We start from the raw sequence: 55,524 nt of genomic DNA on the forward strand, positions 1-55,524 counted from the left end.
AAATAGGTGTTTCAAAAATGACCCTTTATAAGTATCTCAGATATAGAGGGGTAAGCATTGGTACTTACAACAAAGCCAACTAGTGGTTTAGATGGTAAACATAGAGCAATTGATAACGTGTTTGTAGAAAGATTATGGAGAACAATCAAAAACGAATACATTTATTTAAAGTCATATCAAAACAGTTTATATTTAAAACAAAGTTTAAAAGAATTCTTTGGTTTCTACAATCAAAGAAAATTTCATCAGAGCTTAAATTCTCAAAAGCCTGACAAAGTATATCATTAAGCTGCTTGAGTTCTCCTCTTTTCCGCGATTATTCATGAAAGAAAAAGAACGCAAAAAGAAAAGTTTACAACTATAAAAGTTGTATTTACTGTCTAAACAATAGGATACACCTCAGTAGAATTTATGAGTTACTCATGGAAATAGCTAAGGAAATAGTTAAGATTTCGCCATAAAACATTTATTAATCTGTGAAGGTTCAATAGATTCGCTACAGTTAAACCTACTTTATATTTCTTAGAATTATTATATTTTCATAGTAATTACCGATTCTTTTAAAGAAGAAATACTTTGTTTTCTCCTTGGAATTTATATCAAAATAGAAAAATTGAATCAAGATAGCTAAGAAGATAGTAGTTCTAAAAGTATGATGAGTTGAATAAATAAAACAAGGGAGCGAACTTTGCGATTATGTCTCAAATAATAGTAAAGTTAGATTGCCCCCATTGTTTCTCTGCAAAAGTATAATTCCTTTATGGGTAAAGAATGGTATAAAAAAGAATAAAGCTCAAAACTATAAGTGTAAAGATTGTAACAAGCAATTTCAGGCTGAGTACCTTTATTGGGGAGCAAATGTTTTTATTAAACGTCAGATTATCAGGTTGTTATTACATGGTAATGGAATTACAGATGTTGCAAAAACTTTAGGTGTTAGCAAAGGATGTGTTATCAGAACTATGTTGAAAACAGGGACATCTGTTATGCTAAAACCAAGCAAAAAGCATTATCAAAAGTTCAGATTGATGAGCTCCATAGCTTCGTAGGGAAGAAAAAGAAGAAGGTATGGATAATCTATGCTTATGCTGCTGAAACAGATGAAATCATAGCGGTTACTGCTGGTAAACATAGTAAAAAACAGGTAAAAGACCTTTTTAAACGACTTGACGGTATTGAAATTGATTGATTTTGTACCGCGACGCGTAGTCGGATAAATGGGACGCCTTTAAACAAGTATTGCCGTATGAGAGGCATCTAATTGGAAAACAATTTACTAGGGCAATTGAGGGTGTAAACACTTCATTACGAAACAGTTGCAAAAGATTAAACAGAAGAACTACTAGTTTCTCAAAGAAGGTTTTTAATCATTGGCAAGCCATTAAATTAACAATGCACTATAGAAATTATAAAGCATCATACTTTTGAGAATATAACCAACAATAAAATACAAAAGTATGGTGCGTTATTTGATGACGAGTGTTGGTTTCTCCTCTATTTTAACTGCTCAGAGTTATTTTGGAGTGGTTAAACACTGACTGGGTTATGCAGATGTTCTGTGGAGTGCATTTACAGAATAATCAAATGATTTGAGATAAACGTTTAATAGATAAAGATACCGAAACATTTAAAATTATCAAGACAGTTTATCAACAACAAAAACAGAAATACGTTCAGCCACAAGTTATATACCTTATAGGATAGTAAGTTTACACAAGCCTTGTATCATGCCTATTATCAGAGGAAAGGAGAATAAACCTGTGTATTTTGGTAAAAAGTACATAAGTTGCAAATAGGAGGTATCAGCATAATTGAGTACGGCAGCTATGAAGTTTTCAGTGAATGTAAATGTCTTAAATTCAATATAAACAAACGTAAAAGCACTTTTGGTTCATATACTCATATTGCTGCTGATAAAATCTATTCTACTAATGAGAATCGCAGATATGCTTCACAAAATGACATAAGAACTAATTTTATCCAGACAGGGGTTGGTAAGGATGATAAAGCCACCAAGCAAATCAAGGCTTCATTCAATGAAGAAATATCTACAAGACTGGAAGGGGGGATAGAAAAAGAACACAACCTGTTGGCAAAAAACAAAGCCAGAAGCCTCGACAGCGAACAGGTTTAGCTCTTCTTTGGAGTTTATACTGCTAATGCCCTTTTGATTGCCAAATGAAGGCAGACAGTTCAGAAACAAGCCCAAATGGTGGCTTAAATCAGATTTTTAATTACACTACAACTATCTAATAAATTATTAAAACGTCTTTCCATGCAGATATTTTTCCATCTGCAAAAATTGCTCTGATAAAATATTTGTGGGTATACGCATTTTGTGGCTCAGGGTCTATAATTGATAATTCAGCATCGTCTACCACCTCCCAAAGCGACTCTTTCTTTAGCTCTGTCGGTGTTGAAGTATTATATACAGCTTTATAAATTTCAAACTCCCTGATTGGCGGATTTCCTGCAGTCAGTGTCCAGCTTAATGATATTTGTTTATTAGCTGTGTCTTTACTGATAACGAATGTATTAATAGCCATAGGGGAAGGCGTTGTTGTTGGATTTCCGACTGTAGCCTTTAGAAATTGATAACAATCAGCAGCCGGAATACTTAGGTTTTTTGAGTCCGGGTCTTTATAACAAGACATATTGCCTGCGTCATCATAAGCATTATACGTATAGAAATAAGATTTTCCCAGAGTTACGGTATTATCTATATAAAGTGTATCGCGTTGCGTTTTTGTATATTGTTTAATAAGTGTCCAGATAGTAGTTCCTTCTTCCTGCCTCATTATTTTATGAATAACCCCTGTCTCAGGGCTTGGTATTAAAGAAAGTCTTATTTTATTCCCACCGATACTTTCATACTTAGTCTTAATTAAAGTAGGTAGAACCGGACGCTTGGTGTCAGGAATAACATAGGCCACCATGCTAGTATCTGACCCATTGTAATTATCATCATACACTTTAAGAATATAATAGACTTTTGATAAATCCAGATTCAAAGACAAGGTATCGGTAGCTGTTCTGGTAGTATTCTTCTGCAAGACTCCTCCAACCTTCTTCATATTTCTTGTATCAGCCACAATGTATAAGGTATCCGTCTCCCCTATACGTCGTTGAAGTGTATATCCCATTAAATCCGGCTCTGAGTTAGCATTCCATGTAATAGTAAGTACCTGTTTTCTATGGGTGGTATCATTCGCTGCTACGGTTACTGTAAGTCCTGTTGGTTTGGCCGGAGGTGTTTTATCAGGAGGAATAATCATTGATGGAATAGACTTCAACTCTACGTCATCTTTAGTAAGAGCACTTAACCTGTAATAATAACTTGTAGTAGTATCAATGGCATTTCTTAATTCAGCTCTGGTAAAAGAGATACTCCGGGAACCTGCAGCAATATTTGTTTTGAGCACTACATAATCAGAAGTATCTTTCTTTGAAACTTTCAAAGTATAAGGGTTTGTCTTTAACACTGTATCCATTGCAGAAATATTATCTTCCTGAGGGAATTTCCAGTAAACTGTGTATTGCTGAGTGGCTTTGCTGAATCTGATTGAATCTATCGCTGGAGCCCAAGGATACTCTTTTCTTAGCTGGATACTTTTTACATCAAAATTCTGCGTTTCATTAAAATAAGATTTCCCAACTACCCGATAATAATATTTCTGTGTTTTATTTGGCAGGGAGTCAATATAATAAATTCTATCATTTGCTGAAGCTACGCTCCCAAGAGTATCAATTGAAGAACCAGGCATATATACTAATGGTCGCTGATTTATTTTAGTGAAATTGGTACCATCTGTTGAGCGTTCTATATTATAGCCACTATAATAACCAATCAGCGATTTTCCAATCCAATCTACTGTTACCTTTTGGTAAGAAGTAGTTTTGCTTATTGCCAGATTAATATTTACCTTAGGTAATTCTCCGGTAGCGTCAGTTTCCACCTCAATATATTCACCACTAGAAATTGTATTTGGTGAAACCGGTAAAGTAGATGATACTTTATATCGGTATTTTCTGCCTGCTACTACATTATTATCGATATACCCGTGCTTGGCCATAACAGCTGCACTAAAATTGTTATTAAAAGCATAGCTCACACCAAAGTATCTATAAAATGTTTCTTCTGTTGAGGCTGTTGGAGCCCGTTTCTGGTCTGTAATACCATAATAAATAAGTGCATAGGTGCTGTCTGAAAAGAATGGTTGCCATTGAGCATAGTCATTCTCAACAACTCCTCCAAAGGTAATTGTATTACTTTGTACCCAACTACCATTAATTAATTCTTGTCTTTCAAGCGTGTAGCCCGTTCCAATTGTGTATTTCCAATGCTCTGGATTTTCCGGTATCCAACGAATCAGGATTCTATTAGATTGTGGTCTGATTAATACCTCAATTTGGGCGTTGGCAGTTACATTGGTTTTATATTTTACCAATGGGCCACTATTACTATAACCATTCCCAATTCTGGCCTCATAATCTGCGCCATCTAGGGTTTCAAAACCATCATCAAGAGTAATTTCATCACAAGCTTCATCAATAATAATCTGCCCTCCCTGAACCGTGTTTGTTCGATTCAAATTAATGGGATTAATACATGTGTCTGCAGGCGTCTCTGTTGATATGGCCTGACGTATGAATTTAGAAAAACCTGAAATTCGTCCAAATCCCACGCTAAAAATAGACAAGCACAACGCTCCGATAGCTAAAATATTTTTTATCCTTTTAGACATGTCTTTTAATTAATACAAATGATTTTAGTTATTACTACCACAAACCCCTCCTGCAGAAGAACAAATACTTCCTACATTGAGCGTGATACAAGATTGCCTACTTTTGCTAAACCATCGTGGCACAGAAACACACACCTGCCCTGTAAACCCAAATGGTTTAGGTCCTTGTAGATATACATATAATCCCATGCCTGCATCTAACAGCGTAAAGCTTAACCATCTTGTTTTTACATCTGCCTTTAATTTCACCAACGCATATAATTGTCCTTGTCCCATCCAGGTTTTGTCAGCATCCTGGCTGCCGGTTACACAAGGAGAATTGTTAGATAATAAAACATCCAGACCTGCTATGGCTAATGCCTCATAATACAAGATACTGACATTACCTTTTACACTAAACTTGGCACTGGCACCGAAAGCTAAAGCTTTTCCTGCGCTTAAATCTGTACATACCGGGCCATTAAATCTATTTTTTAGTGCCGGGAAAAAGTCAATCACCTCTTTGTCAGGCGCAGGGAATTGCGGCACGCCTTCACCAATCATAAAATAGGCATCTAGACCGGCATATATGTATGGATTGCTCCCTTGTTCATATTTAATGCCTACTCTGTTTTGTTTCGCTGCTTGTCCTATATGTACATACCAGTTGCCCGCAGGAGCAAAATGCAAAACAGCTTTCCCCATGCGGCCACCAGGCCCAATACCGGATAAATTACCCGCCTTCATATAAACCTCTAACTCCGCATGAAATGTAGAAGATGGAATATCAAGCATGAAACCGGCTGAAAAGGTAATAACACCAGTACCTGAAGGAGGAGCTCCAAAGGAGGATATAGAACCCATCGCTATATTTGCAAGTTTAGCCTTTTTAGCACTGGTTGCTTGATCCGACTCTCCTTCTTTTATATTGCTTCCATTCTGGGTCAGACTCATCATAGAATTATAACTCGCCTTCGTACCGCTTGAACTTTCATTAAGAAAATTCCCAGCAATGACCCCATTTCCATAAATAGCAATATGGTTGATACCAAAAGTGGTACTTAATGCAAAATCCAGATAGACTCGTGCTTTGTAGATAGTCTTTGCGGCGGTACCTGAGCCTGCTGACCCTCCTGTGTTCTGGATAGAGGCCATCATACGTATACCAATAGGGATTTCAGGATTAGGGCAATAAGTCAGAATCTGGCTAGCGCCAATAGTAGTACATCCATCACCAGAAGAACCAGAGCTGCCATAAGGACTAGGTTTCATGTGCCAGTATACACCAATACCTGCCCCATAAAGCTGCACCCCTGGAAATAAGTCAACCTCAATTCCCTCTACAAAACCATCTATGAACCCATATTTATAGCCAGCAGACTTATCTCTTGCAAAGAGCACATTTAATTGCACCTCAAAAGGCTTAGGCTTAGTTACTACAACAGCCAAACTTCCCTTGATTTCTTTTCTGGCATTATCTTCATAGATATCCAGAAACCCATCTATTGATACCGGTGTGATACTTCCCTTTATTTCAATGCGTCTGACAGTAATTCCTACAGGTTTCAACTTCCCTGATAGTTGGTCGTATCTTGAACGAAGAACCCAGTTAGAAGCTCCGGTAAATCTTGATTCACCTGTGGTAGCATCTTTTAGTAGGTTTATTTTAAATCCAATCTCTGTCCATAATTCATTGTCAGGGGCATTATTACCTGCAATCTGCCCTTCATATTTCTGGAATCTGGTAATAGATACCGGAAAGTTACCAAGAAGGTTATTTTCTCCGGCATCATAAGCAAATCGTTCAATACTCACATATGGGGTTTCGGTCTGAATAGTCAGGTTATAAAACTGAATACGCCCAAAATTTATCGTTTCATCTTCCTTATAATCACCTACAGAGTCCCCATCCTTTTTAGCCCCAATACTCATGACTCCACTTAGGCGAGCAAAGGGCTTAAATTTATATTTTTTAGGACTTATCTGCTGAAGACTTAAAATAACTTGTGAACCCGGGGCGATTTTACCTTTTGCCCACCAAAGTTGCATCGGAATTTCTTTCTCTGTGGTAACTGTTATTGTATAATTGCTTCGTTTTATCCCATCTATGACCCGTAAGTCAATTAAAGCTGTATATTCAAAGAGTTTGTTATCTGCTTCGTTCTCTTTGTGAACAGGCGTTTCGATTTTCCCTGTGAAACTTCCGCTTATAAATTCATTCTGGATAAATTGGATATTGAAAGAGGTAAGGCTCAGTGTCCAGCTAGAGGCATTAACTTTTTTATTTATTCCCGAGACAGACAAAGTTCCACTGAAGCCAGTACGGTCACAGATAATATTCTGACCCTGCAGCTGCAAACTCTGTATTTTTACCCTATTGCCTTCATTTTCCTTATCCTGAAATTCATGGGGTAGTATAATACTGAAACTGCCAATAAAAAATCCTTGCCATTTTTCATCAGTATCTATTCCCGAATATCCTGCCGGAAAAACAACGCTACTTGATTTCTTTGTATCACTTAAATCGACAACCAGACTAGTAACCGAAAAAGCATATTCATCTTGATTAGGTAAAGCAAATGGGGTAATACTTCCGGCTTCAAAAAGAAGGTCTCTAAGCCCATTCGTCGTATAAATCCGTAAACCTGTGGCTGTTACACGTACCGCTTCATCTTTTATTATTTCTCCTTCGTTGGTACAAGGCAATAAAACACTTCTGGGTACAACCACATCGGCTACGATATTAGCTCCTTTAAAACTACCGCAATCGAACTCCACATAACAACGGTTAGGGTCATTGTCAGAAGGGGTTTCGGTTTTATCTAAACCACCTTTGAGTTTTACAGTCCATTTTTCAAAAGGTAGCAGGTAATCGCCGAGCAGAACGGCTTTGAATGAGGATGCACTTAAACCTCCCTGTTTTGTAAAACGTAATTTTTCTATGCCAAAAAATAAATCTCTTTGCTTAATGCTGGAAGATTTACTATTGATTTTGGTCTGCAGACGTACAAATACTGTTAGTTCGGCATATTGTGCCTTGAATTCAGCACGTAGAATCCCCATCGTTACAAACGACTGGTCACCTAAGCGTTTTTTGATACCTACGGGTAAGATGGTCAGATCTTCAAAGCCGATGTCTTCTTTTACCCTGTCGGGGTTTTGGTCAAGGAACGACATTAGTTTACTTGCCGTGCCACGGTCATCCTCGGCCATTTCTGAAACAAAGGCCGGAATGTTATCCATCTTATCAACATAGGTTATTACATTTCCCTTTTGTTGCTCTTTGTATCTTTCCAGCGCAATATTGAGGTCTTGTTGCACATGAAAACTGACAGCTTTCCCTTCAAAAGCATCATTGCCAGCCACAGGTAGTGGCTGAATCACAGCGTTGGGCTTCCCGTCTTTAGGTTTGTCTTCGTCGCCTCGTTTTGCCTGAGTCGGAATACAAAGCCACAGCAATAAATGTACTACTAGTAAAATTTTTTTCATAGTGCTACGCGCTATACTATAAGGTGTGTTTATTAATAATATTCAATAGTTAATTCGCTTTCAAGGCTGGTTTGCCCCTCTTTTATCTGGTTAATGATTTGTTTAGTCAGTTTACCTTCTGTATTTGTTTCATAACTATAGGTATATTTAATGCCGGCAAATAATTTTTCACTATTTGTAGGGTATTTGTCTGTAATTTCTTCCGGATTCATCCGTGGCAGTTTTAGCTCTGTCTGATACAATTTGGCTAACAGGTTAGCCTGCACACCATACTGAAAATCCTGCTCTTCGTATCCATTTTTAATGGTGCTTTCTGTCATAGTTTCTATATTGCCACTTTTCCATTTATAGCCTACATATCTTTGGGTAGCCACGCTATTGCCTTTGATTAACTGGCGTAGGTACTCTGTTAGTTTGCCCTCAGCACCATAAGTATATTTTTCTATGTATTGCTCGCCTGAGGCCAATGTTTCGGTTACTTTGGCTAATCTGCCCAGATTATTGTACTCGTAGGTACGGTCATAATTTTGCTTGGTATCTGCAAATACTACTTTTGCAGAAAGTACTTTACCAGTAGTATCTCTTACATAGACCTCACTATTGAGCAAGGCATTATCGGCGACATTATAGGTTTTAAAGCCTGTTACAATTTTTGTTTTAACATCATACTCCCAAATGGTTTTGGTAGTAGATGATGCTGTTTTTAGGACAAAAGCTTTAATCACTCCTTTTAGCTGATTGCCAGTAGGAGAGGGAAGCAATTCATCTGCACAGCCCCATAGTATGGTGAGGGTGATGAGGATTATGGATAGTTTTTTAGTCATTATTTATACTTTTAAATCGTCATTTAGCACTTTACTCTTCTTCTTAGTATTTAAATGCATGCCTATCATACAGAGAAATGTATTATAAGTTATAGTATAAATTCGCTTCATATGATAAATAAACCTACTTCCCTGTTAGATAAAATCTCCTTAAAATCTATTCCTTTTTCCTTTTTTTTAGATGATATACAAGAAAAATGATGACATAAAATCCCTCTAACCACCCAATATAACCTGCAAACCATTGGACTGCTTCTGTAGGAAAAAGATTCTTTAAAGGGTCGTCCTTTATATATTCATAAGCTTTACCTAATAAGACAAAAAGCCATAAGGTAATTAGTATAGAAAGATTATATATAATTCCTGTAAAAAATGCTTTTTCTCTACCATATATCCTCTTTACTAGTACTATGTTCGCTATTATCAAAACTGGCAATAAAGAAATAAGAGCTAAAATAGGTCCAATAATATAAGTACTCATTCCAAGAGCACAAAGTGCCAAAAAAAACAAATTGTACTTTAGTACTTCTTTAAAATTTATCATTGAAAATCAATTTTAATAAATTATAAACTATTTTGCTTTAATAAAGTAAAGCAATGCAATTATCATGGGAAGCCCAATCTAATATATTTTGCCATTCTTTGTCCAATATATATCCGGTGATTTAAACTTAAAAAATCATAAGGCCCTGTTGGAGTAAAGTCAAATGTTGTGGTTTGTTGCCTTACTCCATTTTTGAAGTCACTCATAGCTTTAGAAAAGGCATCACCATTCCATTTCCCGTACATAAAAGATATTCCCCAATCAAGATAGCACGTAGTACAGTCACCCTCGCTAGTTCGATTAATACTATATATTGAACATTCCCAAGGTGTAATAGTTGGTAAGCCATTAGCACAATATGTTTTTACATTTCCAAATCTTTGTTGAAAATCATATTTAGTTTGAGCTATATAGTTTTCTACTTCTTGTTGCTCTATTTCTACCATTTTGGCTTCTAGTGCTGGCCCTGTAAGATTTACAGGATTTCCATTAACATCTTTAATTTTCGCACCTGGAGTTATGAGATAATCACCAAAATTTTTAAAATTCTGCTCCAAAAGTCTTTTATTAATTCCCCTCATAATAAATTCATCTTCATCATAAACATACCAAGCATTTACATTATCTGCAGCACCAACCGCTCTCCAACTTGTAACATCTGCAGCGGCTGCAAACCAATAATTATCTTTTGGTCTTGCAATTTTATCAGCCCATCTATACCAAGCATTTCTAGCAGCAATTGAAGGATACTCTGTATGTAATCGATTTCGAACATTATTTACAGCGGCCGAATAAAAAGAAATTTCATCTTCATCATAACGCCAAGGATTCCATGAAGAGCCATCTCCTCTCCAAACTATCCACTGATTAGGTTTTAGATTATCTCTACAAATCACATAATTGGGTTGTTGAAAAAATGTCAATGCTATTCTTACCTCACCACCTACATAACAATTAGTTTGATTATCTTTAGCACATGGTGTTTCCGAAGCTTTCTTTACCAATTTACAATAGTAAGTTTGTTCATATACTTTATCCAGTATAGTTTTTTGATCAAAAACTTCCTTTTTTTGCTCACAAGATTTAAAAATCGTATTACAATCCTGACTTAATGCGCCAGTTCGCATACTATTTATCTGATTGTTATTAAGTATACTTGAAGAACCACAATTAGCGCAAGTTTTCAAAGATATAATTGATGCTTTAAGATCAGCAATTGCATTAGTAACTTCATTATTACTGGCGTCTTGGGTTGGATCCAGTTGTAGTGCACTTTCAAGTTTTTTCACTTCAGATTCAATTTTCAAAACCTCATCACACGTACCAGAAAAAACTGAAAATAAATCGGTTAAATTATTTGATACTTTTTTATATATAGATAAAGCATCATCTATTATTTCATCCGCATCTAAAATATTCCCCCAATTAGTATCATATTGGGTAACTATTTTTCCTCCAGCCAACTGATAACACTCATTTATCACTGCATTTTCTAATAATACAGCGACCTTGTTGATAGTTATATTATTAATTAATTTGAATTCAATGTAGCCTTTACCATTCCAACCTCCGGCACCACCACTCGTTATTTCTGTCACCACAACTGTATAGTCCCCAACAGTAAATTTATCTCCAATTGAAAGATTTATTCCCGCCGCCGTTGTAGAGGGTACTTCAATATTGCTTGGGGCTGTACCGCAGGTAGGTACACCATCATATACTTTACAAGGAATGGCGTTTATATTTACTTTGGCTTCGCAGGTATTCTCGGGCCTCATTTTTAGGCTTAAAATGGCTACATATTCTCCTATCTTGTCAGTACTTAAAGTAGCGGCATTGGGTGCTCCCTCCATCGGGTTACCATTCAGCATCCATTGGATATTGTATGGGCTAAAATTGGCGGTTGTGCCATCTAGGTTTTCAATTCTTGTGCATGATACAAACCATGCCGATAACAGGCAGATTTGCGTGTTTATCATAAATACACAAATCTGCTTTTAAACAGGATTTTCAGTATGTCAATGAACTTGATTCCGCTTCATGCGGTGGAATAGCATTACTATGATGCTATTGTCTATCTTATTTGAATTTTACAATGCTGTGTTTCTTAATCAATTCATCAGTACAGCCCATATTATGCCTAGGGTGGTGATTAGTATGGATAGTTTTTGTATATTTTTACTTTTAAAGAATTTCATATAAATTTATGAAGCTTTAAGCCTTTATTTAATTATTAAATATTACTCAACATAACTTTGTTTTTCAATTATCCATGCGTTTTTCCCAACAAAAGTTCTAGTTTCAACAAGTTCATTATTAAGATTATATATTATTTCATCATATTGTAATAATTCCCCATCCTGAAATGAAGTTTCAGAAATAATAACTCCATTCGAATTAAACCTGCGCACAATTAGAATATCCATGTCACTAAACATCTCTTTAAAAATCAGAGAACATTTATTATTTACTATTATTTCTATTTCATAATTAATATTACTATATTCTTCTGTCAACAATTTTTTAATTAAATCTTTCTCTGCGTAGTTAGATATAAAAATAACCAACTCAATACTTCCATTTGAAATTTTTTCTACAATTTTCCCATTAAAGGAAGTATTATTAGCAATTAAAACGTATCCATTATTTGATAAATCAAATTTTTCTTTTGTAATTTTATTAGATTGAATAAGTGGATAAGAACTATAATATTCTTTCATACATTAGAATTTTAAAAATGGTGAAATATCTATTGATGAACCTTTTTTAATAATTGAGATTTGAAATCCTTTATTAGGGAATTTTGTTGAATACTCCAAATTAAAAAAGGTTCTAAAATTATCATAAAAGTTACCTGTAAATGTTCTGGTAGTTCCAGAATTATGCATGTTCACTCCTCTAATAATTCCTTTAATTTTGTCAGCCTCTATAGCTGCCTGTTTAGCTGTTGTAGCTACTTTAAACCTAGCAACTAAACTTTCGAAGGTAGCTGCGTCAACTATTATAGCAATATCTAAATCTCCAATTGCATCAATATTACTTACTCGCAAAGAACTTCCTTGAGTATATATTGAATTAGGAGGAAGATTCCAGTCTGTTGCAAGATTTTTTAATACAGTTCCAAAATCATTATATTCATTTAAGTTTTGAAATAAATTAGGATATCCCCTCTGTTTGACTATTTTCCAAAAGTCAATTTGAGAAACTAAATCACTCCAATCGAAAGTTTTATCTGGACGGCAACCATTGAATATAATGTCTTCAATTTCTTCTATTGGGATATTCTGACTTTTACCCCGCAAAACAATTTTTTCTATTTCTTCATCAGTATACGATAAAACCCAATCTCTTTTACCAGCAAGCCTATCTAAAATGTTACTTTTTATTTTTAACCAGTCTCCTGCGTTTTTTGCATACTTAAATTTAGTTTTAATTTTACCCCATGCATCATCCCAAATATTTCTTCCTTTTTCAAAGACTTCGTTTAATTTAGCAAACCCCTTTAAAAGAGTTTTTTGACGTAAAGACCATCTAAAAAAGGCTTTTGCAGAAATTTTTAATGCAGGAATTAAAGCCTCCGAAATTATATAACCACTAATTAAATTAGTACCAAGTACAGTAATGAATTTCGCAGCAAATTCTTCTTCCGTACAATCGTAACAAAAGGCTGCAGTTTCAGCAAAACTCAGTGCTAATAATTCATAATTGGCAATAAGATACTCACCAACTGGTGTTGCTCCAAAAGCAGTACCCCCTGCCTCTGCTGCTGCAAGAGCGCCTAATTCCAGAAGCACCCCAGAATTTATAATTGAGACAAAACTATACCCAATGGCATCTGCAATTTTATCTCCGGTGGTTGTTCCGAAAGGAATATTAGTGCGAGTCCAAAGGTTTGGGCAAGGCTCTTTCCCTAGTTTACAACTATCAGCCCAAACGCTCTTCTTGGCTACATTATAAACTAAACAAGATAAATTCTGGTGCCTTGTAATATAATATGTTTCTGAGGGAGTAGTAAGAGTCCAGTATTCATAATCATTAGGCTCCACGGTCCAAGTGCCTCTATATATAAGGCCGTTTGCACAAGATTCACCCGAAATTTGATTGGAAAAAACTAAGCTTTTATTTAAGAGTTGGCATTCATTTAAATTGGCAATTCCAATATCTGAAACACCTGTAATTGAAGCAAAAGATGGTAAGCTGCTATCATAACATAAACTTGTATTATTTTTGGTTTCCTTACCCTCAGGACTTGCAGAGTTAATATAAACAAAATCTAAAAAACTGTCTAGTTTGTTTTTTATCGTTTCAATAGAACATGTGGCTCCAGAATTATTTTGCCTTAAGTTCTGTCCATTATTACAATCGTTGATATAGCAGGTAGTTTCAGTATTGATTTCATCTATTTTACTTGTAAGTGAAGTCTTTTCTGAAGCATTAAGCTCCTGAAGAGAATTTATTCCAGTTTTCGAGTAAATTATCTTATTTATTTTAGATAATATATCAGATTTTTTATTTGCCGAGCAATCATAATCCGTCAATAAATCTATTATTTCAATATAAGTATTTTTTAACTCTGCCAGAAAATTAAATGCGCCGTCTTCATCTAAAATATTCCCCCACGTAGGATCATACTGCGTCTCTATTTTTCCTCCCGCTAACTGATAACATTCATTAATTACAGCATTTTGTAATAATACAGCCACCTTATTAATGGCTATATCACCAATCAATCTAAATTCAATGTAGCCTTTACCATTCCAACCTCCGGCACCACCACTCGTTATTTCTGTCACTACAACTGTATAATCCCCAACAGTAAATTTATCTCCAATTGAAAGATTAATTCCCGCCGCCGTTGTAGAGGGTACTTCAATATTGCTTGGAGCAGTACCACAAGTGGGTACACCGTCATATACTTTACATGGAATAGCGTTTATATTTACTTTGGCTTCGCAGGTATTCTCGGGCCTCATTTTTAGGCTTAAAATGGCTACATATTCTCCTATCTTGTCAGTACTTAAAGTAGCGGCATTGGGTGCTCCCTCCATCGGGTTACCATTCAGCATCCATTGGATATTGTATGGGCTAAAATTGGCGGTTGTGCCATCTAGGTTTTCAATTTTCAACGTAAGGGGGTCGAATCCTCCGCCCACTTTACGAGGCAGGCTGTAAACTTCCTGATTATTTGTAGGGTTGGTGGCTTTTATGTAGATGTCACAATTAGCCGCAATTACTTCGGTAGTGGCAGTTACACTACATCCGCCTGCACTGGCTGCGGTTGTAATAGTTACTGTATAAATACCTGCCATATTTGCATCAAAACTGGTGCGGGTTGCTGTGCGGGTATTGGCTGTATAACTATTAGGACCTGTCCAGGCATAGGTTGCTGCCGCTATATCTGTTGCCGTTAATACTAATGGGTTAGCTACTGGCGTAGGGCTATCATTAGTAGCTTTTACGGTAGCTGGTATAGCAGGTAATACTGTATACTCTTTTATTGGAGACACGTAGCCATTATTGCTAACAATACGTACATAGTAAGTACCCGGGCCCGGCACAGTTAGGGTTGGTAAAGTGGTTTTATTGAATATAGTTGGCATATCGTCAAATATATTCGGCATTGAGCTATGGTTTTCTCTCCATGCTTGTGCGTTAGTAATTGTAAACCACTGATAGCTCCAGACTGTCCCACCTGAATTAGGAGGTGCATTTGAAGCTGTTAAAGTTACAGACGTACCCGGGCATGTGGCAGTACCTCCGGTTACAATAGGAGTGATAGTGCCATTCAGGTCTACTTTTACCATTACCCAGTCCTGATTTACAGTATAATCTCCTACACACATGGCCTGATAGATACCCGGGCCTTGGCGTGTAAGGGTTGGCATACTGGCATTAGGGTTTTGCACTACTTCTAAACCAGCTTTCCAGATGACACGTCCGTAATTACATCCTGAAGCCGTAAGTGTTACATTCTCAGTTGCAGCTACTTTTAAACTACTGGCACTTACCGTTAACACACTTGGTGTGATACTTCGCGGGATAGAAGAAATATGAGTCAGCGGCATTGGTTCCAACAGGTTCTCAGCCACATATTCATCCGGTACCTGCCAGGCTACTTCTGCATCTAATGAATTGATTTCATCTTTCAGAATAACCTCAAAATAATAAGAGCGTCCTTTAGTAAGTGTAACACCCAGAGAGCGTTGTTCCCATGGACGATTGATAAAGTTATCTGCATATCCAACACACCTTGCAATCAGTCTTTTATGAGCCGGATCTTCGTCTGTACTTATCCAGAGTTCAGCCCACTCATCTGTTTTAATATAGAAAGTGTAATCTCCATTTTTAGGCGGACAGATATAACCACTCAAACGATTAACATAGCGGCTATCCTGCCATGTAGGTGCGTCTGGCCTGCCAAGAAAAGTATTAGCGGTGCTGTTTTTAAGCGAAACCTTTTGCAAACCTACCTGTACTGTATAAGGGTTAGTATTTTCAGCAATATATTGCGCCACATTCAGGTTAGCCCATTGTGTGCTTGGCATGCTTTGCAGGGTAGGCTCTAACCAGCGTTCATAGGTAATTTTATTATTTGTACTACATTCTCCTGCAGGTAATGGGCAGGCCGTAGGTTGTAGTATAAAGTTTTCTGAGGTTCCGTTAGAAGTACTTAAAGTTACTGTACTATTATCAGTTGCATCATAATGCAGGCGTTTGGTAGGATTATTCTGGGGTACCAGACTAAAAGTAAGAGCCGAGGCATTCACTACGTTGGCCTTCCATTGTTGTGCAACTTCGCTAATCCGTTTATTTTTAAGGGTAACTTCATTGGTTAATCCCTCCAGCGCCATATCATTAAAGAAAGCAGAATTGATTCTGTAAATTTCACTGCCCAAGTGCTCAAAGCGCCAGATTTCTTTTTCAGAACCCTGTGCTGCATAACCCTTTTTAATCGTATACGCCGAGGTAGTAGGGTTATAGTAAGGAGCAATAGGTTTTGGGTCACCTTCTGTTGATTTAATAATATAGCAACCTGATAAGCTACCATAATTGGCAGGAGCTATTACAACAGGTACGGCAGTGTCACAATAGGTACCATCTGTTTTCTGGTATCTTACTACATAATTGAGGGTTCCTGCTTTTACCTTATTGGCAGGTACCGTATAAGTATTGCCCGTAGCCACTTTTATTCCGGCTAACCACCACGTAATGACTGGTGCATTAGGAGATTGCACCGGAACTGGTGGAACCAATACCATAGCGTGCCCTTCGAGTTTGGCTTGTCGCTTCCCGCTTGATAAGTCTTCTACATAATTTCCTGTAGGTAGTTTATCAAATATCCAGAAGCCTACGTTGGGATATGCTGCCAGTGTGGGATCAAAATTTGTCTTATGCTGATTGACTACCGTATTTTCTAAGGCAGCAGCCCAGACGCGGAAACCATAAACAGAACCAACAAAACCTTTGCCTTTATCGGTACCTACACTGTTTGGTCCTACTATCTCAATATTTAATGGAGGAGCTACCGTAGAGGATGCTACTACCTGACCATTGATTAATAGGGTAGGTAAATTATTCTTATATACTACCGCAATATGATTCCAGCCCTTGATGAGTCCTTCATATGATAGTGCTAAACGACGGTAGCTATCTCCTTCTTCTATTAAGTTAATACCATTTGACCCTACTGATACCTGAGCTGCAGCCCTATTGGCTATCCCTCCGTTCCATCCTCTGAATAAATATTGCTGACGGCTTGCATCACTTGCGTCTCCTACACTAATACTCGACCCAGCACTCGGGTTTACCCAGGCTTCAAGTGTAAGATTCTTATATATATAATTATAGTTGGTAAAGGATATACTTGCGGTGCCGTCTAAATATAAGCCTCCTCGATCAGGATTATCAGGATTTTGCTCAGGCTGTACGTTTGCATACAATTTAGGTATAATACCTATTCCCTCTTTTATTTCTCCCGATGGGAATATAACTACATTGGTATTATTACACCACGGAGTATCTACACAGAAAACAGAAACCCCACTTTTAATCTCACAGCCATTGCTACCTTCTCGGGCTGTTACGCGATAAGGTCCAGATGTTACATTTGTAAAAGTATAAGAATTAGGGCTAACTGTAGGAATTTGCCAGATGCCCGTAGGTTTATATACTATATTGCCATCTTCATCTCTTTCTTGTTTTTCAAGATAATATTGTAAACCACCTTGCAGATTATTTGTTACTTCTAATTTAATACTTGTGGTTGTTGCTGGTGTTGTACAAGGAAGCACTTCTACTTTCGCAAATTCTATAGTACAGCATTTGAATGAACGAAGTGTGGTGTTTCTTATAGGCGTATAACCACCAGGGTAATAAACTACTACTGTATGGCTAATACCATTTTTAAACTTTTTAGGGGTAGGGAAACTGAATTGTATACGTCCACCGCCACCGTCTGAGTTTACAGGGAAGGAATATTCATCAGTATCTATCTTTACTTTTATTGTATAAGATAATTTTTTATACTTGTTTGGCTCATCAAGAATCCAACCGGTGATTTCGTCACAATTAGTATTATCCAAGTGCCCATCGAAAACTGATGTAGCTATAAAATCTACATCAATGGTTTTTTCAACAATACAACCACGGAGATTGATTTTTAAAGTATAAGTTCCTCTGTTATTGGGGTCATTTTTAGGCTTAGTAAAATTACCTGAATTACTGACCAGAGTAGATCCTTTAAACCATTCAATTGTAGCACCTTCTAAAGATTTATTAGCCCATAGTTTTAGCTCAAAATCATTAGTGCCTTCAACAAAAACAGGTCCTGCATCAAAACTACAATTAGCTATACTTACTTGTACATTTACATATTTATCACACCAAGTTCCTTCAATCAGTTTACTTATTTTTACAGTATAATATCCGTTATTAGCTAAAGAAGCTTGGGCAATAAAAGGAAACTGCTGCGTACTGTAGAAACCATTTGGGCCTGTCCACTCATACTTATCTCCTCCATCGGCTACAAAGCCTAATCTATCTCCTACCCCTACCTGACCACTAGGGCTTAAACTGTAAGCGAAGTGGAAAAACGAATTGGCACACTCATCGACATCCGTTACTGTAATGGTTTTACAGACAGGATTCGGATTACAGCTTAATTTTACACAATAGCGTCCGGAATTAGTAAAAGACACATTAGGAATAATAAGTTTTGCTTGATTTATTACTGCCGTTGCTGGGATATTCGGCCCACTCCATAGGTAAGTAGCACCTTCAATTTCAGGAACACTTAATTCTAAAGTACTCCTTTCAGGTATTTCATCGTTTATGGCATTAGTAGTAATAAGAATAGAAAGACAGTCACAAACCAATTGATGATTGACCGTTAAAGTTGTTGAAGAAAGGCTTCTTATCTTTGTTGCCCCACACGTTTGCTCGCAGATAGCCGAATATGTTCCACTTTTGGCTGAGACAGTAATTGCTTCACCTGTAGCATTATTACTCCATATAACGGTACCACTACAATCAGAAGCTTTTAGAATAGCCGTGGCATTTTTTCCACAAATATTAATACTGGTACCAGTTACCCCATTTATAGAAACTGTTGGTGGATTTACTTGCGAGGGGGGATTAATTATTACTGTATTTGATGGGTTCGAATAAATATTATTGAGTTTACATAAAGCCTGGTAACTACCGGTAGTAGTTGTTGTAGTCGAACGCTGTGAAGTCTGTGTAGCTGAGAAATATTCTTCCCATACCGATCCATTAAATTTCTCAAATCTTACAGTCGCATCAGCATGACATCCCTCTGCTGCGAGTATAACAGTTTCTGATGCGCATATAACGTTAGCCGTTGTAGTTAAAGTAGGTGCATCGTTTTTAATAATTTTTACTTCACTTGAAAAATTGCTGGGCGTACAACCATCAACCTCACATCTAACCTTATAAGTACCTTCTGAAAAATTACTAGAAGTACCTGATTTATCCTGATAAACATTATCGCTATTATACCATTTGAAGGCCCCACCATTAGGACATGTACTACCGGCTGTCACTGAGAGGGTTGTATTGTTATTAGCAATGATTACAGGAGAGCTTTGACTTATACTTGGCGTAGGAGGAGTAGCACAAGGAAGAGCAGGAACAACAATTTTTGAATTTGCCTCGCAAGTTCCTTGATTGTAAGAAACATAGTAAGTACCAGTTGCAGGACTTGTATAGGGTAAAGTAACAGTTTTTTGTATACCTGAGAAATTATTGGGACCTGTCCAGGAAAAATTTGAAATTGTATTAGAAGCAAAATCAGCACTTAATGTAAAAGTATTGTTAGTAGTATTAATTGTCGGACCATTTGTTTTCAATACATCTATTGGAAAATTACCATAAGAATCATCACATGTTAATATACCAGTTTGTGTATTAATATATTGGAAATCAAAATAAATTGTATCGCTGATATACTCAAATTTATCTCCTGCAATAGTAATACTTATATCTTTACTTTCTCCCGCATTTAAACTTTCAATAATAGTTGTACCACCACTAATAAAGTCACATATAGGAGGTTTACTTAATCCAAAAGTAACATTTGTTAAATTAAAGCTAAGATTACTTTTAATAGTCGCAGTAAAAACAAATGTATCCTCACTTCCTACGCATTCTCTATAGCGAACATTACTAAATGTAAAATGACCCAAATTAGCAATTTTACTATTTCTATTTCGAAGATCATTCTTAACATTTGCTTTTATATTATTAAAACTAAAATACGCCTTTTTTATAAAATAATCATTAAGTCCCGCATCTTTATGACTTCTTAATAAAGTAAAAAGTGTATCTTTCGTGTAATATTCAAATTTTCCTTTTATAGTAAATTCTTGTTTCGGTTTATCTTTGCTCACTTTGCCTTGAATGAAATCATAATAAGTTCCACCTGTCACGATGAAGCCTTTCGGCATAAGCATTTTTAGAGTATATTCATTTGAGCCTTCAAACGTGAAGATAAGCTGTGGAGATACATCAAGATATTCAGCAGTAATAGTAATTTCTATATCCTCTCCTAATACAATAGAATCTTTATCGGCTTGTATTCTGAAACGCACAGGATCAAAACCAAAAGCCTGAGCTTTGCGTGCTAATTCTATTGATTTTGCAGGATTGGGAATAAATGTATGCGTAACTGAATCGTATTTGTAAAAATCCAGTTCATCATAAACCGTTTTTATATATGGGAGAGGTTTGCGAAAAGGTAAAGGCTCAATAGTTCCTAAATTTGCTCTTTCTTCAAGCTCTTCTGAGTTTTGTTCTAGGTCTTTCCCAATAGTTTCATTTATACCTCTCTGAGGAGTACTATTCGTATACGAAACTAATGGGGTATTATTTGTAAGCGTAGTATCACTTACAGGTATTGGGTCAGAAACTCTATTTAGGCCTTTTTCATACGCTGATTCTCTCTTTGCTTGAAAGAATTCAATAACTGAAGATTGAATGCTGGAAGCTGGTAAAAATAAAATAAAAAACAGCGTAAGTGAGTAAATTTTTTTCATAAAAGATGGTCAAAAAAATGTTTGTCTGAATAGTATTACCTACATTAATGGAGAATAATACTTTAATTTTACGAACCCCAACTCAAAAAAACATATATTGTCTTGTATAATTTTAATTCTTGCCAAAGATCCTGTTTATTCAAAAGTGGGTCTTCAGAAAATTCAAGTTTCTAACTTGATAAAACCGGATATAACAAAAAAGCCTTACTTTGCCTATACTATGTAACTTATTTTTTCTCCAGTTGCTCTACTTTTAATTTCAGCTCTTTTATTTCTTTATTTTGCTGAATTATATTTTTATTCTGCTCTATCATATACAGCGTTAATTCCTCTACTTTCTTTAAGAGCAGTCGATTCATTTCACCTAAATCTTGGCCTTCGTTTTCAATTTCTCTGGCGGAGGGGATTTCGGGTAAGTGATTGTTTTTCTTTGTAAATTGTTCTATTTCTTCAAGACTAGGCAGTTTATACGTAGGGCTAAAGACATAGTCTGGCCAAGCACCATTTACCTGTTTTTTTACCTTTACTTTTTCGGCTATTATATTTCCGGCTACGGCTAGTTTATAATCGGTGGGTATAGTAGAAGTGCTAATTCCTACTCCTCCATTAGCATCAATAATCATTCTGCTAGTGTTATTTGTGCCAAATTGTAAAGCAGCATTTCTGGTATTAAAAATATTCATAAAATCGCCAGATGCCGTACTTGTATATCCTATCACACCATAGTCAGCATTTTCAGCTCTAAACTTTATAAATGGTCTTCCTCCTGTACCAATGGTTTCAATGGTTTGCACAGATGCGCCCGTTGTTGTATTCAGCGTTACATGCATTTTGGTTGAAGGGTTATTTGTGCCGATACCAAAGTTACCCCCATTGTTAACATAACTACTGCCGATATATGGAAAATAAGCCTTAAATGTACCTGCATCAAGCACCGCAACCCCCACTCCACTTAAATATGAATAACGATTATTTGTCCCATCGTATGCAAAGAGATAGTTGGTTACAGCCGTATTGTTGAGATATACTCCACCACCTGATGGTTTTATATAGAGATTACCGTTTGACATTGGAGTAAATGTTGTAAGATTTGAAGCATCAAATGACATTTGGGTGGTTCCGTATACATCAAGTTTGTTAGCTGGTGCTGACGTTCCTATTCCCACGTTTCCACCCCCTTGAATCATCATCAGATTAGTTGCAGTATTGGAATTGTAGAACTGAAATCCTTCATTCGTTATAGATGAATTATAACCAAAACGCATTGTACGGGCAGTACCATTGACACTCACGGCAGGGGAAATTGAATTTACTGAAGTTGAAGCTGAACTCAGGGTTAATATACCATTCACATCAAGTTTTGAAGTAGGTGCAGTGGTTCCGATTCCTACATTACCATCTTTGTCTATTCTCATTCTTTCTGACAAGCTATTCATGCTTGCGTTTGCTGTCCCTGTTCTGAAAACTAAATGGGCCTGAGTGCTGTCTGAACCAGTAATAGAGCCAATACTATTTACATAATTATTAGCAGTGTTTGTAAACCCGATTCCCCCCAAAGAGCCACTTTTTACGCTGGCTCTCCCATCAATTAAAACTTCATTTTTAAATCGGTTTCTATATGGCACAGTCACTTGTGCAGTGCCTGTCAAGGCTTCATCTACTACGGTCCAGCCTTCAAACCAACTTGCCTGTTCTGCCAGTCCTTTAGAAAAAACTCTGACCATGAATCGGATGAAATAGTCTCTGGAGTCTATATAAATTACAATCTTATTATTTTCTTTGGCTAGTTTAATGACAGGTGTATACCCACCGTAAGAAGTAGCATTATGTTTAACAAAGTAATAGGTTGCCGTGTCAGTAGGGGTTGCACTATATAAATAATAGTTAACCATTATGCCTATTGCATCGCTTGTTCCATAATTATAGCCTTCAATAATGATTGTGGGCATGTGGCTGCTGGGAGTAAATGGGATATTTGTCTTTATTTTTACACCATTTGTTGGAGTACCATTAAAATGATACGTAACAGGTTGGTATACCTGAGCGTAGGAAATTGAGCTAACTAAGACAAGAAGAAATAAAAGGTGTTTCATCAGATAATTAATGAGCTTGAATAATTGGTAGTAATAGAGCAAACTATAAGGTTTACCTTCGTAAATCTTAAGCCTTTTATATTTTCATACCGACAATTTAATTTTAATCAGAAGTAACTGATAGTTAAGTACTTATCCTTACGCATAGCTCAGGATACAGATAAGCTACTTAAATGAATGCTTATGTAAAGTCAGGCATTTCAATTCGCTGACGAGCTTATCAGCTATTTTCAATGTCTTGATTACATAAAAATTACATTTTACAATTCTTCATGAAACACATACTTCAACTCTATTGGAGATAACATAAGTGCAAGTAGTTGCAACCGATAATCACAGCGAATAAAAGAGTCGAATTTAAGAAAAATCAAACTTTGCAATAAATAAATGAACTTTCTAGACTTATACTTTTTTATTGCAATTTACTTGACAAGTTTTTTGTATTTTTGAAGGCTTTCCTTGGTAAAATCAGTTGGAGAATTTTAAAAAACTTTTTTTAAAATTCCACCTTTTGTTGAGTGACTAGTACCAAAATTAAAATTCTAGTTTGAATTAGCTTAGATTTTTACTTTAAAAGTTTTCAAATTCAAAAAATGGAAGTGTCATGCTAGAAAAATAGCTAAATGATAAGAATAGTCACAAACATCAGCTTTAAAATATTTACAGGTTACAAATTAAGTAACAAACAGAAAAAAAATCATAAAAGAGGTGTATCTATTTTGATGCAGCAAAGTAAAGATTAAAAAACTTTGCAAACAATAATTGATGACTTTTTTTTTAAACTGAACGGATTTAAAGTAGATAAAAAAAGGACTCATAAAATTAAAGTTTTTGTAACGCTCTTACCTTACTTTTAATGATACGAATCCTAGCTAAGATAGCATAAAAATACATAGTGTCTTATTTAAGTGTGGGCAAACGAGTTGAATGTCAACATGAGCTAGTCGATATAGTGAGTGTAATTTTTTATAAACTAAAGAAAGATGTACACTGGTGATATGTGCCGCTTAAAGCATTGATATGTAGAGCTAAAATTAATTGGGGAAGCTTGTGGATTATCTATACAAATCCATTGACCTTAAAATCTCTCAAATTTTATCGAAAGTTGTATAAAACAAAGACTTCAATCCCTGTAAGTAGAAAATCCAATCTTTTACATACCGTATTTTCCATATAGCCCATCTTTTTGAATCAATTATCAAGGAAACCCTAAGCAACTGGTGCCCATTCTTCAAAATTTAAACAGCTCTTAGTTTTTTATATCTAAATACACTACAGGTAAATTTATTTTATTTATTCACCTTTGGTTGAGGTAGTTTCAATGAGTTTTCGGTTTCGGCTGGCAATCATATCTGCCAGTTCTTCCTCGGTAGGTAATACGGTTTTGTACTTAGAAGCAAATAGTTGTTTGTTTTCTTGCAAAACCGAATATTTTACTATGGTTTCATCTTTTTCTGCACAAAGAATAATCCCGATTGTGGGGTTGTCGTCATCTCCTTTTTTTAGGGCATCAAACATCCTCACATACATATCCATTTGCCCTATATCTCCGTGGCTAAGTTTCGTAGTTTTCAAATCAATCACTACAAAACATTTGAGTAAATAGTTATAAAATACTAAGTCAATGTAAAAATGAGAAGTTTCGGTGCTGATACGCATTTGTCGGTCAACAAACGAAAAACCTTTGCCCAATTCGAGTAAAAATTTTTGCAGGTTATTTATTAATGCTTTTTCCAGAACCGACTCTTTCACTGTTACATCTTCGGGTATATTCAAGAACTCGGCAATGTAAGGGTCTTTTATGAAGTCAGAAAGCTGATACTTTTGACTTTCTGATTTTGTCTTATCCTGCTGTGTGGAAAGCAAGCGATGATAGTAGCCGCTTTTGATGTTTCGCTCCAATAAACGTGAACTCCAATTCTGAGTAGAGGCTTCCTCTATATAATAGTTCCGTTCGTTGGGGTCTGAGAGCCGCATAATCAGCCGAATATTTGTCCAAGTCAGATTCTCTACGCGCTGCGTAGAGAATTGTTCATAATTTGGAAATATCTGATAAAATTGCTTCATATTCCACAAGTTAGCCTCCGAAAACCCTTTGCCAAAGCTATCAGAAAGGTGTCGAGAAAGATTTGTAATGAGGTGGTCGCCATAACCGGCTCTACTTTTTCCTTGTTGTTCTTGCTCAACGATACGTTTCCCTATTTGCCAATAGGTTTGTATCATAATGGTATTTATGGCCTGATAAGATTTACTTCTTGCCTGCTTTAATAAATCGCTTATTTCGGTATAAAAAGAAGTATCAGGTTGTATTTTAATTTCTTTCTTCATTTGGTGCCGTTTGTAGGTCGTGTTTATCTGTAATGGTAGCTATTCTTTTTCGGTTTTTCAATCTTAAATACTTTGTAGACTTTGTTTAGGATGTTTACATCTTGCCCGCTATTCCAGTTAAGACTATTTAATATAGTCTGTTAAATCTTCTTCTTCATCCATCAAGTTTGCATTCGATTTCAATAAGCTAATTACTTGATCTTTTGTTATCGTTTGATTGGCAATTTTCTTCTTTTTAGCCTAATCATTAGCTAATTTGAGTATTCTGATGAGTGGTTTTTCTTTTTCTTTTGTAATGCTAAACTGGGAAGGTTATCTTAGGAGTAAAGCTCTAACAATACCGGTATTGCCTCCCTTGTGTTATATGTCAAGGCTTTTTTAGTTCCGTGATAATTCTTTTCAACTCCTGATTTTCATTGATGTAGTGTTGCACCTGCCCTTTGAGAAAAGCTACTTGAGAAAGCAAAGCGTCAACAGTACGTTGCTCTTCATTCCAAGGGGCAGCATCATTAAGAGTTTTAGCTTGATTAGCGTACCCTCGGCAAGTTGAAGAACAATATTTAGCAGTTGAGCGGTTAGCGTAATAAGGGGTTTCGCAGTACAAACAAGTTTTTTCAAAGACCTTAGCGTTGTATTTATATTTGCTTCTATCTAACGATGGCATTGTATATGTAATTTAGTCGTGTAAATATAAAAATAAAAATTCAGAATTAAAACGGAATAATACCGATATAATATCAATACATAAAAATCACTTCTTAACTCAGCCCCATATACCTATTATTAATTAACGAATCTATAATTTACGAATTGAAGTATAAAACAATAATTTCCAGACCGAACAAATAATTAAGTCTCTATTTTGTTATTTTGCAAATTACAATCATTAAAAACCTAACCCTCCCCTCCTACTTATGTTTATCGAGCTTTAATAAAGACTTTTTTATTCGTTTATTTCATCCCGAATTTTTGATTCAACTTTTGAAACTCATTCACAAAACGATTTTCGAACCAATCTGAAAAGAATGCGGCAAAGCTCCCTCCTAATCTATAATTGTATAGAAGTTCTTCTTTGCTACCAATATCAATTCCTTCAATATCTGTTTCATAATGGTTGAAGGCCAATTCGACAATAAAAGGTGGATTAGGTTCTTCTCGTAGCTGCCTGAATTCGTCTAAAAAAATCAAATTAAGTTCTGGATTTTCATTCAATAAAAATTCCATCAATTTATGCTTTGCATCTTCATGATGCTTAATATTTTGCTTTGACTCTTCTTCTTTTTGTATTTTCAATAGCTTGATAGTCTGCTCATCTTTCAATTTTTGATTTTGAATTTCTTTATTATTCTTCTCTTCTTGAATTGGGTCAAAAAGATTTGTTTCTCCCATCATTTTTTGCAAGAGCCCCATCGGATTTCTAATATCCTTCCCTTTCTCTATTTGATTCAAAACAAAATTGATACGACTCTGTATATGCTCAACCGGATATTTTTCTACCCATTTTTCGACTGTAGATTTGTTAGCTCCTTTGAATTTTTTAACAACTTTAAAAATCTCATTTACTATTAAATCGTCTTCTGTGACGCTTGGGTGTATTTCTAGTTCTTTAGTATCATCTCTTGTGTTGATGATGTCAACATTTTTCGAGATGAAGAAAATAATTTCGTAAATAGATTTCCCTCTTTTTACCTCATTAAAAGTAAATTTTATGTCGGTATATTTTTCTAAGTCTTGTTGTGCTTTTAGTATTACTCTTTTTTTCAGATTTGCATACAGCGAGTACTTGTCATCAATATCAAGCATCACTTTTAATTCATCAACAGTTAATTTTCTTTTACCAATCGTTTCATACTGCTTGAGTAATTCATAGATTCTAATTGAAAAAGAGCTGGGTAACTTCAAAACATTGCGGGCATCGTACATCAAAAATTTATTCTGAAGTTGTAAAAGATATGGCTTCATGTCAGGGTGAAAATCTATCTCAATATATTTTCCCTGCCGATTATCCAAGAAACTCTTTACCCCAGATGCTATGTGTGTAAACAATTCCATTGCTTCCCCCTGAGGAGATAGCATCGGAATTCTAATTTCACGGCTTGCTAATTTCTCTGCACCACTTTTTAATTCTTCGTACGATCGATTGTTTTTTTCTAAGTCAAATTCAGAAATTATATCTTTAAGGTAGATTCGGTATCTTTTAAAGTCTTCGTCATTTGGCTGTATCATGGTGAGCATTTTTACAAAAATTCTCATTTCCCATATATCAAATCGATAACGACCTTCCACAAGGTTGTTAGATTTACGAATAAATTTTATACCGCGAGCCTTTGTAATCTCTGTCATGCTATATATACTATATCTAACAAATATATATTACAATAGCTATTCCGCCAAATGTAATAGTAAATAATATTTCCGTTATTTGTAATAGATAGTCCGTAAAACGTAATACTTAGTCCGTATTTTGTAATAGAAACTTCCGTTATTTGTAATAGATAGTCCGTAAAACGTAATACTTAGTCCGTATTTTGTAATATTAAATCACATAAACTACTAATTATCAACTAGTTACATTAACCTAAAATACATAAACTTTAAAAAAGAATATTAAACATATCAAACACAATAGTTGCTATATAGTTGTTGTTTTATTATAAATTTTTGGATTCTTATTATTTAAAAAGGTCTACAAAGTTAAAGTCTTGTTAGCAAAACTGATTTTTAACTATTACAAAAAACGGAATGAGTAGCCCTAAATTCGGTCTTGGATAATAAATCACTAACCAATTATTACAAATTACGGAGTAAATAAACCTTTAAATGTGCCATTGTTTAAAATCAAAAACAATTATTACAAATTACGGAATGTAAAAGGTTTTATCTCTAGGTTCTAGTTCTATTGAATCCGTTTTTTGTAATAGTTAAAAATCGTATCTCTTTAACTTTATGTAGGTTCTCATAGATTGAGTGTTAAAAACAAGAAGATTACTTATAGATAGTTGAGGTTTATTTTAGGAGCCCCTACCCTATTGAATTTATATTGCAAATAAAAAAAAGCCCTCAAATTAGAGAGCCTCGAGTACTACTTTAATATTTTCAATGTTTCATTTGCGGTCTTGATAAGTTCTTCTAAATCTGATTTTTTTTGAGTTTTCGAGAATTTTTTTAGCAAAGCAGAAATCTCATCTACCTTTTCTTTGATTGGAATAGTATCTTTTGTTTTTGAAATAGAAACTGAGAAATTTTCTATTTCAGTAATATCATTAATTAAATTTTCGGAATGATAATTTTTGCCGATTTCTTGGATGGCTATCTTCTCAATTTTTATGCTACCATCCAGAATTTTGTTTCTCAAATCGGGTTGTAATTTTTCAAGACCTTTGGCAAATTCGGCGTCTCGTTTAATTGTTTTAGGGTTTACTTTATATTCTTCGGCAAGTCTTTCGGCAGTCGAACTCCCCGAAGGGACAAAATGTCCCTTCGGGGAGTCAATATCAGAATCTTCTTTATTTTTTCCCGAAAGGACATTTTGTCCCTTCGACAGATTTTCAGTTTTATCTGCTTTCTCGTTGTTATATCTTAGGCCTCTAAAGTATGCGATTTGAGTAGGAGAGAGGTTCCGTCTGCCCAATTGTAAATTAATCATATAATCTTTTGCATCCTTGATAGAATTAAAAGACAGTTGATAAATTTCGAAGGGTAGATTATGGTCAGTACAAATTTTGAAACGATTATGGCCATCTATCAAAACATATGCAATTTCATCAGAACTACTTGCTGCAATTCCTAAATTTTGCTTTGGCGTTTGCCATAGTTGTAGCGGAGTTTGACAGCCGTGTGTCAAAATATTGCTCTCTAATTGGATATACTCTTCAGTAGAAAGTGGTGGAATAAGACTGCGAAGTTCATCTATGATAACAATATTTTTTTTGATGCTATCAGCCTGTAAAATATTGCTCGATAATGCTTGTTTAGTCTTCGCAGCTAATATGTCTTTAATATTTGTTTTCATTTGGAATTATTTTACAATTTGAAGATAGGCAATATATTCGTCGCAGAAATCTTTGTAGCACTTCGCTGCCTCAGAACCATCGGCAAATTTAGCAATTGCATTTTGAGCAATTTGCGATTTTTGAAAATCAATCAAGTGCTTAATCTCAGATTCAAAAATTTTTACATTAGTTACTTCTTCTTTCACATGAGCCTTAATACCATCATGTACCGTATTTCGTTTGACCATCGTAAAAACAATTCCGTCTATTACAAGCGTAGCATTGAGGTCGCGACGTACTTCTGAAATCTTTCCCCAGATTGAGTTTAAACCTTTAACAGCCGACATTTCAGGAAGTAGCGTAATCAAACAACTCGAAGATGCTGTTAGTGCTGAGATTGTTAGTTTATTGAGAGAAGGTGGACAATCAATGATGATATAGTCGTAATTTTCGAGTAAATGTGCCATACGGTTTTTTAGACGGAACTCGCCACCTGTTAGCTCATGAAAACGCATTTCAACGTTTGCTAACTCAATGTCTGATGGAGCCAAGTCGAGGTTTTCATCTATTTGTACAACCGGAAATGCAGCATTATCAAGTAAAGCATCGGCTACTTGTACTTCTGGTAAATCTATACCGAGTACTTGGCTCAAGTTTCCTTGTGGGTCAAGATCTATTAATAGTACTTTGAAACCTCTATTAGCTAATGCTTCGCCAAGCGAAACGGTTGTAGTAGTTTTTCCGACACCTCCTTTATGATTAACTACTGAAATTACCCGAGCTTTTTGGTATAGAGTAGGAGAGTAACCATATTTTGAAAGAATGGGTAGTAGCTGGTCTAAATGTTTTTCTGGTATTGCTCTTCCTTCATTTAAAGCTCTTGTGATAGTTTGTCGTGGAATATCAGCTTCTTTTTCAAGTGTACTAATTGATAGCGCAGGGTTATGTCTGATAAATTTCAGGATTTGGGTCTGATTACTCATAAAAAGTATCTTTAAGTTTTACCCAAATATAATAAATATTGGTAAGATTATACCCATTTTCTTGATTTTTTATTTTGTTTGGAAATATAATTTTCGAAATAAGTCTATTATTTTTAAAGGAATTTATAAACTATTTGATGTTTTGAAAATGGTGAGTAGGGTAGGGGGTAAAAAGGAAATTTGAAAATAGATAGGACAGCCATGGAAATATTTACAAAATACAAAAAGACTTAGCCGAACTTTATAAAATTCCTTTAAACCTATACAGAAAATAGAAAATGACAAATCAAACTTTAAAATCCTAAAAATTCAAATTGATTTTAATCTAATTAAGTTATCCCTCTTCCATCCATCTCAAAAAATCACTGGCTTTAGCTTTACTAACAACAATATTCTCTGGTGATTTTTGTGTTAAAAGTATCATTAATTTACGTGCAAAGTAATGCTCAATTTCTTTTATAAATATTCGATTAACTATAAACTGGCGGTTTGCACGATAAAATTCATTTCCGTCAAGTATATTCTCTAATTCATCAAGCGAATAGTTAATAGTTTGTTCTTTCCCTTCAAAATAAATGATGGTTTGATGATTAATTGAATAAAAGAAAGGAATGGAATTTAGATTTAGTGGAATAATTTTTTCTCTATAATTAATCAGAATGTTTTGTTTTTTAGGTTTTTGTAATTCTTGAAGCAGAGCTTGAAATGAGCTTTTTTTTGTAAAATTTTGGGTCAGATTTTGATATTTCTGCAAGGCTCTTTGTACATCAGCTTGGCTAAATGGTTTGAGTAAATAGTCAATTCCATTGACTCGGAAAGCCTGCAAAGCATATTGGTCAAATGCTGTACAAAAAATGATTGGGCACGTTGGGGACTTTATAGAAAAAATTTCAAAACTTAATCCATCGGCAATTTGAATATCCGAGAAAATAAGGTCTGGAAATCCCGATTCATCAAAATATTCTAAACCCATTTCTACAGAATCAATTATTTCAACAATCTTGAATTTCGAATCTATTGAATTTAAAATTTTTTCAAGATTCTTAGCTGTTTTAGGTTCGTCTTCAATGATTACAATTTTCATAGTAATGGTAATTTCACAATAAAGTAATAGTCAGTTTTTTCAAATAATAAATCTTTATTTAATAATATTTTACAACGATTATTGAGGTTCTCTAAGCCTATTTTGGTAGAGGGTTCAGTGTTTCGTTTTGGCTGATAATTATTTTGAATTACTATAAAATTATTTTGTGAAAATACTTTTATGATAAGTGGTTTACTCCTCGAAATAACATTATGTTTTACAGCGTTTTCAATGAGTAGTTGGATAGACATTGAAGGTATTTTTCGCTCATAATCATTATCTGATAAGCTAATTTCCAGACTTATATTATCTTCAAAACGATTTTTTAGCATAAAGAAATAAGCATTTGCAATATTTAGTTCATCTTTAATGCTTGCTAAATTAGAATCAGAATTTTCTAAAAAATACCGATAAACTTCAGATAGCTTTATTAAGTACTCAACACTATTTTCATCCTTATCTTCGACCATCGCTTTCAACGTATTGAGTGAATTAAATAAAAAATGGGGGTTTAATTGAGCTTTTAATTGAAGAAGTTGATTTTCGAGTTGATTTCGTTTTAGTTTTTCGTTTTCGGCTTCTATTTCCTTGTATTTGCTGAAAATATTTGTTGAATATAAAAATGTAATTATAAGTAAATTGGCTACTACTCCCCTGAAACCAATTCCACTTGGTTTTATCCCCTTAACTTCATTTATAATACTTAAGTAAGTAGATAAATAAAGCATGACAAAATAAGCTAAAAAACTTGTACTGAAAATAATGATGATATAGGCCGAACGTTGAGAAAAGTGTTTGTTCGTGTAGCTAAATATTTGAAGATTAAGTATCCAAAAAAAAACTGAAAAGATAAATATTTTAAAAAAATCAATAAAAAGGTTAAATAGTTGATGGTCGTCATTTCTAATAATACTCAATACCAAGTAAATTGAGGCAATACTTGAGGAACTGAGTAATATAATACGAATGTAAATCTTTTGTGCCATTATTGATTAATTATTATATCGTAAGCATTTCTATTGTATGAGTTTATTTTCGAACAAATGCTTGCCATGTTTACAGCTATAATTTCTTGCAAAATATAATGAGAAATATGGAACCTACTGTTTAATTTGAGAATGTTAACTAATTTATAGAGAAAAAGCAAGATAACCAGCTCATTCAGTACCAATAAAAAAACTATCCGTATGCTCGGTATTTATTATTGATAAAATATAAAAGGCTTTTATTGGGCAATCTTGGATTGCCCAAACAGAAAATATAATGTTAGTCCTAATAATAGCTTTTCATAGAATTGTTATTGCTTTGGTTTCTACCGTATATGCCCCAAAATATCCTAAAGCTCCCCCTGAGATATTAGTAGGAGGGTTTGAGCCAGCTGCTCCATTGTTTAGCCCTTGTCCTTGTTGTTTAACAAGAGTCAGAAAATACTCGAAAGTAGCCTTATCTATACACTGCATTTCAATGCTTATTTTATCACCCGAATTAATATCAATCCCACTATCAATTACTTGTTCAACTTGATTGCCATTGTTGAATACGTCGTTTCTCACAAAGAAGGCTCTACTTCTTATACCATCATTGCCGATTGTTGCCCAACGATAATAATTGATTTGATCTTTTGGATCTTTGTAAATCACTACCATTTTGGTTTTTGTATCAATTCTGGAGATAGATTGATACTTTAATGCTTGAAAGACAACTTTTTGAGGCATTGTAGATGTGGCCTCATACGTTTTTCCGTTGTATTTTACTGTCAATTTATAGGTATGTCCTGAAATCCCTCTAAGTTTTTTGATAGGATATACCTCTAAAAAACTTAGATCTAATTCTTCATTTTCACCTGTTGTTACATCTGTAATATTAACTTGCGCAGTAGTGATTAGTGGAAATTCATTTCTTTGCTGAAAATCTTGCGTTAGTGTAATTTTGACTTCATTTTGGGTACTATCGTCGGTTATTTTTCCCTCAATTACCAATTGTGGTTCTATGCTTCTAAGGTTGAGTTCGACAGTTTCTATACACGAGCTTAAGTTGACAGCTAAAAGGATTATTACTCCTATGCTCTTGATTGAAGTAATAGTTGATTTATTGAAAATATTCATTGTTTTAAAATTTGAAATTATAGGTAATGTAAGGTACATATTTGAAAAGAGTAACTTGACTTACTTCAGTAATATCTGGATTATCAATACTTTGACCGAAGTTATAGACATAAGGATTTGACCTACCATAAGTATTATAAAAACCAAAAGAAAGATTTGATTCTCGATTTACTTTCTTACTTAGGTTTACGGTAGCACCTAAATCAAGGCGGTGATAGTTGGGCATTCGATAGCCGTTTCGTTCGGAATATAAAAACGCAATCCCACCATCAATACGGTATTTAGCCGTTGGAAAGGTAACAGCATTACCAGTATTATAGACCCAAGTAGCTGAAATTGACCATTTTTTAGAAAACTGATAAGTACTAACTATCGAAATATCATGGGTACGGTCTTGTTTAGCGGCATACCATTCACCATTGTTTATCCCATCAATTTGTCGTTCACTTCGGCTGATAGTATAACCGAGCCAACCCGTAAGGCTGCCTGATTTCTTTTTTAATAAAAACTCTGCACCGTATGCTCTTCCACGTCCAAAAAGTAGTTGTGATTCAATATTTTCTGATAATATAAAATCCGCTCCATCTTTATAGTCCAACTGGTTTTGCATGGATTTATAATAAATTTCAGAGCTAAACTCATAAGCATTGTTTTTTAAATTCTTAAATAATCCGAGAGAAATTTGGTCGGCAACTTCTGGTTTTATATTGTTAGTATTCATTAACCAGCGGTCTGTCGGTGAAGCTGCATTTGAGCTACTGAGTAAATGTAAATGCTGTGTATTACGGCTGTAAGCAACTTTAAGAGACAGGGAGGGATTTAATAAATAGCTTGCCGAAATACGTGGTTCGAGTTTAAAATAGGTTTTTACTATTTCATTTGAACCATATTTTATCGTATTTGTCAAATTTCCTTGTTCATCATATTCATAAAAATCACTGCCTCCCATTACAGTAAAAGCACTTAACCGTAGACCATATTCGATGTTAAACTTTTCTGTTGAGTTCCACTTGTTTGTAGCATAAATGGCCGACTCATAAGCTGTTTTATTAGGTTCAGTAGTAGTGTTTACACTTGAGTTTTCGGCAGTCGATTGTCGTATACGAGGTGTAAGCGTATGATGAATGACGTTGGCACCAAATCGAATAGAATTCTGAGGATTTGGAAAAAAACTAAACTCTTGTTTTAGATTAATATTCTGAATATCTGAACTTAACTGAAATTGATTAGAGCCATTAGCCACATTCACTTGATAGTTATACTTACTATAAATTAGAGAAGTATTACTAAAAATTTTCTCTGAAAAAAGATGATTCCAACGAAGCGTACTAGTAGTATTTCCCCAATCAATGCCAAATAAATCATTGATACCGAATTTATCTCTACCAAAATACCCTGATAAATAAAGGCGGTCTTTATCTGAAAAAGTATAGTTCAGTTTGACGTTGAGGTCGTAGAAATAAAGGGTATTTTTGTTAAGATTTTCGTTGTTTGATAATTTCAAGAAAGCATCGGCATAGGTGCGTCTTCCTGTAATCAGGAAAGAGCTTTTATTTTTTTGAATAGGGCCTTCTATTGATAAGTGACTGGCTATGAGTCCTATACCACCACCCATACGAAAGTCTTGATTATTACCATCATTCATTTTTATATCTAAAACAGAAGAAAGTCGGCCACCATATTGGGCAGGACTATTACCTTTATAAATACTTAAATCCTTAATGGCATCAGCATTAAATGTGCTAAAAAAACCTAACAAGTGTGAAGCGTTATAAACAGGGGCCTCATCAAGTAAGATTAAATTTTGGTCTATATTGCCACCTCTTACATTAAATCCACTGTTCCCTTCACCTGCCGACTTTATGCCTGGTAATAACTGCATCACTTTTAGAGGGTCTCGCTCGCCAAGTAGTACGGGTACTTGATTGATTTCTTTGATGTTGAGTTTTTCAAAACCCATTGCAGGATTACTCACGTTTTCGTTGGCAGCAGTTGCTTTTACTACTACTTCGTTGAGCATACTAGATTCTTCAACTAATTGAAAATTAATCTTTTGATTGGAGGTAAGTACAACTTTTGATTCTTTGGTTTCATAACCGATCATACTTGCTAAGATAGTGTAGCTACCCTGTTGAATGGTAAGTGAGTAGAAACCGTATTCATTGCACGAGACTCCAACGTTTGTCAATTCTTTAATACGAACTGTTGCTCCAATCATCGATTCACCAGTTTTGGTATCTTTTATAGTACCACTAATGGTAAATTTACTTTGTGAGAATGTTGTGTTATAACATAACAAACAATAAAAAAAAATACTATTGATTTTGAACATACTTTTTGCTTTTTTAGGGCAAAAGTATGAGTAGGTACTATTCTCAAATTATTGTTGGTTACTGTATTGGACAATTTATTAACTGAAACGGGCAAAAGTTGTTGGATTTCCTTTAATGATTTTAGGGAATAATAATATTAATTGTTTGCTTAAATTATCTATTAATTTAACCTTAACACAGGACTATTTTTTATAAAGACATTTAATGTAGATTTATAGAAAAAATAAGTAGCTAATGCTTCAACAATTATGCACTATTGTATTGATTGCACTTCGATGATGAGTATGCTATAATGACTAGTTATTTATCAAAACAGTCATATTATATGGAAAAAATAAAAAAAGAGAAAACTTTTTAAGAAAAAACCGTCTAACAGTAAAGATATTTTTTTCTCACTAAACGTTCATTACAAAATGTCAAAATTAGAGTTAAAACTTTCGTTTTGGGGCCTGTTGGTTGCATCTTTTTTGGTAAGCTCTTGCAAATCAACAGATAACAGTATATTAAACCCTACATCTACTAACAATACTGACATTACCTCCGTTGTTCAATCTAAGTTTCTTACAAACAAAGGTGTAACTATCAGTGTAAATGGGGCAAGTATTACTATCAAGAGTGATGGCAGGCCCAATAACCACAAATCACCTTACTGGGGGGTAGGAAACGCGTTGTATGAACCTATGCCTTCTGGCCATGTCATCAACCCTAATAAAATGGTCGCTCAAAATTATTCGATGACAATCCCTACGCAACCAACCGCAGCAAGTTCTCATGAAGCCACAGGCTTGGGGGCTATCGGTATGGCATTAAATGGCGTAGCAATCTTTAACGACCAAGAAGGCCCAAATACAGCGTTAGACGCAGGAAAGATTTCATCCTTAGATGCTTCAGGAGCTCACCCTGAACAAACAGGTGCTTATCATTATCACGTTACAGGGGTCAATACCACAACAGATGATGCTAATTTGGTCGGGTTTCTTCGTGATGGATTCCCGCTTTATGGCAGAAAAGACAAAGATGGCTCTTATCCATCAAATTTAGATACTTATGGCGGGCATACGGGGGCAACTGCTGAATTCCCTAATGGAATTTATCACTACCATACAAGTAACATAAATTACTTGAATACTGGTTATTATATATTGAAATCAGGAAGCTACTATGGCACTAAAGGGACATTCACTAATTAAAGTTTTTATCGTTTTTTGTTCTTTATTGGTGCTTTTCAATTGTAAAAATACCAATAAAGAGGCCTTAACTATGGCTGACTATTCACCTGTGGATATTTCAAAGATTTCGACGGATACTGTAAATATTTTAAAAATAGAGTTAAGAAACGGCATTTGCTACTACCAAAACAAACCCTTTTCTGGTTTTGTTGAAGAACGATACCCCAATAGCACTATTAAATTTATTGGTTCTTACTTAAATGGAAAATTGCACGGTGTGAGCAAAACTTATTTTGAAAACGGTAAACTTCAAGCAATAAGAAGTTATAAAGAAAATTTAAGTTATGGTATACACTTGGGATATTGGGAAAATGGTAAGCCGAAATTCAATTATTTTTACCTAAATGATAAACGAGTAGGGTATCAGAAAGAGTGGTATGAAAGCGGGGTATTGTATAGAATACTCAATTATGTTGATGACCATGAAGAAGGTATGCAGCGTGCATGGCGTGAAAATGGAAAACTGTTTATCAATTATGAGATAAAAGATGGTGTTCGTTATGGGCTTCAAAAATCTGCTTTGTGTTATACATTAAAAAACGGCAAAATGTTAAAATGAAGATTATAGCTTTTTTATTGGCCATTTCTCTTTTTTCTTCTTGTAAAAAAGAAGAAAAAAGACTGCCATTTTATGATACGCCCGATTTTACACCCAAATGGATAAATGAAGTACCCGATAATTTTCATCAAATCAGACCTTTTAAGCTTATAAACCAACAAAATCAAGCCTTTACAGAAAAGGATATTACTGGCAAAATCTGTATTGTTGATTTTTTCTTTACTTCTTGTCCCGGAATTTGCCCCAAAATGACCAAAAATATGTCGGTTATTCAGCAGGAGTTTCTCAGCGATAATAATGTACTTTTGATTTCACACAGTGTTACGCCCAATAAAGACAGTGTTGATGTTTTAGAGAAATATGCGCGTTTAAAAGGAGTGGTTTTCAATCGATGGAAACTTTTAACAGGAGATAAAAATGAAATTTATGATTTGGGTAGAAAATATTATTTTGTGGAAGAAGATGAAGGAATAAAAAAAGATAATAATATTTTTCTGCATACTGAAAACTTCATTCTGATAGATAAGCAACGACACATCAGAGGTATCTACAATGGCATTGACCCTAATAGTATTCAAGATGCAATAAGAGATATAAAAATTTTGGAACAAGAATAATACAAACGTACAAGATTCGTCGTGAGCAGAATGGAAAATAGCCAACACAAGTAGTTTATTGTTTGTGTAACCGTGAAGAGGGTAGCTCAATAGTAGGTTTCAGCAAGAATACTTTTCATTCAGCTTCTTTGGTCATTTCTTGTCGGCGGCTCTTTCTTCCTATGGCTAGTGGACTGTTTAAACCTGATTTTGTCTGTTTACGAATTAAACACTATTCAAACTCAGCAAATGATGCTGAGATACTAAAAATAATCTTCCTTGTGAAGCAATAGTCTAGCACCACTCTCAGACTCTTTTCTTAAATAGACCTATTTCTTTACTAAACGGAAATAGCATTGGCAAACTTCGGTCATTGAATTAAGTTTGTATTCATATAATTGTTTAGAAAGTTATTCAAGAACCCAGATTCATGCCTAAAGCCACAGCTATCAAACACGGAAAAAGAGTAGAGTTGGTGAGATTCTGCTGATAGATAAAGCAAAGTCCACTAGCTCTAATAAGGTTTAGGGGCCACCGCTTCTGTTTTGGCTATTAATTAATTACCACTAAAAGGTGGAAAATAAGATTAACTTATGCACTTGGATGGGATATCCTCCAGATTGCTAGTGAGTACTTTGTCATTAAAGCAAAATATGCCTTTAGGTAAATCTTTACGAAAATGCCGACACTCAATCTCTGTAAGTGAGCTGAAAGCAAAGCTAGTAATATCCAAAGTAAGTCTATGAAAACGATTGAAAAATTGAGAATTAGTGTATTCAAACTAGAATTATTGTTTTTTGAAGAATTGTACTATCAAAAAATAGACCCAAAAAATAAATATTTGTCTCTTAATAATTTGCGAAAAGTGTAAAATAAAAATGAACTACGTCAATTTATCTCAACTTTGCTGTTTATTATTCTTATTCTCCTGTAGCCCAAGCACTGAACCGAGTACCCCGCTTCGCATTATCAGTTTTGGATTTGAAGGTGTTAAAAGCCTAAGTACAACCATTGACCCCAGTACTCAAACCATTACAGTGGAAGTCCCTTATCAAACCTCCATTAGTGCTTTGGTACCTCTGATCGGATTGGAGGCAGGTGTGAGTATTGTTCCTGCATCGGGTCTAACGCAGAACTTCACTCAGGCAGTTTATTATACTTTATTCAATGGGAAAAACCGAAAAATCTATACCGTTAATGTTAAAGTGGCTAACCAGCTCCCTCCTGAAATCACTCAAATAAAAACCGATACCGTAGAAGCGGGTAAAGATTTAAACATTGTTGGAAAAAACTTCGGTAAATTTGCTTTGGACATCCAAGCATTTTTGATAGACAAGGACAATAAAGAAAGCCTGCTTAAACACCAATTAATTGATTCAACCCAAATCAGGTTAACAACTGCCATTGAGCAAAATCCGGGTTCTTATCACATTAAAGTTACAGTAAAAAAACAGACTGTTATTTCGGATGGCAGCATCTGGGTGGGGTATCCCAGCCCTCAATTAACCGCCATTTCCCATGCTAATTTACGTAAAGGCGATACCTTGTGGTTAGAGGGAAAGTATATAGATGCGAATCAATACCGTTTTCTTTGTCAGTTACAGAACAAAAATATAATCTACACTTTGGCTATGACAAAGGCCCTGACCGATAAATTAGCTTTTATCATTCCTAATAATGTGACAATCGGTGAATATGCAGTCAAAATAATTAATACTTCGGAGAAAAAAGCCAGTGCAACACTGGCAAGGTTAATTTACATTTATGACCCTAGCTTACCTTTTGTAACTGATATTGTACAGCCCCAAGCATTCTATAAAAAATCGGAGAAAATTACTTTTCATACTATCCATTTTGATGCCATAGAAGCGAGATTTTATCAAGTGAATTTAGTTGGAGTATACAAAACATATATCCAAAATGGTATCTATGATGACAGCCAAAAGACCTTGAGCATTGAACTACCCGATGTCATTCAGGTGGGAAATTATGAAATTCATTTCTCGCTCTCGGACCCTAAAAAATCGATTCAATATTCATTTCAGACGGACTTACAAATTGCCGTAAAAGAATAAAATAAATTTACACAAGTTTATGTTTTTACGACCACTTCTTTGGCTCTTACTGATAGTAGGAGTCTTCGGTGCAAGCACAATTGAAACACTTGCCCAAAATAAGCTTTACCTGCCTCCAATCAAATACACAGCCACGGGTACCACTGCCTTCAATCAAGTGTGTTACCAAGCCGAAGGTATACAGTTTTGGGTCAATAATATCAAATGGGTACGAGGTGTTGATTATACCGAAGACTTCTGTGCCTATGGTATTTGCAAAATCAATTTTGATTTTGGTAAACTTAAACCTGGTGACACCTTCGAAATCAGAGATGCCTGCGGTAGTGAAGCAGCTACTCGTACGGTCGAAGATGATTATGTGTACGTAGAAGTTCCAAATGGCAATAGCTACACGGGCAATGGTATTGGTTCAACTGACGAATCGGCTCCTTATGGCCAATTGTCCAGTCCAGTTTCTGTGGGTAAGTGTGAACCTATCAATATCAATGCCCACGGATTACATAAATATTACATCAATGTGGGTACCAATAGCTTTGGTGCTTCTTACACTTCTGGGAAATTTCTTATCAATGGCAGTCCTTTAAATGGGGGCATGGTCGGAGCAGACTTACAAGGGTCGAGAGATCCTATTAGTTATACAGTCAACAGCAATGGCTCAATCACCTATAATGGTGGAGTAGCTTTTTCCAGTTATACCAGCTTTTCAGGGCGCAGTCCCTTTAGTTTAGAATACCAGCACAATGGTGTTTTACCCTTCGATGTACAAGAAGTAACGATGGGAGCCATCGGTTTCCGAATGCGCGATAATAATACCGTCAACATTAAAGAATACACTTATAATGGCACCATTGAAAGTACTGAAATGGGGAATTTTAGTGCATCTGTATTTAAAATTACTTACGATGGAGCTAATTTCAAATTCTATATTGACAACGTCTTGAAAAAGACCGTTGCACGTTCGGTGATTTATACATCTTCTAGTGGTAGCCTTTCCAATGGGGGAGTTTTGCCTTATGGCACGAGTGTTACTTGGCAACCCAGCAATTCGGGTAGCCAATGGGTAGGAGTAATTGTAGATGGCGTACTCAATACCCGTCAGCAGTTTAATGTTGTTGATGATATGAGCGTCAGTGAAAATATAGTTAATGTAGCCTGTAATGGCGGTAGCACGGGGAGTATCACTGTGAATGTCGATGGGGGAAAATCAGCTTTTTTGTACGCTAAAAATAATGGAGCATTTCAGAGTAGCAATATTTTTGACGGACTCAGCGCAGGAAATTACAGCATCAAAGTCAGAGATGCTTCGGGGTGTGAAACTACTAAAATTGTAGGTATTTCAGAAAATCCAGTTTTAAACCTGTCTTTGTCTACTAAAAATAATGTGAACTGTGTGAGCGAAAACAATGGTTCTGTTACTCTCGACGGTTCAGGGGGGATTGGTACTTTACAGTACGGTATCAATAATGCCAATTATCAAACGGCTAATACATTTTCAAATTTGGGAGCAGAAACATACACCTTTTGGCTGAAAGATGCCGCAGGATGTACCAAAACCTTAAACGAAACAATTGGAATAAATAGTACGCTTAGTGCTTCGGTAAGTGCCAGCCAAAATGTGGGATGTTATGGTGGCAATACGGGTTCCATCACCATTACCTCGGCGGGTAATCCAGCAGGGGCAGTGCAGTATTCGATTGATGGCACCAACTTTGTTGCAGGAAATGTCTTTACTGGGCTGAGTGCCAATACTTATACCGTGAAAGTTAAAGATAACTTGTGTATGGTAAATGTTGCTTCGCAGGTTATTACCCAGCCCAGCGATTTGAGCATTAACGCCGATATTCAGCTCATCAGTTGTTTCGGTGGTTCCGATGGCAAGATTATCCTCAATACTTCGGGTGGAACACCCGCCTATCAATTTTCGAAAGATGGTATCAATTACGTTAGTACGAATGTGTTTGAGAATCTAGAGGTAAATAATTATAAGTTTTGGGTAAAAGATGCCAATGGTTGTGTAAAAGAGAGTGGGATAAGCAGCATTAGCCAACCTTCCATTTTATCGGTAGGCATCGATACAAAAACCGATGTGGTTTGTAACGAGGGTAATACTGGGGTTATCAAACTCAAAGCCAACGGAGGAACCAAGACCTATCAATTCTCAAAAGATGGAGTTAATTTCCAAGAAGATTCCACGTTTGCCGCGCTAAAGGCTGGGAATTATACCTTTACCATCAAAGATACCAAAGGCTGTATCCAAACCACCACGTCAAGTATTTTGCAACCCACCGCCATTGTGATTAGCAGCCCCGTGGTTACGAATCTGACTTGTAATGGCGATTATTCGGGACAGGTTGTGGTTGATGCTACTGGAGGAGTGGGGCCATACACTTTTTCAAAAGATGATAATTCTTACCAAAGCTCGGGTACTTTTAGTAATTTAGCGGCCAATAATTATACCATTTATGCTCAAGATAGCAAATTATGTAAGGTAAGTATAAATACTACCGTTAGCGAACCAAGTCTTGTTTCGGCGACCATTACTATCACTAATAATCTTTGTAATGCCGACCAAACCGGACAAATCGAGGCGGTTGGAAGCGGGGGAACACCAAGCTATAAGTATAGCCAAGATGGAATCAATTTTGTTAGCTCTGGAACCTTTACTTCTTTATCTGCAGGTAGCTATAACATTCAAACCAAAGACAGTCGAGGCTGTTTGCATAGCCAAACTGTCACTATCAATCAACCCACTGCACTAACGGCTACATCGGGTATTACCAAACACGTAACCTGCTTTGGCGGTAATGATGGTACCATCAATGTACTGGCGGGTGGTGGTACAAGCCCTTACACGTATTCGGCCAATGGCACGACTTACCAAAGCGACGCTAATTTCTCTTTTGCCATTGGTAATTACAGCTTTTGGGTAAAAGATGCTAATGGATGTATCAAAACCACGAATAGTTTGACGCTGACCCAACCGAGTGAAATTGCGCCAAGTATCAGTACTAAAAAGGAAGTTTCTTGTTTTGGAGGCAATAATGGTACAGTCACTATTGCGGCCACGGGTGGGGTGGCTCCCTATACTTTTTCTAAGGATGGGTCTAATTTTCAGACCTCAGGTGATTTTGATGGATTCTCGGCGGGAATCTCGGTATTAACCGTTAAAGATAATGTTGGTTGTACAAAGCCTATTTCGGTAGATATTCTACAACCTGCCCAAGCGTTACAAGTGAGCATCAGCTCTCAGTCTAACCTGACTTGTTACGCAAATAATACGGGTAGTATCCAAGCGGCAATGGCTGGAGGAACGACTCCATATCAATTCTCCAAAGATAATAATGACTTTCAAGCCTCGGGTACTTTTACTGGCCTAGCCGCGGGAAGTTATACGATTTATGGCAAAGATGCCAATAATTGCTTAACCAATATTGGTGTAACGCTTACCGAACCAAGCAATAGCACTATTTCTTTACTTCAAAAACAAGATGTTGATTGTGCTAGCTATGCCACGGGCTTCTTCAAAGTAGAAGCTTCGGGTGGAGTGGGTGCTTTTACTTATAGTTTATCGGGAACTGACTTCAATGGCAATGATTTAGCTACCGCCGCCAATAGTAGTGGTTATTTCGATAAGCTTAAAATGGGGAACTATATTATCAATTACCGTGACCAAAACTCCTGCTCAAAAGATTTTCCTGTAACAATTATTGCCAAAAGCAGTCCCATTCGATTTGATGTTACCAAAATCCTACCGACTGATTGTGTGACAGGCAATGGTAGTATCGTAATTAACAATGTTAGAGGGGGGCAAGGAAATTATGTCTACCGTATCAGCAGCCAAACCTCCGCCTCAAGCAACAATATTTTTAGTAACTTGGCTAATGGAAGTTATTATATTACCGTAACGGATGATTTGTGTGCGTATACCGAAGCGGTGAACTTAGAGTTACCCAATAGTATCAAAGCTACCTATACCATTAACCCCATCAGTTGCCAAATCCCAACGGCCAATCTGAGCATTGACAACATTAGTGGCGGAAATGGTGGGTATAGCCTAGCCATTGATGGTAGTAGTTTTTCGAATAATCGAATTTTCAATAACTTATCGCCCAATACTTATGCTATCACAATTCAGGATAGTCCCCTGTCCTGTAAAAGTGTGGTTAGCGTCGAAATCAAAGAGCAGAACCGGGCAGATTTGAAAGTATCGGCGTTAGGGAATATCTCTTGTTTTGGCGGCAATAATGGTTTTATCAATGCCATTGGTGATAATAATATGGGGCCATTCAACTATGCAATTAATGATGGTGGATTTTCCTCGAATGGTAATTTTAGTAGTTTAGGTGTGGGAACCTACAAAATATCTGCCCAAACCCGCATCGGCTGTTTGGACAGCATCCACGTCACCTTGAGTCAACCAAGTCTTTTGCAATCCAATCTTATGTTGCAAAGTAATCTTTGTAATGGCGACCAAACGGGAAAAATCAGTATTGTCGGAACGGGTGGCGTAAGTCCGTATCAATATTCCCTTGATGGAACAAACTACCAAGCGGGCAGTGATTTTACCAATCTTCTAGCGGGTAATTATACTGTAACGGTCAAAGATAACAATGGGTGTAGTTTTACTCAAAAAGCAACTGTGTCCCAACCCACGTTGGTAAGTACTAGCTCCAGTGTATTGCAAGATGTTTCGTGTTTTGAAGGGAATGACGGCAAAGGACAAGTGATTGGTTCGGGTGGAACGTTTCCTTATACTTTTTCTATCGATGGCACTAACTTTGTTAGCAACAATGTCTTTGATGGACTAATGGCCAATACTTACCAGTTCTGGGTAAAAGATGCCAATGGTTGTACGAAAACGTCGGCCTCTATCACCATTACGCAACCGACACTTTTAGTGCCTTCAGTGGCGGCTTTCAGCAATGCTCTTTGTAATGGTAGTAGTGATGGCACCATCACGCTGGCAGCTACGGGTGGCACGAGTCCCTATCAATATTCCAGAGACAATCAAAGCTACCAAGCGGCCACGCTCCTGACTGCTTTTCCAGCAGGAGAATTCATGGTGTATGTCAAAGACAGCAAGGGTTGTGTGAGAACCACCACTCAATCTATCGAGCAACCTGCTCCTTTGTCTTTGAATTTAGTGTCTAAAAGCGACTTGACTTGTTTTGAAAACCAGACAGGAAAACTGGAAGTAGGAATCAATGGTGGAACCCAACCGTATCGTTATTCTTTGGATAATGTCAATTTTCAGCCTTCACCAAGCTTTGAAAGGCTCAAAGCGGGTACATATAATGTGACAGGTAAAGATGCCAATAATTGTACGTTTTTACTTAGTACGAGTTTGTCAGAACCTGAATTGTTAAAGGCCAGTTTTACGGTTAAGACGAATGACTGTTTTGGTGACCAGACGGGAAAAATTAATACTGTTGTATCGGGTGGAACCACACCTTACGAGTATGCCTTGAATAATCAGGCTTTCCAAGTAGTAAGCGAATTTACCCACCTCTTTGCCGGGAATTATGTAATGACAATTCGGGATAAGAATGCCTGTATTTACACCCAAAATGTGGAAGTCGAGCAACCCAATGAGTTGAAGTTATTTCCCATCAACCAAGATTTGATTCGTTGTTTTGGAGAAGCCAATGGTTCTATTTTGATTAATACTACAGGTGGAACTCCCAGTTTTATTTATTCGCTAGATAATAAAATCTATGAAGATAAACCACTCTTCCAAAATCTAAAAGCTGGCACATATCCAATTTATGTTAAAGATGCCAACCAGTGCTTCCAAAAAAGTGAGATTACCCTGAAAGAACCCGACAAGCTTCTTATGAGTATAGTTAAACAAGCCAATCCGCTGTGTATGGGTGAAGCTAATGGTATTATCGAAGTAAAGGCCATAGGGGGTAATGGAGGGTATACTTTCGTTCGGGACAATGTATTGAAGAACCAAACCGGTGTTTTTGAAAAACTCACGCAGGCCGAATATACTTTCAAGGTATTGGATGCCAAACAATGCGAAGACACTATCAAAAGTGTAGTATTGAAGTGGCCAAGTGCTTTGCGTGCGACGGAAGAGAAAATAGTGACTCCTGCCTGTGTTGGAGATGCCAATGGAGCTATTATGCTTTCGATGAAAGGAGGAACCCCACCTTACAAGGCTCAATTTAATGAAACATTTTTGACGGTGAATCCATCAATGACTGATGCGATTATATTCGACAAATTAACTTCTGGTACTTACACCATTCTTTTGCAAGATGCCAATGGCTGTCAATTGCATACTTCTGTCAAAGTTCCTGTGCCAACTTCACTTAATACGATTGATTTTAGCTCTTATTTACCAAAAGAAGTATGTAAGGGGCAACAATTGGTTCTCAATGCCAACAATCCTAATCAAACCATTCAGTGGTACCTTAATGGCTCGGCGATTCCTCTGGAAGACCTTACTTCCCAAGATAATACGCAACTCAGCAAAGACCAACAGACTTTGACTACTTCGGTAGCGGGTAAATACAGTGTATCCGTTAAAAATGCGTCGGGTTGTGAAGTCAAAGCAGCGTATGAATTGGTCAATAATGATAAAGCTTTAAAGGCTGATTTCTTGCTACCAGTGCAGGTTTTTGTGGGAGATGAAGTGGTGGCTATGGACATCACTAAACCGATTCCCGATAAGGTGATTTGGACATTACCAGCCGAAGCCGATAAGATAGAAGAAAATATCAAGCGTATCAAGTTTGCTTTTGTCAATGATGGTAAATATATGGTGCAGATGCAGGCCTTTTTAGGCGACTGTATAACCCTTGTGAAGCATGATATTGAGGTATTTAAAATCGAAGACATTGATAAAACTGAACCTAAATTAGGTTATGACAAAACCAAGCTCATCAGTAAGGTGGTTGTTTCGCCGAATCCCAGTTTTGGGAAATTCAGGGTCTCGGTAGATTTGGTGCGTGCCAAACCAATTGAAGTGAGTTTAGTGCGAGCTTCTTCAGGACAAATGGTCTATAAAACAACATTCAGTGAAGCCAAGCAACAGCACATTTGGGACATGGATGTAAAAGTAAAAACGGATAATTATCTGCTCATTATCAGAAGTGAAGATTCCGTTAACCAAACAAGAATTGCTATTATCGACTAAAACCACCCAGCAGCAAAGGCCAACCGTCTCTAAAAAGGATTTTAATATGAAAAAAATAGTTGCACTATTAAATATCTTAGTTTTTGTAGTCATTGGCCTACAAAAAAGCCACGCCCAAGACTTAGAAAAACTAAAGAACTTTCGGGTGAAAGACCTTTTTAATGGAGGTATTAAAGTCAATGGAGGTATCACGGCTAATCATACTTATTACAATGCTTGGGGTATTGCAGAAAGACAAGTGCCGCTAAACTTTTTGTACAGCGGTAATCTGACTTTAGATATTTTGGGTAAAATCAAAATGCCTGTTCAGTTTAGCTTTTCTAATCAGAATGTACAATTCGCTCATCCCTTTGATAAGCGTTATCGTTTTACACAACCCTTCAATCGATTAGTTTTAAAACCGAATTATAAAGGCTGGACACTGCATATTGGTACTTGTGCCTTGAATTTTTCGCCCTATACACTGGCGGCCCATCGTTACGATGGTATTGGTGTGGAGTATAAACCTAAAAGCAAAGGTGCTACAAAGGCTCAATTTTACGGAAGTTTAATGCTCGGCAATCTGAAAAAGGCAACTCGATTGGATACAGCTTTCAAGGTTCGCAACAACCAGCCCTCCTTTAAGCGTTTTGGTATAGGGGTGATGTTAGGGATAAAAAAGGAAAAAGATGCTGTCGAACTTATCTTTTTTACAGCCAAAGACCAGTACAGTTCCTTGCCTTATTCATTAGATGCTCAACACATTTTCCCGCAGGCTAATGTGGCTACCTCCCTTAAACTTAAAAAGGGAATTGGTAAACAGCTAAGTATCCATTCTGAAATTGCTCTTTCAGGTATGACTACTGATTTGCGAGCAACAGAAGGAGCCAGACAAAAAACTTTTATTAATTCTTATGCAGGTTTATTGCCTCTTAATGCTTCAACTACTTATAGCAAAGCCATTTGTTTAGGACTTGACTATAAAGGCAAGGGTTTTATTACAGGCTTAGAGTATAACCGAGTAGACCCAGAATATCGTACACTAGGGGCCTACTATTTTACCAATAATCTTGAAAATATTACCGCTAAAATTGCTACCCAGCTCCAAAAAGGAAAAATCTCCATCAACGGTAATGTGGGTTTGCAACGAGATAACTTGAACAAAGATAAATTACAAACCCTCAGTCGATTTGTGGGGATGGCCAACGTGATTCTTCAGCCTTCTGAAAAAACCACATTGAATTTTTCATATTCTAACTTTTTAAGTTATTCTAATCTTCGTTCAAGTTTTGAGTACCTAACCCAAATTACACCTTATGATGCTTTAGATACCTTAAACTTCCGACAAATCAACCAAAATATTACAGCCATCATGACTTTTACTTTGCCGTCAGCATCGGAAGATATTAGCAAGAATTTGGCTATCAACCTAATTTATCAAAATGGTAATGACCAGCAAGGCAAACAAAATAATTCATCGAAACTCTATAATCTTTCGGCTAATTATGGCTATGGTATCAACAGCCAAAAACTTAATTTGGCTGGAGCAATGAATGTTAGTAAAAATGAAGTGGCTAATTTCAATGATTTAATGTGGGGACCTTCGTTGACAGTAAGCAAAGGGTTTGCCAATGAACTAAATGTTATGTTGGGTTTAATGTATAGTACTTCGTTGGCGCAAGGTACAACTACTGGGCGAAATACCGCAAATAATATACTTAGTGGACGAGTAGGCTTGACTTATGCTATCAAACAGAAACATCAATTAACATTTAATATCATTTATTTGAATAAACAAAACATGGTTAATGCGCAAAAACCAGAAGGATATAGCCCACCTTCTTTTCAAGAATTGACGGCAACTTTGGCTTATGCTTATCGATTTACCCACGCTTTCAGTTCCACGAAAGTCAAGGTCTCAAGAAAATAAACATCTAATCATTTTGATGAAGGTGTAATAAGAATGCAGTATTCGTTCAGTTAGTTGGTTGATTCTTATTTCGGCCGGCATATTAAAGATTTATTTATGGAGTTAATTTCCACAGTCAAACTTTATACAGTACCATGCAAAAAATTATCCACTCATTAATTATTGTATTTTTTACATCCGTTGTAAGTTTTGCTAAAGAAATACAACCCTTGGTTTTACCTTCGGGCGAGATTATTAAACCTCGCCACGATGGCAAACATTATTTCATAACCAACCACTTTGTAATAGCACAACCCACACAGACAGAAATTGAGACAGCTATTGCCGATGCTCAATCACAAGGGAGAATCATCACTATGACATCATCAGGGCTTGATATTCCACAAGCACTTCAAGAAGTATCGTCTTTGCCTGTTACTTTTCGCAATCGTATTGACGGATGGAACTACGACATCACGGTTTTTGCCATAACTTTTACACCTGAGGGCTCAAAACTTAAAATCGGTTGTAAGTTTACCTTACCTAATGGGATAAACCTCTATTTCGGAGCCAATGATATTGCCGCTTCGGGGAAAAACGGCTTCGTAGGCGAACTCCCCATTCTAACCTCAATGCTCACAGATACCAAAGCTTCAGAGATTGATGACGCCGATAATCTGCTGGCAGGGGAAACCAATTTCTTTGAGTTTTCAGTGCCGAACTTCAATGATAAACTCAGTATGGGGCTTGACAAAGAAACTAAGTTATATTTTGAATGTGGCACTTTTAAAAAGTTTACGATTTCGGGCTTTGTAAAATCTTATGATTTTGTAGAAAGAGAAGCTACCGATGGAACAGCTTTAACAGATGGTAAACCCCTGATGTTATTCTTCGGAAAAAAAGACATATATGATTGGCAAGATATTTATATAGAAGCCCAAGTATCAAGGGCTTTTCATGATACCAGAATTTCAGATTTAGGCTTTCACTTTGCTTCTGGCAATAAAGCCATTATAGATTTTAGTAAGAATCAGAATCCGAATAGCCTTCCAAGCTGTGTTAATACCGATGACTGGCAAGGAATTTATTTTCCTGCATTTCAGGTTCGTTTACCTAAGTTTTTTAAGCTCCGTTCGGGTGTAAATTTACCTATGAGAGCAGGTAAAAACTTGTTTATTGACAAATCAGGACTGGTTGGTAACATGACAGCCGAGAAAGTTTATGATCTGCCTGAAGGCTACACCGATGATATCAATAATTTTGATATGTCATTAGACTTAATCACGGCAACTTTTCTATGCAACCAAATGCCACAGGTTACTATGCTTGGGAGAATCCAGTTAGGTAAATGCGGGGGGAAAAAAACAGCCAAACTGCTTTATTATAACTTCTTGTATGATAAAGTAAGAAATACTTACAGTTTCTTGATAAAAGACTCTGAAACAGGTATTTACACTACAAACAAGATTACCCTTTCGAGTGGTTCTAGTATTACATTTGGTATTTCAGGTGAAAGTCTTGTGTTAAATACAAAACTTTCAAAAACACCACAGATTAGTACAACAGCTTATAATAAAGCTGTTTGTAGTAACAATTCTACTACGCTCAGTATCAGTAATTGTGAGACAGGGATGTTTAAATGGAATACAGCCAAAGGTGATGCTAACATTTCTCCATTATCTATAACCCCCAACATTACAGCCAACCAAGAAACCATCGTTTATCAAGCCAACTGTTTTGATGAATATTGTATCAACGAGAGCTCAAACGCTATTTCATTAACAGTTTACAATGGTTTACCATCACTTACACTTACAAGCAATAAAGGCGTAACATCGGCCATTTGTTCTTATGAAACAGCAAAATTAGAAGTAGGAGGCGATTGCCCGGGGATTCTGCAATGGATTACACCCGAAAACACAACATTTCAAGACGATGACAACCGAACCAAAACCGTTTTCTACCCTCAATTGTCAAACCTTACTACACAGCAGTACAAAGTAGCCTGTAATTTGAACGGCTGTATGAGTACCAATAACCCAGAAATAAATATTCAAATTAAAAAAGCAATAGATAAACCACTTTTGACGACCAACCAAACTGACAATAAAGTCTGTACGGGTCAGAGTATCGAAATTTCTGGGAATTGTTCAAACTCAACCGATATATTCAGTTGGACAGAGGGTGTAGCAAATACAGGCCCCAATACATTTACCTTAACAACCGATATTGCAAAACCACAAAATAAAGAATATTTTTATAAAGCAAAATGTATAAATGATGGGTGTGAGGCAGAAAACGAGATTAAAGTCAATGAATATGCTATAAAGCAACCCAATATTTTTGTAGCTCGTAACCCTATTGAAATAGGAGGAACAACAGAAATTATAGCATTTGGTTGTGAAAGAGATACCTATATTTGGAGTAATGGTAAAATTGGTGTCTGGGATGGTCAGAATGGCTCGATTATGAGAGAAAATATTTATGAAAATAAAACTTACTCTGTGCGTTGCGTTGTTAATGGGTGTTCTTCATCAGCTACAACTCCAATTACTGTTTATGTTGAAAGCTGTGAAAGCATTTATCCTAAACCATCCGTATATTATGTATCGAATAATAACCCAATTGCGGGTGAAGAAGTTGAAATAGGCGTAAAAGGATGTCCGAATAACAAGTTTGAATGGGATAATGGCGCAGGAGTAGTATGGACAGGTGTTGAAGATATGTACACCACAAAATTTTATCCTACTGCCGATACTGAGTATAAAGTCCGCTGTGTGAGAGATGCTGGATGTGCATCTGGTTGGGTAACGGCGGTTTCAATTAAGGTAAAAAACTGTAAAGACTCTTATACAAAACCTTCGATATATTATGTATCTAATAATAGCCCAATTGCGGGTGAAGAAGTTGAAATAGGCGTAAAAGGATGTCCGAATAACAAGTTTGAATGGGATAATGGCGCAGGAGTAGTATGGACAGGTGTTGAAGATATGTACACCACAAAATTTTATCCTACTGCCGATACTGAGTATAAAGTCCGCTGTGTGAGAGATGCTGGATGCGCCTCTGGTTGGGTAACGGCGGTTTCGATTAAGGTAAAAAACTGTGAAGACTCTTATACAAAACCTTCGATATATTATGTATCGAATAATAGCCCAATTGCGGGTGAAGAAGTTGAAGTAGGGGTCAGAGGATGCCCGAATAACAAGTTTGAATGGGATAATGGCGCAGGAGTAGTATGGACAGGTGTTGAAGATATGTACACCACAAAATTTTATCCAACTGCCGATACTGAGTATAAAGTCCGCTGTGTGAGAGATGTTGGATGTGCCTCTGGTTGGGTAACTCTTTCGGTTAGAATCAAGTCTATGACTGTTACGCCTTGTACCAATCCTACTGCTACTCCTAATATAAGTAGCAATAAAACTAACCTATCATCCGATACAGATTCAGTAATTTTAACAGCAACAGGTTGCAATGGTACAGTTAATTGGAATAATAATAGCAATGGAGGGCAAATTTCAGTTTCAACGCCAGGTAAATACTCTGCAAAATGTAACATAAATGGTTGTATTAGTAATAATAGCAATGAAATTGTTATTATAAAAGAAGGGTGTATAATTCCTGCCGCTCCGCTAATTAGTGCCGAAAAAATTATACTAAAAGAAAACGAATCCACAAAAGTTACGGCAACAGGCTGTACAGGTAGTATTTCTTGGAGTAATGGTAGTAAGGGTTATCAAATAGTGGTTTCAAACCGAGGAAAATATACTGCTACTTGTAACGTTAATGGATGCACCAGTGAAGTAAGTAATGAAATTGAAATAAAATCGGAGAACTGTATTACACCATTTGCCCCAAGTATTACTATTACAAAATCAGTAATCATAGTTGGCGAGAAAGTAGTAGTGAATGGAGTTTGTGTAAATGGTACGTTAGAATGGAAAAGCCCTTCAAATTTTACAGGTGGAGAAGTAAAACCAATATCTAATACAACTTATGAGGCAGTATGTACAACAAGTACAGGTTGTAGTAGCGATAAAGCAAGTGGAACAATAACAGTGAATATCACTGGTACACCAGTCAGATACAATCCACCGTTAATAACTGTTTCCTCAGATTTAATCACAAAAGGGCAAACAGTTAAAGTAACAGCCACCTGCGAGACAGGTAGTAGAGTTTCATGGATAGCACCAAGTGGTTTCAATGGCGGAGACCACAAACCAGATGCAAGCATAGTCTACAAGGTTAAATGTGAGAAAAATTACCCATTCTCAGATAATATACTTGAAGATAGTGACGAGAGTAGTAAGCAGGTCATTGTAGTTTGTCCAACTATCATTCCGCCAGTAATAAGTACAAATAAAACTGAAATTACAGATGATGAAAAAGCAACTATCACAGCCGTTGGGTGTAATGGCGGAGCCATCCAATGGAGAAATGCATCAAATGGAAATCAGATAACTGTTGGGGCAGGTAGTTATAGCGCCTTGTGTGTCATTGATGGCTGTTATAGTAAAGAATCTAATGTAATTACTATAAAAATAGGATGTAAAAAACCTAATGCTCCTGTTATTTCCGCAACAAAGCTAGTGACGTATAATGACGAAAAAGCCATTATTACTGCGTCTAATTGTACTGGTACAACAGTTTGGAGTGATAAAAATTCAGGGAATAAAATAGAGGTTAACAGTGGAACATATTTTGCAATTTGTGAGGCAAATGGTTGTAAAAGTGACTTTTCAAATGAAATAACGGTAACTAATAAAAAATATTTTTCTTATACAGTTTCTGTTAAAATAAAAAAGATAGGTTTTCACGCTGATTATGAAGAAACAATTACATTTTATTCAAAAGAAGCATTAAGGGGTGGGATAAATTTCTATGATGATATAGATTGTACAAGCTTCCAAAGGTTTTTCAAATGGTGGGCTGACTGGTTATATAATGACTATGGGACTTTTGTTTATGGAGGTGTAACTTATGCTATCAATGTAAAGACGGGTTACATTACGACAAATACTCCTAGATAATGAATAATTTCAGTCTTAGTATTTTTTACCTTTCTATAAAATTGTGCAGGGTCTATATTTATCTTTTAGATTATGAAAATTAGGCTATGCTTGATAATTGTTTCAAAAAAGTGAAATTGAATAAAGAATCTAATTTGAAAGAGATTAGATTCTTTATTCTGTGAAGTGGGAGTATTTTCTAAACTGTGTCAACTTTAATTGAGCGAGTTATAAGTTCTGGTTGAAAAAAACAGAACTTATAACTCGCTCAATTAAAGTGTGGTGGTTCTATAGAAACGCTACAATTTTGAATTGTAAATTTATTGTATTTTTCTTAGCTATCTTGATTCAATTTTTCTATTTTGATATAAATTCCAAGGAGAAAACAAAGTATTTCTTCTTTAAAAGAATCGGTAATTACTATGAAAATATAATAATTCTAAGAAATATAAAGTAGGTCTAACTGTAGCGAATCTATTGAACCTTCACAAGTTATGTCTGTCTGCCACACTTGATTAGGTCTATCAATAGTCAAATTATTAAGTAAATAAGGGAAAATAAACGCATCTTTAGCCTTTTTGCTTAACTCAGGCTTGGGCATTAAAGTATCCAAAGCCATTTTTTGATATAGTCGACGGATACGCTTTACGTTTACACCCACTCCATAACTATAATTGATATAGTCTGTCATACGTTCTACTCCATAGAAAGGACACTCTGTAAACTTGACATCAATCTTGTTCATAATGAACTGATTAAGTTGGTTCTCTCCCCGTGCTTTAAAATAATAGCTACTACGGGGGAGTTCCAGTAACTCACATTGTTTACTAACACAGAGTTTTGGATATGAGGATGATTAGACTCCTCTTTTGATGGAGCCTTCTCTTTTAAAACTACTCCATTGTCCATAAAACTCTAAGTCATTTTTAAGAAAAAACCTCATTCCTGTTTGGAAATGAGGTAATCACTA

The 55,524-nt window shown here is 35.9% G+C and carries 29 protein-coding genes and 1 pseudogene; 12 read left to right on the plus strand and 18 right to left on the minus strand.

From position 1 onward, the window contains the following. The first annotated feature begins 57 nt into the window (after positions 1-57). The 5 genes and pseudogenes from WAA15_RS24610 (at position 58) to WAA15_RS22745 (ending at position 2,134) form a co-directional block, all read left to right on the plus strand. Positions 58-288 carry an integrase core domain-containing protein gene (locus tag WAA15_RS24610; RefSeq protein ID WP_442892825.1) on the plus strand — a complete coding sequence of 77 codons (231 nt, stop codon included), beginning with the start codon at positions 58-60 and terminating at the stop codon, positions 286-288. Between the two features lie 443 nt (positions 289-731). Beyond that, positions 732-1,049: a transposase-like zinc-binding domain-containing protein gene (locus WAA15_RS24615; RefSeq protein ID WP_442892826.1), complete on the plus strand. Its 318-nt coding sequence runs from the start codon at positions 732-734 to the stop codon at positions 1,047-1,049. Next, positions 947-1,189, plus strand: a complete 243-nt coding sequence (locus tag WAA15_RS22740) for an IS1 family transposase (protein ID WP_337045149.1) — start codon at positions 947-949, stop codon at positions 1,187-1,189. The genes WAA15_RS24615 and WAA15_RS22740 overlap by 103 nt, the downstream gene beginning before the upstream one ends. Before the next feature lie 32 nt (positions 1,190-1,221). Then, positions 1,222-1,428, plus strand: a pseudogene (locus tag WAA15_RS24620) (IS1 family transposase); the annotation flags it as partial. A 358-nt stretch (positions 1,429-1,786) separates the two neighbouring features. Then, the gene (locus tag WAA15_RS22745; protein ID WP_337045150.1) at positions 1,787-2,134 is read left to right on the plus strand and encodes a hypothetical protein; all 348 of its coding nucleotides are present in this window, start codon (positions 1,787-1,789) and stop codon (positions 2,132-2,134) included. Between the two features lie 115 nt (positions 2,135-2,249). Here WAA15_RS22745 and WAA15_RS22750 read toward each other — a convergent pair whose 3' ends face one another. From WAA15_RS22750 to WAA15_RS22830, 17 genes are all read right to left on the minus strand, one after another. Then, entirely contained in the window at positions 2,250-4,592 is a 2,343-nt protein-coding gene (locus tag WAA15_RS22750; protein WP_337045151.1) for a fibronectin type III domain-containing protein, read from the minus strand. 177 nt (positions 4,593-4,769) lie between these two features. After that, a complete protein-coding gene (locus WAA15_RS22755; RefSeq protein ID WP_337045152.1) occupies positions 4,770-8,213 on the minus strand; it encodes a hypothetical protein in 3,444 nt (1,147 codons plus the stop codon). Between the two features lie 32 nt (positions 8,214-8,245). Continuing rightward, the gene (locus WAA15_RS22760) at positions 8,246-9,037 is read right to left on the minus strand and encodes a hypothetical protein (protein ID WP_337045153.1); all 792 of its coding nucleotides are present in this window, start codon (positions 9,035-9,037) and stop codon (positions 8,246-8,248) included. 157 nt (positions 9,038-9,194) lie between these two features. After that, on the minus strand, positions 9,195-9,581 hold the full coding sequence (locus WAA15_RS22765; protein ID WP_337045154.1) for a hypothetical protein: 387 nt from the start codon (positions 9,579-9,581) through the stop codon (positions 9,195-9,197). 62 nt (positions 9,582-9,643) lie between these two features. Next, positions 9,644-11,560, minus strand: coding sequence for a hypothetical protein (locus WAA15_RS22770; RefSeq protein ID WP_337045155.1), 1,917 nt, complete (start codon positions 11,558-11,560; stop codon positions 9,644-9,646). Positions 11,561-11,821: 261 nt separating this feature from the next. Then, positions 11,822-12,301, minus strand: coding sequence for a hypothetical protein (locus WAA15_RS22775; RefSeq protein ID WP_337045156.1), 480 nt, complete (start codon positions 12,299-12,301; stop codon positions 11,822-11,824). A gap of 3 nt (positions 12,302-12,304) precedes the next feature. Next, entirely contained in the window at positions 12,305-21,133 is an 8,829-nt protein-coding gene (locus tag WAA15_RS22780) for a LamG-like jellyroll fold domain-containing protein (RefSeq protein WP_337045157.1), read from the minus strand. Between the two features lie 227 nt (positions 21,134-21,360). Then, complete coding sequence (locus WAA15_RS22785; protein ID WP_337045158.1) at positions 21,361-23,226, minus strand: hypothetical protein; 1,866 nt, start codon at positions 23,224-23,226, stop codon at positions 21,361-21,363. Positions 23,227-24,519: 1,293 nt separating this feature from the next. Next, a complete protein-coding gene (locus tag WAA15_RS22790; protein WP_337045159.1) occupies positions 24,520-25,554 on the minus strand; it encodes a PDDEXK nuclease domain-containing protein in 1,035 nt (344 codons plus the stop codon). Between the two features lie 367 nt (positions 25,555-25,921). Continuing rightward, complete coding sequence (locus tag WAA15_RS22795; RefSeq protein ID WP_337045160.1) at positions 25,922-26,218, minus strand: hypothetical protein; 297 nt, start codon at positions 26,216-26,218, stop codon at positions 25,922-25,924. A gap of 287 nt (positions 26,219-26,505) precedes the next feature. Continuing rightward, positions 26,506-27,897, minus strand: a complete 1,392-nt coding sequence (locus tag WAA15_RS22800; protein WP_337045161.1) for a replication initiation protein — start codon at positions 27,895-27,897, stop codon at positions 26,506-26,508. Positions 27,898-28,636: 739 nt separating this feature from the next. Then, on the minus strand, positions 28,637-29,566 hold the full coding sequence (locus tag WAA15_RS22805; protein ID WP_337045162.1) for a hypothetical protein: 930 nt from the start codon (positions 29,564-29,566) through the stop codon (positions 28,637-28,639). A 6-nt stretch (positions 29,567-29,572) separates the two neighbouring features. Further along, a complete protein-coding gene (locus tag WAA15_RS22810) occupies positions 29,573-30,529 on the minus strand; it encodes an AAA family ATPase (protein ID WP_337045163.1) in 957 nt (318 codons plus the stop codon). Between the two features lie 334 nt (positions 30,530-30,863). Next, entirely contained in the window at positions 30,864-31,613 is a 750-nt protein-coding gene (locus WAA15_RS22815; protein ID WP_337045164.1) for a LytR/AlgR family response regulator transcription factor, read from the minus strand. Next, the gene (locus WAA15_RS22820; protein ID WP_337045165.1) at positions 31,610-32,599 is read right to left on the minus strand and encodes a sensor histidine kinase; all 990 of its coding nucleotides are present in this window, start codon (positions 32,597-32,599) and stop codon (positions 31,610-31,612) included. The genes WAA15_RS22815 and WAA15_RS22820 overlap by 4 nt, the downstream gene beginning before the upstream one ends. Positions 32,600-32,899: 300 nt before the next feature. Further along, positions 32,900-33,718 (minus strand): DUF4249 domain-containing protein, encoded by an 819-nt coding sequence (locus WAA15_RS22825; protein WP_337045166.1) that lies wholly within the window; start codon positions 33,716-33,718, stop codon positions 32,900-32,902. A 4-nt stretch (positions 33,719-33,722) separates the two neighbouring features. Further along, positions 33,723-36,050 (minus strand): TonB-dependent receptor, encoded by a 2,328-nt coding sequence (locus WAA15_RS22830; protein ID WP_337045167.1) that lies wholly within the window; start codon positions 36,048-36,050, stop codon positions 33,723-33,725. A gap of 414 nt (positions 36,051-36,464) precedes the next feature. Between WAA15_RS22830 and WAA15_RS22835 the strand changes: the two genes are divergently transcribed. From WAA15_RS22835 to WAA15_RS22865, 7 genes are all read left to right on the plus strand, one after another. After that, a complete protein-coding gene (locus WAA15_RS22835) occupies positions 36,465-37,241 on the plus strand; it encodes a YHYH protein (RefSeq protein WP_337045168.1) in 777 nt (258 codons plus the stop codon). Continuing rightward, entirely contained in the window at positions 37,213-37,839 is a 627-nt protein-coding gene (locus WAA15_RS22840) for a toxin-antitoxin system YwqK family antitoxin (protein WP_337045169.1), read from the plus strand. The genes WAA15_RS22835 and WAA15_RS22840 overlap by 29 nt, the downstream gene beginning before the upstream one ends. Beyond that, entirely contained in the window at positions 37,803-38,456 is a 654-nt protein-coding gene (locus tag WAA15_RS22845) for an SCO family protein (protein ID WP_337045170.1), read from the plus strand. The genes WAA15_RS22840 and WAA15_RS22845 overlap by 37 nt, the downstream gene beginning before the upstream one ends. Before the next feature lie 857 nt (positions 38,457-39,313). Next, entirely contained in the window at positions 39,314-40,510 is a 1,197-nt protein-coding gene (locus WAA15_RS22850) for a hypothetical protein (protein ID WP_337045171.1), read from the plus strand. A gap of 19 nt (positions 40,511-40,529) precedes the next feature. Continuing rightward, entirely contained in the window at positions 40,530-47,654 is a 7,125-nt protein-coding gene (locus WAA15_RS22855; RefSeq protein WP_337045172.1) for a hypothetical protein, read from the plus strand. 46 nt (positions 47,655-47,700) lie between these two features. After that, entirely contained in the window at positions 47,701-49,563 is a 1,863-nt protein-coding gene (locus WAA15_RS22860) for a hypothetical protein (RefSeq protein WP_337045173.1), read from the plus strand. A 134-nt stretch (positions 49,564-49,697) separates the two neighbouring features. Further along, a complete protein-coding gene (locus WAA15_RS22865) occupies positions 49,698-54,575 on the plus strand; it encodes a hypothetical protein (protein ID WP_337045174.1) in 4,878 nt (1,625 codons plus the stop codon). Between the two features lie 418 nt (positions 54,576-54,993). Here the strand turns inward: WAA15_RS22865 and WAA15_RS22870 are convergent, their stop codons facing one another. After that, the gene (locus WAA15_RS22870; RefSeq protein ID WP_337045175.1) at positions 54,994-55,299 is read right to left on the minus strand and encodes an IS3 family transposase; all 306 of its coding nucleotides are present in this window, start codon (positions 55,297-55,299) and stop codon (positions 54,994-54,996) included. Positions 55,300-55,524: the final 225 nt, after the last annotated feature.

It is taken from the genome of Emticicia sp. 17c (assembly GCF_037153985.1).
In the GTDB taxonomy this organism is placed as follows: Bacteria; Bacteroidota; Bacteroidia; order Cytophagales; family Spirosomataceae; genus Emticicia.

Coding starts and splice junctions, on each gene's coding strand:
- WAA15_RS22840 (WP_337045169.1), top strand. CDS start 37,213: ATGGCACTAAAGGGACATTCACTAATTAAAGTTTTTATCGTTTTTTGT.
- WAA15_RS22740 (WP_337045149.1), top strand. CDS start 947: ATGTGTTATCAGAACTATGTTGAAAACAGGGACATCTGTTATGCTAAA.
- WAA15_RS22760 (WP_337045153.1), bottom strand. CDS start 9,037: ATGACTAAAAAACTATCCATAATCCTCATCACCCTCACCATACTATGG.
- WAA15_RS22765 (WP_337045154.1), bottom strand. CDS start 9,581: ATGATAAATTTTAAAGAAGTACTAAAGTACAATTTGTTTTTTTTGGCA.
- WAA15_RS22865 (WP_337045174.1), top strand. CDS start 49,698: ATGCAAAAAATTATCCACTCATTAATTATTGTATTTTTTACATCCGTT.
- WAA15_RS22815 (WP_337045164.1), bottom strand. CDS start 31,613: ATGAAAATTGTAATCATTGAAGACGAACCTAAAACAGCTAAGAATCTT.
- WAA15_RS22835 (WP_337045168.1), top strand. CDS start 36,465: ATGTCAAAATTAGAGTTAAAACTTTCGTTTTGGGGCCTGTTGGTTGCA.
- WAA15_RS22770 (WP_337045155.1), bottom strand. CDS start 11,560: ATGATAAACACGCAAATCTGCCTGTTATCGGCATGGTTTGTATCATGC.
- WAA15_RS22820 (WP_337045165.1), bottom strand. CDS start 32,599: ATGGCACAAAAGATTTACATTCGTATTATATTACTCAGTTCCTCAAGT.
- WAA15_RS22805 (WP_337045162.1), bottom strand. CDS start 29,566: ATGAAAACAAATATTAAAGACATATTAGCTGCGAAGACTAAACAAGCA.
- WAA15_RS22780 (WP_337045157.1), bottom strand. CDS start 21,133: ATGAAAAAAATTTACTCACTTACGCTGTTTTTTATTTTATTTTTACCA.
- WAA15_RS22810 (WP_337045163.1), bottom strand. CDS start 30,529: ATGAGTAATCAGACCCAAATCCTGAAATTTATCAGACATAACCCTGCG.
- WAA15_RS22785 (WP_337045158.1), bottom strand. CDS start 23,226: ATGAAACACCTTTTATTTCTTCTTGTCTTAGTTAGCTCAATTTCCTAC.
- WAA15_RS22755 (WP_337045152.1), bottom strand. CDS start 8,213: ATGAAAAAAATTTTACTAGTAGTACATTTATTGCTGTGGCTTTGTATT.
- WAA15_RS22795 (WP_337045160.1), bottom strand. CDS start 26,218: ATGCCATCGTTAGATAGAAGCAAATATAAATACAACGCTAAGGTCTTT.
- WAA15_RS22860 (WP_337045173.1), top strand. CDS start 47,701: ATGAAAAAAATAGTTGCACTATTAAATATCTTAGTTTTTGTAGTCATT.
- WAA15_RS22870 (WP_337045175.1), bottom strand. CDS start 55,299: ATGAACAAGATTGATGTCAAGTTTACAGAGTGTCCTTTCTATGGAGTA.
- WAA15_RS22825 (WP_337045166.1), bottom strand. CDS start 33,718: ATGAATATTTTCAATAAATCAACTATTACTTCAATCAAGAGCATAGGA.
- WAA15_RS22775 (WP_337045156.1), bottom strand. CDS start 12,301: ATGAAAGAATATTATAGTTCTTATCCACTTATTCAATCTAATAAAATT.
- WAA15_RS22855 (WP_337045172.1), top strand. CDS start 40,530: ATGTTTTTACGACCACTTCTTTGGCTCTTACTGATAGTAGGAGTCTTC.
- WAA15_RS22790 (WP_337045159.1), bottom strand. CDS start 25,554: ATGAAGAAAGAAATTAAAATACAACCTGATACTTCTTTTTATACCGAA.
- WAA15_RS22850 (WP_337045171.1), top strand. CDS start 39,314: ATGAACTACGTCAATTTATCTCAACTTTGCTGTTTATTATTCTTATTC.
- WAA15_RS22800 (WP_337045161.1), bottom strand. CDS start 27,897: ATGACAGAGATTACAAAGGCTCGCGGTATAAAATTTATTCGTAAATCT.
- WAA15_RS22830 (WP_337045167.1), bottom strand. CDS start 36,050: ATGTTCAAAATCAATAGTATTTTTTTTTATTGTTTGTTATGTTATAAC.